Genomic DNA, 57671 nt, shown 5'->3' with positions numbered 1-57671 from the left:
TCCGGCCATCGTCCTCAACACCGATCACCGCCGCCGTCACGCCCGACAGCACCGCTTCAATGAAGCGGCGGCGGTCATCGACCTCGTCCTTGGCCTCCAGAATCTCATCACGCTGGGTGCGGATCTGGGAAATCATCTTGTTGAAGGTGCGCGACAGGCTTCCGACATCGCCATCGGCCACCCTGACCGGTACCACGACGTTCATATTGCCTGACGCGACATTGTCGGCAGCGCCGATCAACAGCCGGATCGGCCGAACGATGCGGTCGGCAACGGCAATCGCCGTCCAGATGGCAGCCAGCAGCACGATCAGCGCAAAGCCGAGATAGAGAACGGCAAAGGCGATTTGCAGCGTGGTGCGTCCCGCCTCCATCGATTTGTATTCGGCGGTATTGTCCTCCATCTCACGCATGGCCCGCATGACCTTCGGATCAACGGCACGGATCGTGTAGAGATAGGCGCCGCTCAGCGAATCCATCTTGATGATCCCGCCGACCAGATTGGTGACACCCGGCGGGATCAGCGTCGGCTGGCCAGCAGCGGCCTTGTCCAACGCATCCTGCGGAATGGCAGGCAGCGGCTTTTCAGTCGAAATATCCGCCTGAAGGATGGGCGTGCCGTCCTTGCGAACCAGAAAGGCACCCAGCAACCCGCGTCCCTTGGCCTGACGGGTCATCAACTCGATAAAACCGGTGCGGTCGAGGAAGAACAACGGGCGGTTTCGCTCCAGATCCGTCGCCATGGAAATCGTCTGGCCCTGCAAATAGCTGGCATTTTCCAGCATATAGGCCTGAGCCACATTCATCGATGAATTGATGATGCCTTGAGTACGAATCGAAAACCATCGATCCAGCCCGACATTGAGAGTAATACTGGCGAAAATTGCCACCAGGATCGCCGGTGTAATCGCCACAATCGAAAACAACACGACGATGCGCACATGCAGCCTGGCCGCCGCCCGCCCCCGGCGCCGCGCCTTGACGAGACGGCTGACTTCCCGACCGATCAGAAACAGCAGGCCAAGCACGAAAAGCGTATTGATGACCACCGAGCCGATCAGCACATTCGATGTCGGCGCAATTGGAGTGAGGCCAAGCAGGACCGGCAGGGTGAACATGGCACAGGCCAGCGCGCCCCCGGCCAGAATAAGGCCCGGCAAGGCAAAGGAGGACTTGCGTTCCTGTAGCAGCGTTAGCGCCGCTTCCTCTTCGGTCTGCCCCGCAGGCCGCCGCGTTTTCATCCAGTCTCGTCTCCGCAAACGGAAAGATGAGAGGCCGTTATCGGCAAACTAGGTCCCTGCTGCCTCTTGTCGATACAGGATGCAAACAGAACCGCGTCCCACGACCGAAGGCGCAGGAACACGAAACGAAGCTTTACCGTTAAAGCTCTCCACCGTTGCTATTGAGCAACGCATTGTGGCGAAATTGCAACGCCTATCAGGTGAATGTCAAGCGCTACGCGAGCTGCGGTAAACCGAAACACCCAATTCGCGGATTTTCTTGCGCAGCGTATTTCGGTTCAAACCCAAAAGATCGGCGGCCTTGATCTGGTTTCCACGGGTTGCCGTCAGGGCTGCGAGAATGAGAGGATATTCCATTTCGGTCAAAACCCGGTCGTAAAGGCCGGGCGGCGGCAGGTTATCGCCGAAGGACGCAAAGTAGCTGCGCATATTTTCCTCGACCGCCTGGGCAATGGTCATATGGCCACCACCCGAACCACCCTTGGTCAGCGGGCTGTCGGTAATGTCGGAGCGCAGTTCCTGCTCGATGATTTCGCGGGTGATAACATCCTGTGGATAAAGCGCCATCAACCGGCGCACCAGGTTCTCCAACTCACGAACATTGCCCGGCCAGGCATAGGATTTCATCACTTCGAGCGCTTCCTGCTCGAATCGCTTGGCATCCAGACCTTCCTTCTCACCCTGCTGGATGAAATGGCGCACCAGATCGGCAATATCCTCCGCCCGGTCGCGCAAGGGCGGCAGCCGCAGCGGCACGACGTTCAGCCGGTAATAAAGGTCTTCGCGAAACAGGCCCTGATTGATCGACTGTTTCAGGTCCTTGTTGGTGGCGGCAACGATACGCACATCGGTGCGGATCGGCGTACGCCCGCCGACCGTGGTATATTCGCCCTGCTGTAGAACACGCAGGAGCCTGGTCTGGGCATCCATCGGCATATCGCCAATCTCGTCCAGAAACAAAGTGCCGCCCTCGGCCTGCTCGAAGCGTCCGGTTGAGCGGTTCTGCGCCCCGGTAAACGCACCCTTTTCGTGGCCAAACAGCTCTGATTCGATCAGGTCACGCGGAATAGCCGCCATATTGATCGCCACGAAGGGACCGTTACGGCGCTTGCCGTAATCATGCAGCGCCTTGGCGACCAATTCCTTGCCCGTGCCGGATTCGCCAGTGATCATCAGCGTCAGATCGGTCTGCATCAGCCGGGCCAGAACCCGGTAGATTTCCTGCATGGCGGCGGAACGGCCAACCAGCGGCATGCCGTCCTGCATGTCATCGCCCAGCCGCGCCGGCTTTTTCTTTGGCTCGGCCAGCGCCCGGCCGATAATGGCGATCAGTTCGGTCAGATCGAAGGGCTTGGGCAGGTAGTCATAGGCGCCCTTTTCCGAAGCGCGGATGGCGGTCATGAAGGTGTTCTGGGCGCTCATCACCAAAACCGGTAGGTCGGGCCGGGCCTTCTTGATGCGTGGCAGGAGATCGAAGGCGTTTTCGTCCGGCATGACCACGTCGGTGACGACAAGATCGCCCTCACCGGCTGAAATCCAGCGCCACAGGGTTGCGGCATTCGACGTGATGCGCACATCGTAACCAGCACGGCTCAGCGCCTGGTTCAAAACGGTGCGGATCGCAGCATCGTCATCGGCAACAAGGATAGTGGCTGTCATCTTGATCTTCCCACGGATTTCGCAAAGGGAGCGTCGTCATCAACCGTTTCCTTGGAAACCGGCATCAACACGCGGAATAGTGTCCGGTTGCCCTGACTGTCACATTCAACAATACCGCCGTGGCCGCCGATGATCTTGGCAACCAGGGCAAGGCCCAGGCCAGATCCGTTGGTCTTGGTGGTAATGAACGGATCAAACAGATGCGGCAGAAGGTCGGAAGGCACGCCCGGACCATTATCGGCAACGCAGAATTCCAGCGGCAGCGAGATCTTTTCCCGTGATCCGGCAACCGACAATCTTATGCCGGGGCGATAGGCCGTGGTCAGCTGGATTTCGCCGTCGGCCCGATCGCCCACCGCCTCGGCGGCATTCTTGATCAGGTTCAAAAACACCTGCACCAATTGATCCCGGTTGGCAAACACCGGCGGCAGCGAGGGGTCGTAGCTCTCGGTGATCTTCAGATGCCGGGCAAAGCCTGCCTGAGCAATCGCCTTCACATGGTCCAGCACCGAATGGATATTGATCGAGGTGCGATCCACGGGCCGCTCGTCGGAAAAGATCTCCATACGGTCGACCAGCGAGACAATCCGATCGGTCTCGTCGCAGATCAGCCGGGTCAGGCTGCGATCCTCTGGAGGCACGGAGCTTTCCAGCAATTGCGCCGCACCACGAATGCCGGACAGCGGGTTCTTGATTTCATGGGCAAGCATCGAGGCAAGGCCGGTGACGGAGCGCGCGGCAGCGCGGTGGGTGAGCTGACGGTCGATCTTGTCGGCCATCGAGCGTTCCTGAAACACCACGACGACAGCGCCCGGCTCGACAGTGACCGGTGCGACGTAGAGATCGACCAGCTTGTCCTGGCCAAGCCGGGGAGAACTGAGATCGACACGGTATTCATTGACGGGTGCCCGCCGCTCCCGCACCTGATCGATCAGTTCCAGCAGCGGACTGCCGAACGGAATGAAGGTGGAAATCTTGTGGCGGGCGAGGTGGCTGGCACTGGCGCCGAAAAACGCCTCTGCCTCCCAATTGGCAAAAACGATATGTCCCTCGCCATTGACCATGACCACCGGGTTCTGGATGGCGTTGAGCACAGCCATCGCCAGTATATTGCTATCGCCGGGTTTCGGTTCATTGCTCATGCGGCCTCCTCAAGCGGGTTTGGTGCCGCGCCAGCCAGCGCCGCAAACAGGCGGTCGGCGACATGGTCGGGATCTTTCGATGTCATAAGCCCAGTCTTTTCGGCAGGATCAAGCTGCACCCCATGCCGCTCCAGATACCAGCCGACATGCTTTCGCGCATGGCGAACGCCGACATGCGCGCCGTAATGATCCAGCATGGCGCGGTAATGGGCGACGGCAATCGCTGGAATTTCCTCCGCGCTTGGCGGCGCGTGGCCAGCCAGCACACCCGCATGCCAGGGCCGGCCTTGGCAGGCGCGCCCCAGCATAATCGCATCGGCACCAGACCTACGCAGGATTTCCTGCGCATCGCCAAGGGTGTCGATATCACCATTGGCAATCAACGGAATGGAAATCGCATCACGCACAGCGGCAATCGCATCCCAATCGGCCCGGCCTTCGTAGAACTGCATGCGGGTGCGGCCATGTACAGTGATTGCCTGCACACCGGCATCCTGCGCGCGGCGCGACAGGTCCGGCGCGTTGATCGAATCGGAATCCCAGCCAAGCCGCATCTTGACGGTGACGGGTATGGAAACGGCCTTGACTGTCGCCTCGATCATCGCCAGCGCAATCTCCGGCTCGCGCATCAGCGCCGATCCGGCATAACCACCAATGACTTTCTTGGCGGGACACCCCATATTGATGTCGATAATATCAGCACCATTGGCCTCGGCAATTTTCGCCGCTTCCGCCATCCAATGCGGATCGCGCCCGGCCAATTGCACCATATGTGGGGTAAGGCCCGCACCCTTCAGCCGCGACCAGCTTTCCGCCGCGTTGAACACAAGTTCGCGGCTGGCAACCATTTCCGTCACCACCAGCCCGGCCCCGTGGCGAAAGGCCAATTGCCGAAACGGCAGGTCAGTGACGCCGGACATCGGCGCAAGCACGACTCGGTTGCGAATGGCAACCGAGGCAATACTGAACCCTGTCTGGAGATCCGGTTGCTGCAAATGTCTAACTTTCGGGCAAGATACTAATTTGCCCGATTTTTAGACATAAAAAAGATCATTGCCAAGCTCTTTCCAAGCGATACCGACAATTTTTCGGGCAAATGCTGGAAAACTTTTGACCGCACCGATAGACAAGGCGGAAATCTGTTTCAAACACTGGAATGACATGGTGCATATTCAAGCGGACGGGGCAAGGTCAACAGCGGTGATATTGGTCGCGGCAGGCCGGGGAGAGCGCGCTGGCGCCTCCAGCGAGGGACCGAAGCAATATCGGCGGATCGGCGGAAAGCCTGTTATTGTCCATAGCCTGCTAGGCTTCGCAGATCTTCTCCCGCAGGCGACCCTGATCGTCGTCATTCATCCCGATGACGAGGCCTTGCTGGCCAATGCCCTCGCCCCCTATCCGCAGCTCGCTGCCTCGCTGACCATCACCCACGGCGGCAAAACCCGGCAGCAATCGGTTCTGGCGGGCTTGAGAGCCTTGCAGGATCAAAAGCCGGATTATGTGCTGATCCATGACGCGGTCCGCCCGTTTTTCGATCAGCCGATGCTGCAACGGATTATCACCCGGCTCGACGATGGTGCCGAAGCCGTCTTGCCCGCCATCCCGGTGACCGATACGCTTAAACGTGGCGATGAGGGTGCGCGAGTCGTCGATACTGTCGCGCGCAGCGGACTTTTTGCAGCACAAACACCGCAGAGCTTCCACTTTGCTAAAATACTGGCTGCTCACGAAGACGCCGCAAGCGCTGGACGAGAGGATTTCACCGATGACGCCGCCATCGCCGAATGGGCGGGACTAACTGTCCATCTGGTGGAAGGCTCGCCTGACAATGTAAAACTGACCGTGAAACGGGATCTTGAAATGGCCGATGCCCGCCTCTCTCATAACGCTTTGCCCGATGTGCGCACCGGCAATGGCTATGATGTCCACCAATTGGTGCCGGGCGATGGCGTGACGCTTTGCGGCATTTTCATTGCCCATGACCAGGCCTTGAGCGGCCATTCCGATGCAGACGTTGCGCTACATGCGCTGACCGATGCGCTGCTGGCCACCTGCGGGGCTGGCGATATCGGCGACCACTTCCCGCCATCAGACCCGCAATGGCGCGGTGCCGCATCCCGGATCTTTCTGGAACATGCCGCAAACATCGTGCGCGATGCGGGCGGCACAATCATGAATGCCGATATTTCGCTGATCGCTGAAGCACCAAAAATTGGCCCGCATCGCCAGATCATGCGCGAAAAACTCTCCGAGATTCTCGGCATTGCGCTGGACCGCTGCTCGGTCAAAGCCACGACCAATGAGAAAATTGGCTTTGTCGGCCGGGGCGAAGGTATTGCAGCAATTGCCACAGCGACTGTGGTTTTTCAGGGAAAGCCGCAATGAGCCTGTTTCCCGATGATCTGGAAAAGGCCGCACGGACCATCATTGAAGAGTTCGCGAAACGCGGCCTGACCATCGCTACCGCCGAATCCTGCACCGGCGGGCTGATCGCTGGTCTGCTGACCGAAATTGCCGGATCATCCGCCGTTGTCGATCGCGGCTACGTCACCTATTCCAACCAGGCGAAGATGGACATGCTGGGCGTGCCATCGCTGACGCTGGAAACCTACGGTGCCGTGTCGCGCGAAACGGCGCTCGCCATGGCCCACGGTGCCCTCTACCGTTCAGGCGCCTCCGTTTCGGTTGCTGTGACCGGTATCGCTGGGCCGGGCGGTGGCAGCGACGAGAAACCGGTTGGGCTGGTGCATATCGCAGCACTGGCGCGAACAGGCGCAGCCTGCCATCGGGAAATGCACTATGAAAACCATGGGCGCGAAGCGATCCGCCTAGCGACCATAAGAACCGCGCTCGCCTTACTAAAAGACATCCAGCAGCATTCGACTTGATTGCGCATTGCGCCACTCTATCTCCAGCATAGAAGACTGGAACAGGTACGGTGTTGCCGCAGTGTATGCTCCCTTTGAATTAACCTTTTTATTTGCGTCACCCGATTTAACAGGTGAATTTGGATGAAGTTTTGGAAGCTTTTCAAACACGCATTAAAACTGACATTTAACAATTGGTTCGCCGCGATAAAGATTACGGCACCATTTATCGCAATAGCCTTATCGCTTAAGGCCCTGACTATTGGTTATGCGGGCTTCGTCACCGTTGAGAACGACGCAATTTTGCGGGCTATGCTTATCGTTTCTGAATTGTATGGCTTCGTAAGTTATCTTTGGATTGCGGTCGCCTGGCATCGCTTTATCCTGATTGATGAATATCCACGGCTTATGCCGCGATTTCATGGTGCCCGCATCGTATCCTACTTCTTGAAAGGCTTGTTGATTGGCCTGTTGGTGATAATGGTCGCCATACCCATCGTCCTGTTCAATCTTATTGCCCGCGACATCAGATTTCTGGACCTATTTTTCATTCTGTTGTCATTTGTCGCGACTTTCGGGCTTATCACCATGGCAACGCGTCTGTCGACGCTTCTGCCAAGCGCGGCACTTGGTACATCCATGACAATAAGAGAGGCTTGGGATGCAACCAGGGCGGAAAATCTCGCCTGTCTCGGTGTCGCTGTGATGTTGTATGTCATCGCCGTTCCTGTTCTGGTGACAACATATCTTCTCCGCGACGGTCCTATCGTCCTCAGTATATTATGGGAAACGATATCCAGCGCTTTCCTGATGATGATTAGCCTATCCGTCATCACCACGCTTTACGGACATTACATCGAGAAGCGGCCGATAGGTTCGGGCACTCAGACGGTGCCATAAACCTTATTGGCCCGGGTCTCGAAGGCCTCGGAAAACATCCGGAACGCCCGGTCGAACATCGAGCCCATCAGGGCACCGAGAATCATGCTTTTGAACTCGTAATCGATGTAGAAATTCACCGCGCAGGTGCCATCGCCGAGGTCTTCGAAACGCCAGCGGTTGTCGAGATATTTGAACGGGCCTTCCAGATATTTGACATCGATAGCCCGCTCGTCCGGCTTCAGCAGCACTTGCGAAACGAAGGTTTCGCGGATCGCCTTGTAACCCACGGTCATATTGGCGATCAGCAAAGTCTTGCCATCGCGCTCCTTGCGCGATTGCACGGCAAGTTCCTCGCAAAGCGGCACGAATTCGGGATAGCGCTCGACATCGGCGACGAGCTCATACATGCGATCGGCTGAGTGCTGGACAATACGGCGGGTTTCAAACTTCGGCATAAGCCGCACTTAATCCTGCGCAACGGCAAGATCAAGAAGCCACGCCTGTGGTTTGGAAAATTTACAGGGAAATTCCTCAAAACCGCAGTGTGACATAACATCCTGATAAAAACTCACAGCAATTTGAAACCAAAATTTCCGGTTGCTGGCAAGGTCTCGCCTGAGGTGCTAGCCTTCCCTCATTCAAAGTCAAAAAGTCGCTAAGCTGTTTTAGAATCGAATTATTTTAGCAAGGAACCGCCAATGGCCGCTCCCTCGACCAATGACAACGTAGCCACCCATAAACCTCTTCAAGGCAAGGAACTGCGCAAGATCATGCTGGCCAGCGTGATCGGCACCACCATCGAGTGGTACGACCTGTTCATTTTCGCCACCGCCTCGGCTCTGGTGTTCAACAAGGTGTTCTTTCCCAGCGTCGATCCGCTGGTGGGTACGCTGCTGGCTTTCAGCACCTTCGCCTCGGCCTATCTGTCGCGCATGGTGGGCGCAGCCCTTTTCGGCCATTTCGGCGACAGGCTGGGGCGAAAATCGACATTGATGCTATCGTTGAGCCTGATGGGTCTTGCCACATTCGCCATCGGCCTGTTGCCCGGCCATGAAACACTCGGAGTATGGGCGCCTGTTCTCCTCGTCGTGCTGCGGCTTTTGCAGGGGCTGGCCCTGGGTGGCGAATGGGGCGGAGCCGTGCTTCTGGCGGTGGAACATGCACCGCCAAACAAGCGTGGGCTTTACGGGTCCTGGGTGCAGATCGGCGTTCCCGCCGGTACGTTTCTGGCCAATTCCGCCTTCCTGGTCTTATCCTCGGTCCTCTCGGAACAAAGCTTCCTGCTCTGGGGTTGGCGAGTAGCGTTTTTGATCAGTATTGTGCTCGTCGCCATCGGGTTCTACGTGCGCATGTCGGTGAGCGAAACGCCAGCATTTGCCCGCCACAGACAGCAGGCAGAGACGCAGCGCCTGCCGCTCGCCGATCTGTTGCGACGGCATTGGGCAAAGGTTCTGCTTGGCGGGTTTGCCACCCTATCCATTGGCTCGTCTTTCAATCTGATCGCGGTATTCGGCCTGTCCTACGGCACGCAGACGCTGCATTTTCCCAAGCAGCAGGTCTTGGCGATGATCCTGATCGCCTGCGCGGTCTGTGTTGTGCTTCTACCGCTGTTTGGCGCACTTTCGGACCGGGTCGGCCGCCGGAATGTCATTCTCGCCGGGATCTTTGCGGAAATCCTGTTTGCCTTCCCGATGTTCTGGCTGATGGACCATGGCGGTTTGCCGGGCGTGCTCCTCGGCTTCCTGCTGATGATGACAGCCTTTGCCGCCAATTTCGGACCGATTGCCACCTTTCTGTCAGAACTGTTCGAGACCGGCGTGCGCTATACCGGCCTGTCGATCTGCTACATGCTGGCTGGCGTGCTGGGCAGCGCAATGACCCCGATCATCACCGCCTGGCTGGTGGCAACGACCGGCAGCGCCGCGTCCGTAGCGTGGTATATCATGGGAGCCTCCGCCGTTTCCGCAGCGACTTTGCTGATCCTCTCCAGCAGCAGGCAACCGGCGGCAGCGTTTGCGGCATAAAAATCGGAAGAAGCGCCCTACCCCGAAGCGCCGATGAGGTCGAGAAGACGTGTGACCTCTCGGCGGGATTTCAGCACCAGAACCGGAACGTCCGGGCCGTGAAGATCGAAATTGCGGATGAAGATCGGTGCGTGCTTGCGCTCGAAATTCCAGATGTAAGAAAGAAATTCCCGATCAGGCAACGGCTCTTCGCAGCCTTCGGCCATGGCAATGCGGACTTTGCCATAGTTACGCCAGACGCGCCCGGCGATGCCGCGAAGGCAAGCCATCCGAGACATTTTTACCCAGATCACCAGATCTGTCCGAGGTAATCGCAAATCGAACGTCGAGGGACTACTTCCGTCCATTACCCAACGTTCATGTGAGACCAGTTCAGCAATAATGTCTCGCTGAGCCTGTCTGTCTCTTTCTCGCCAGCCGGGAAGCCAACGGACATCGCGATCAATCGATTGATAGTCGAGATCAAAGCGAGACGCGAGCTTTTGCGACAACGTGGTTTTGCCACCTCCCGAACAACCGACGACCATGATCCTGTTGCTGCGGCCAAGAAGATCAGCGGCGGCGGACATATCCACGTAACGCACCATGTCTACCTCCGCTGGCACCCGTCTAAAGCCGTTAAAAACTCATTTGTCTGCCGGTGCGACCTGAGAACGACGACCGGCAGATCGGCCCGCGCATTTTCAAACTGTGTCTGAAATTGCGGTACTTCGCGCGCCTCGAAATTCCAGACATATTGAAGAAACGGCCAATCGATCTTTTCAGGACATCCCGGCGCCATCTCTGGCCTGACCGTGCCGCGATGTTTCAGCCAACGCGACAGAACACCGTAGATCGAAACACGGCGCGGCGGACGCATCCAGATGACCATATCGGCACGCGCCAGCCGGACTGCCAGGCTGCAGGGGCTGTTGCCGTCGATAATCCACCGCTCACCGGCGACAAACTGTTGCATCAGTTCAATCGCTTCCGGCCTGGGCCGTAGCTTCCAACCGGGTAGCCAGAAGACGTCGCGATCCATGGAGATATAATCGAGGCCCAGCCGCTGACACAAAATTTGCGATAGTTTGCTCTTGCCGCTGCCGGAGCAGCCGACCACGCAGATGCGCTTGGCATCCCGACACATAACAGCAGCATCATTGAAATCTTCGACGTAAAAAACCATGCCGCCGCTCTCAGTTTTCCTCCTCCGAGCCGGAAAAGGAGTACATATCAAGATCAAGGGATATTTCATGCTGAGCCAACAGCTTCATGACAGCCGGCGATAGTCCCAAGCCTGCATTATACTCATCAAGAAAGAGACCGCAAAAAAGCTCCACCTTGAACCTGCTGGCAAGCGTCCGAAACACGTCAGGAGTTACCGGTACTCTCGACAGGAGGTCGAAAATCGCCTCTTCAAAATCATCCGTTTCGAAGTCATCGACATGAAAAGTCCAAAGGCCGGTTCTGCCAATCAGCGGATTACCTTTCGGAGTTTTCCACTGATCTCCCTTACGATAGGCAAAACACGGCGCAATGCCCAGAAGGCTGGTGACTTCATCTGGATCAAGATCATCACCGGCAATCCTGAGCGAGATCCTGAACCGCCTCACGCTCGCCAAATGACCCATCCTTTACCCTGAGCGCGTTACTCCGCAGCCGCCAGCAGCTTCTTTTCTCGGTTGGCCTTCAGCCGGGCAAAATCGTCACCGGCATGGTGGGAGGAGCGGGTGAGCGGGCTGGAAGCAACCATCAGGAAGCCCTTGGTATAGGCGATATCCTCATAGGACTTGAATTCTTCCGGCGTCACGAAGCGTTCCACCTTGTGGTGCTTGCGGGTCGGCTGGAGATATTGGCCGATGGTCAGGAAATCCACGTCTGCGGTGCGCAGGTCATCCATCAATTGCAGCACTTCGTTGCGCTCTTCGCCAAGGCCGACCATGATGCCGGATTTGGTGAACATTGTCGGATCGAGTTCCTTGACCCGCTGCAACAGCCGCACCGAGTGGAAGTAGCGGGCGCCCGGACGCACGGTAAGGTAATTGCCTGGAACGGTTTCCATATTATGGTTGAAGACGTCTGGCTTTGCAGCAACGACACGCTCCAGCGCACCAGGCTTTTTCAAAAAGTCCGGGGTCAGGATTTCGATGGTCGTGGCGGGCGAAGCTTCGCGGATCGCCCAGATAACCTGTTCGAAATGCTCGGCACCGCCATCGGCCAGGTCGTCGCGGTCTACGGACGTGATGACCACATGCGACAGGCCCATCTGGCGCACGGCCTTGGCCACATTGGCAGGCTCTTCGCGGTCAAGCGCATTCGGCTTGCCGGTCGCCACATTGCAGAAGGCGCAGGCGCGGGTGCAAATCTCACCCATGATCATGAAGGTGGCGTGCTTCTTTTCCCAGCACTCGCCTATATTCGGGCAGCCAGCTTCTTCGCAGACGGTGACCAGCTTGTGGGAGCGCACCAGTTCGCGGGTTTCCTGATAGCCCTTGGAGGTCGGAGCCTTCACCCTGATCCATTCCGGCTTGCGCAGCACTTCGGTATCCGGCTTGTGAGCCTTTTCCGGGTGGCGGATGCGCTTGTCGTCCGGCTTGGTTCTATCGAGGATGGTAACCATCGTGTTTCCTTTGCCGCCGATGAGCGGCTTTTAAGTATTTATTTCCGCACCAGCTTGGCGACGAACAGCAGAATGCAAGCACCGATAAAGCTGGTAATCAGATAGCCAACCCAATCGCTGGCGACGAAAATGTCAAAGCGCCGGAAGATGGCATTGGCGATGACCGAGCCGATAATGCCGATGACAATGTTCATGAAAATGCCGAAGCGCATGTCCATCAACTTGCCTGCCAGCCATCCGGCCAGACCACCCACGAAGATCGCCGTCAACCAGCCCACATTTTCCATCGTCTATCCTCTGTTGCCCGCCCCTATATAGCGAGCCGGGCAATGTCTCGCAATGTCACTGTCCGCTGCGTCAGGCGTTCAGCACCTTGCCATACGCATCAAGCACGCTTTCCTTCATCATTTCCGACAGGGTCGGATGCGGGAAGATGGTGTGCATCAGCTCTTCTTCTGTCGTCTCCAGGTTCATGGCGACCACGAAGCCCTGGATCAACTCGGTCACTTCCGCGCCAACCATATGCGCGCCGATCAATTCGCCGGTCTTCTTGTCGAAGATCGTCTTGATCATGCCATTGTCTTCGCCAAGCGCGATGGCCTTGCCATTGGCGTTGAAATTGTAGCGACCAACGCGGATCTCGCGGCCCTCGGCCTTGGCCTTGGCTTCGGTGAGACCGACGGAGGCGACCTGCGGATTGCAATAGGTGCAGCCAGGGATCAGAGACTTGTTCATGGGATGAACATGCGGCAGACCGGCAATCTTCTCGATGCAGACCACGCCTTCATGTTCGGCCTTATGGGCCAGCATTGGCGGACCGGCGACATCGCCGATGGCATAGAGGCCCGGCACATTGGTCTTGCCATAGCCGTCGATGACGATGCAGCCACGATCTGTCTTGACGCCCAAAGCTTCCAGACCGAGATTTTCGATATTGCCCTGCACGCCGACAGCCGAGATCAGCCGGTCAGCGGTGATCTGCTGCACCTTGCCATCCTTGGTCTCGACATGGGCGGTTATGGAATTGGTACCCTTTTCGACCTTGGAAACCTTGGCCTCGGTGATGATCTTCAGGCCGCGCTTTTCCAGCGCCTTGCGGGCGATGGTGGAGATTTCCACGTCCTCGACCGGCATGATATTGGCCATCAGCTCAACCACCGTCACATCCACGCCCATGGAGCGGTAGAAAGAGGCGAATTCGATGCCGATGGCGCCAGAGCCCATCACGACGATGGATTTCGGCATGAAATCCGGCTTCATCGCCTCGAAATAGGTCCAGATCAGCTTGCCATCCGGCTCAATGCCAGGAAGTGCGCGCGGACGGGCACCAGTGGCAACGATAATATGCTTGGCAGTATAGGTGCCCTCACCCAACACGCCCTTCGGAACCGGATTTTGCGGCTGCACGGCAGGCTTGGACGATGCGCCGACGACGATCTCGTTTGGCTTGGTGAGCTTGGCTTCACCCCAGATCACATCGATCTTGTTCTTCTTCATCAGATAGGCAACGCCGCCGTTGAGGCGGGCCGATACGCCGCGTGAGCGGGCAACAACGTCTTTCACATCGGCGGTCATGGTGCCGTTCAGCGTCAGGCCGTAGCTCTTGGCGTGATTGGCGTGATCGAGAATTTCCGCCGACCGCAGCAGCGCCTTGGTGGGGATACAGCCCCAGTTGAGGCAGATGCCGCCAAGATGCTCGCGCTCGACAATGGCGATTTTCAGGCCAAGCTGGGCTGCACGGATCGCAGTCACATAGCCGCCAGGGCCGGACCCGATGATGATGACGTCATAAGCATTCGACATGGGCGCTTCCACTCCTCGGTTTCCTTGGGGTTGCGCCTTTCGGCCCAACCCGTGACGGGACTGGAAGCGCAACCGGCTTATAATGCCGGTGTCTCGGCCTCCGGTTCGTGACGAACCAGCATCCCGTAGATTTCGTCCTTGAGCCGCATCCGCTTCTTCCTGAGGTCTTCCATATGGAAGTCGTCGAGCGGCTCTATATCGGTTTCAGCGCGGTGAACCTGCCGGTTGATCTCGTGATAGGCATCGAACAGCCGGACGAAATGACCGTCCGTTTCCTTCAAATGCCGCATCAGGGTCACAAATTCCGGAAATTCCTCTGCCAGTTCATGCGGAGTGTTGGACATGATCTTTCCCCCTTCAAGGTTGCAAGATCATTTTAAACCCGCCGCATGGTCATTCCTTGATTCCAATCAACCCGCGTTACCGTCGATGCTTTACTTCACACCTTCACAGGCCCAGCATCATCCGCACCACCGGCTCCAGACCGCGCCCGATGGCGCGGGTATTGTCAGCATCGAGATGAATGCCATCCAGCGGCGTGGTCTTGGCCACCGAACCGGCATCGAAAAAGCCGCTACCCAACTCATCCGCCGCATCGCGGTACATGCTGGCCAGCATTCCGCCTTCTTCGATGGAATGATTGAACATCGCTCCGAACATCACATTGGCGGTTTCGCGGATCGGCGGAGGCGAGACAATCAGCACATCCGGGCCTTCGAAATCAAAACCCCAGTCATGCTGATGGACCAGCTTGACCAACCGCTTGATGCCAGCAGTCGCTCCAATCGCCGTTCCCTGAATGCCGCGCTTCAAATCATTGGTACCCAGCATCAGGATCACCAGATCCAGCGGCTTGTGGGTTTCAAGAATACTCGGCAACAGCCTCACACCATTGCGGTCGCAATCCGCCAGATGATCGTCATAGGCCGTCGTGCGCCCGTTCAAACCTTCGGCGATCACCCTGACACCATGACCAAGCGCCTTTTGCAACACGCTGGTCCAGCGGTCCTCATGGGCGTGACGGCCAAGGGCGACTGGGTCATATCCCCAGGTCAGACTGTCGCCGTATGCGAGAACGGTTTTCATTCGTGGCCCACCTTGCGGAAACGAGAGGGGAAAGGTGAATATAGCCACCCTTCCCCAATTTCATCAGACCAGCATGCCCATCGGGTTTTCGATGTAGCGTTTGAACGCACCGAGAAGTTCGGCACCCAAGGCTCCATCGACCGCACGGTGGTCGGTGGACAGCGTGACGGTCATGACATTGGCGATTTTCATTTCGCCCTTCTTCACGACAACGCGCTCTTCACCAGCGCCAACAGCCAGAATGGTCGCATGCGGCGGGTTGACCACGGCGGCGAAGTTCTTGACGCCCATCATGCCCATGTTGGAGACCGCTGTTGTGCCGCCCTGATATTCCTCGGGCTTCAGCTTGCGGCTCTTGGCGCGTGCGCCCAGATCCTTCATTTCGTTGGAAATGGCGGACAGGCTCTTCAACTCGGCCTGGCGGATGATCGGGGTGATCAGGCCGCCCGGGATCGACACAGCCACGCCGACATCGGCATGCTTGTGCTTGACCATATTGGTATCCGTCCAGGAAACGTTGGCATCCGGCACATCGCGCAGCGCCAGCGCCATGGCCTTGATGACCATATCGTTGACCGAGAGCTTGTAGACCGGCTTGCCATCCTTTTCGGGAGCGGCGGTGTTGAGCTGGGCGCGAAGGGCCAGCAGGGCATCCAATTCGCAATCCACGGAGACGTAGAAATGCGGAATGGTTTGCTTCGATTCCTGCAAGCGCTTGGCGATGGTCTTGCGCATGCCGTCATGCGGCACAAGCTCGTAGGAACCTTCGGCAAACAGCTTGAGCACGGCGTCGTCAGACATGCCCTTGGCCAGCACCGGAGCAGGTGCAGCGCCAGACGCAGCCGGAGCGGCAGCAGGCTTGGCACCACCGGTGCTGACAGCCTTTTCGACGTCGCTCTTGACCACCCGGCCCTTCGGACCGGTACCGGAAATCGCCTTAAGATCAAGACCGGCTTCCTTGGCGAGACGACGGGCAAGCGGCGACGAGAATACACGGTCACCGGAGGCGGCTGCCGGAGCAGCGGCCTGGGGGGCCGCAGCAGGAGCATCCGCCTTGGCAGCGGGAGTTTCGGCCTTCGGAGCTTCGCCCTTGGGTGCCTCAGCCTTTGCCGGAGCAGATGCACCGCCGCCAGCCGCAGCAGCCGAGACATCCTCGCCTTCAGCGGCGAGAATGGCGATCAGCGCATTGACCTTGACGCCTTCGGTGCCAGCGGCAACGACGATCTTGGCAACGACGCCTTCATCGACCGCTTCCACTTCCATGGTTGCCTTGTCGGTTTCAATCTCGGCGATCACGTCGCCGGACTTAACGGTATCGCCTTCCTTGACCAGCCACTTGGCCAGATTGCCCTCTTCCATCGTGGGAGAGAGGGCCGGCATGGTGATATTGATCGGCATATGCCTCGCCTCCCCTTATTTGTAGCAGACGGATTTAACGGCCTGGACCACTTCGCCGACATTCGGCAGAGCGAGCTTTTCAAGGTTGGCCGCGTAAGGCATCGGCACGTCCTTGCCAGCCACGGTCAGAACAGGCGCATCGAGGTAATCGAAGGCTTCGCGCTGAATGCGGTTGGCCACGAAATCGCCCACGGACGACTGCGGATAGCCTTCTTCCACCACGACCAGACGACCGGTCTTCTTGACCGATTCGATTACCGTCGGCAGATCCATCGGACGGATGGTGCGCAGGTCAATCAGTTCGACATCGATGCCAAGCTTGGTCAGCTCTTCCACGGCCTTGGTCGCATAGGTCATGCCAATGCTCCAGGACACGACGGTGACATCCTTGCCGGTCTTGTGAATCCGCGCCTTGCCGATTGGCAGAACGAAATCATCCAGCTTCGGCACATCAAAGCTGTGACCGTAGAGAATTTCGTTTTCGAGGAAGACCACCGGGTTCGGATCGCGGATCGCGGCTTTCAGCAGGCCCTTGGCATCGGCTGCCGTGTAGGGCGAAATCACCTTCAGGCCAGGGATCTGGCTATACCATGCGGCATAGTCCTGGCTGTGCTGGGCACCAACGCGGGCCGCAGCGCCGTTCGGGCCACGGAACACGATGGGCGCACCCATCTGACCGCCGGACATGTAGAGCGTCTTGGCAGCCGAGTTGATGATCTGGTCAATCGCCTGCATGGCGAAATTGAAGGTCATGAACTCGACGATTGGACGCAGGCCCGCCATGGCGGCACCCACGGCCACACCGGCAAAACCATGCTCGGTGATCGGGGTATCGACCACGCGACGGTCGCCGAATTCGGCAAGCAGGCCCTGGGTGATCTTGTAGGCACCCTGGTATTCCGCCACTTCCTCACCGATGATGAACACATCGTCATTGGCGCGCATTTCTTCAGCCATGGCTTCGCGCAGCGCTTCACGCACTGTCATCGACACCATTTCCGTTCCGGCCGGAATGGACGGATCGCTGGCAGCGCTGGAAATCGGCTGAGCCGGAACAGGCGCGGAAGCAGAACCGGTTTCGGTCGGCTTTTCTTCCTGCGGAACGGCTGGTGCCGCTGCTTCTTCAGCCTTGGGAGCGGAAACGTCGGACGCGCTTTCGCCATCCTGCAACAGCACGGCAATCGGCGTGTTGACCTTGACATTCTGGGTTCCGGCTTCAATCAGCAGCTTGCCGATCACGCCTTCATCCACGGCTTCCACTTCCATGGTTGCCTTGTCGGTTTCGATTTCGGCGATCACGTCGCCGGACTTGACGCTATCACCTTCGGCTTTCAGCCATTTGGACAGCGTGCCCTCCTCCATTGTCGGAGACAGGGCGGGCATGAGAATATTGATTGGCATGGGCTAACCCTCCCTCTCGCTTACAACAGGATGTCGGTGTAGAGCTCGGATGCATCCGGCTCCGGATCGGCTTGGGCAAAATCGGCGCTGTCGGCGACGATATCGCGCACGTCCTTGTCGATCAGCTTGAGATCGTCTTCGCTGGCCCAACCCTTTTCCAGGAGACGCAGCCGGACCTGTTCAATCGGGTCATGCTCAGAGCGCATTTTCTGCACTTCGTCCTTGGAGCGGTATTTGGCTGGGTCGGACATGGAGTGACCGCGATAGCGATAGGTTTCCATTTCCAGGATGACCGGCCCCTTGCCGGCGCGGCAATGCTCAACCGCCTGCACGGCAGCCGCCTTGACGGCGCGGACATCCATGCCATCCACCTTGAAGCCGGGAATGTTGAAGGACACGCCGCGCTGGGAGAAATCCGTCTGCGCCGAGGCGCGGGCAACGGAGGTACCCATGGCATAACGGTTGTTCTCGATCACATAGATCACCGGCAGGTTCCACAGGCGCGCCATGTTGAAGCTCTCATAGACCTGGCCCTGGTTGGCCGCGCCATCGCCGAAATAGGCGAGAGAGACATTGTCATTGCCACGATACTTGTTGGCGAAGGCCAGACCCGTGCCAAGCGACACCTGGGCGCCGACGATGCCGTGACCACCGTAGAAATGCTTCTCCTTGGAGAACATGTGCATGGAGCCGCCCTTGCCCTTGGACAAGCCGCCGCGACGTCCGGTCAGTTCGGCCATCACACCGCGTGCGCTCATGCCGCAGGCCAGCATATGGCCGTGGTCACGATAGCCGGTAATGACTTGATCGCCGAGCTTCAGCGCCATCTGCATGCCGACGACGACAGCCTCCTGGCCAATGTAGAGGTGACAGAAACCGCCGATGAAGCCCATGCCGTAAAGCTGACCGGCCTTTTCCTCGAAGCGGCGGATCAGAAGCATTTCGCGATACGCTTTCAGCTCCTTTTCGCGGTCGAATTCTTCAATCGTCCCCACAGCGAAATCGCCCTTTGCAGGCTTTGCTGCCGGTTTGCGGCTCGAAGCAGTCGCGTTTTTGCGCGGCGCCATTCATCCCTCCCTGAGTTGTGTAAGGGTTTTTGATTGGCACACACCATATGCAAGAATGGGACAGGCCGCAATGCATTAAATGCATGCCTTCCATTCCGTATAAACACCAGATTTTTAATAATTTTTTGCGATTAACTTGATTTCAGTTAATCAACGATCCCCTAAATATGACGGGCATTGTCGCCAAAGATGTGATCCACACTAGCGATTGAAAATCACGATCTCATCAGGACGAGACATATTCAGCTGATATCGGGCTTTTTCATCGATCATATCGCGTTCAAGCGAGCCGTCGCTGAGCAGTTTTACTTGAGTTTCCAGCTTTTTGCGGTCGTGAATGAGCGCTGCCAGTTCCTTGCTGCGCTCGGCCCGCACCACATCGAAATGCTCACCGGCCTTCAATCCGTAATCACCATGAATGCTGTGATAGCCGAAATAGCCGATAAAGGCGATGGTAACGGCAGGAAGCACCAGGCGTCCAAATTTACGGTTCTTATGGTGACGTGTCCACATTCTCGATTTGGCCTTGCAACGCACAACATCTTTGCAGAGACATTAGAGCCATTTGCTTAACCGAGTATTGACCTTGTTACGAAAAAGTTCGGCATCCCCTCAATGCAAAAAGCCCGCACCGTTTGCGCGGCGCGGGCTTGAGAGAAGGGCGGTTGCGGAACGAGCGGCTCCGCCAGCGGCATCAGGCCTTCAGAATGGACGTACCGGCATAAGCGGCCTGCGGTCCCAGCAGTTCCTCAATGCGGATCAGCTGGTTGTACTTGGCCAGCCGGTCGGAACGCGACAGTGAGCCGGTCTTGATCTGCCCGCAATTGGTGGCAACCGACAGGTCGGCAATGATCGAGTCTTCGGTTTCGCCGGAACGATGCGACATGACGGCGGTATAGGCGGCCTTGTGCGCGGTCTCAACGGCATCCAGCGTTTCCGACAGCGAACCGATCTGGTTGACCTTGACGAGGATCGAGTTAGCGACACCCATGCGGATACCGTCGCGCAGGCGGGCGGAGTTGGTGACGAACAAGTCGTCGCCAACCAGCTGGGTCGTCGCACCGATCTTGTCGGTCAGGTATTTCCAGCCGTCCCAATCGTCTTCGCCCATGCCGTCTTCGATGGAGATGATCGGGTATTTGGCAGCCAGTTCAGCCAGATATTCCGCCATGGCTTCCGGCTCCAGCGTCCGGCCTTCGCCTTCCAGAACGTATTTGCCGTCCTTGAAGAATTCGGTCGAAGCGCAGTCGAGCGCCAGATACATGTCTTCGCCTGGGCGGTAGCCAGCCTTCTCAATCGATTTCATGATGAAATCAAGAGCTTCCGGCGCACTTTTCAAGCCCGGTGCGAAGCCACCTTCATCACCGACATTGGTGTTGAAGCCCTGTGCCGAGAGTTCCTTCTTCAGCGTATGGAACACCTCAGAGCCCATGCGCACGGCATCACGGATATTGTCCGCGCCGACAGGCATGATCATGAACTCCTGGAAGTCGATCGGGTTGTCGGCATGCGCGCCGCCATTGATGATGTTCATCATTGGCACAGGCAGGATGCGGGCGTTCGGACCACCGACATAGCGATAGAGGGGCAGGCCGGAGGCTTCGGCAGCGGCCTTGGCCACGGCCAGCGACACGCCGAGAATGGCGTTGGCACCGAGGCGCGACTTGTTTGGCGTGCCGTCCAGCTCGCGCATGATCGTGTCGATCTGGATCTGGTTTTCAGCGTCATGGCCGCCGATGGCGTCATAGATTTCGCTGTTGACGGCTTCGACCGCCTTTTCGACGCCCTTGCCCAGATAACGCTTGCCGCCATCGCGCAGCTCAACGGCTTCATGGGCGCCTGTGGAAGCGCCCGACGGAACCGCAGCGCGGCCCATGCTGCCATCTTCCAGATAGACATCGACTTCGACGGTCGGATTGCCGCGGCTGTCGAGAATCTCGCGGGCAATAATGTCGGTAATAGCGGTCATGGTCACTCCCTGCTGTAAAGGCTGAACAAGGCTCTGTTCGCCCTGTCTTAGCCGATGAATTGAAAATTACAATGACATGGTCCAGGTCAGGCCGCCTTGGTGACGGCGTCAAACGCCAACAGCTTTTCCAGCAAACGCTCAAGGTCCTTCAGGTAAACCATATTGGGACCATCGGACGGGGCATTGTCTGGGTCCTGATGCGATTCGATGAAGAGGCCCGCCACACCAACGGCCACTGCGGCGCGCGCCAGTGTTTCGACGAATTCGCGCTGGCCACCGGTCGAGCCGCCCTGCCCGCCCGGTTGCTGTACCGAGTGCGTGGCATCGAAGATCACCGGCGCACCCATGCCTGCCATGATCGGCAGCGAGCGCATGTCGGAGACCAGCGTGTTATAACCGAAGGAAGCGCCGCGCTCGCAGAGCATCACATTGGGATTGCCCGAGAGGGTAATTTTTTCCATGACATTTTTCATGTCCCAGGGCGCCAGAAACTGACCCTTCTTGACATTGATCGCCCTCCCGGTCTTCGCCGCAGCAATCAGAAGATCGGTCTGGCGGCACAGGAAGGCCGGGATCTGCAACACATCGACCACTTCAGCCACTTCGGCGCACTGGTCTTCGCTGTGAATGTCTGTCAGGACAGGAAAGCCGAATTCCTTTTTAAGGTCGGCAAAAATCGCCAGACCCTGCTCGATGCCAATGCCGCGCCCAGCTTTCAGCGAGGTGCGGTTTGCCTTGTCGAAGGAGGATTTATAGACAAGGCCAATGCCGAGTTTGTCGCAGATTTCCTTGATCCCGCCCGCCATCATGAAGGCGTGCTCGCGGCTTTCCATCTGGCAGGGACCGCAGATCAGCGAAATTTTCGCACTGTTGGAGAAGGAGACCGTCTTGGCGCCTTCGCCAATGGTGACGGTTGCATTCGGCAGGGCAGAAGCGGTCATGGCGTATTCTCCTCAAACAGAAAGGCAACGCCCTGTCCGGGCGCGGCCGGGACGGTAATGCCGCCCGCTAGTCTCTCATGGGCAACGCCATTAGCAGCCAGAACCGCCGCTGTCACCTCAAGATCAGCAACCGTAAACACCAGTGCCTCGGCCACCAGGGCCTTGTTCTTCGTCTCGCCGGAAATGATTTCTATCGACAGATTGGCGGCGTCGAAGGCCAATCCATTGGTGGTCTCTCTGGCTGCTACGCCCAATATGGTTTGTAACCAACTGGCATAAAGCGCTGGCTTCGGCGCATAGAAAAACACCCGCGTCAAACCGACGACGCCATTGGCATGGGTTTCGAGCGCTTTCCTGTCAGCGGGCAACGGATTGACCCGCTCGCAGGCAAACAGAAAGAACGGCTCAACCTCCCGCGCTGAAAAGGCAAGGTGAAAGCGGGCAACAGTCTCGCTCCCATCCGGCAGCCGCATGGGCCTTGAAAATTCCAGCATGTCGCCACCTGTCATCCCGGCCGCGACAAAGGCCGCATGATCCGCCTTGGCGTCCTGCGATGCGGTAACAATCGCCGAGAGACCCTGGCTACACACTTGCCTGAAGGTGCGATCACGCGCGATGAAGACATTGCCCTTGGCAATGGCTGCGTCCACAGCCTCATGGTCGTTGATCGCCAAGGGCTCCAGATAGATCCCATCAGCCAGGAATAGGCAAGCATTGACCGTGCCGAAGGGATGGTGCCCATCCGGTGCGACTGTAAAGCCAAGAGCGGTCAGGCGGCTTCGCGCCGCCTCCAGCGTTTCCACCGGAAGCACCAGATGATCGACAAGACGGGCATTTGTATTCGACATGCTAAAAACTCACTATGGAGCGGAGACATTAGTTGGTATCGAGCTTCGGCGGCGTAAAATCAAGCAGGTCGTGGCGATAGGTTTCCACCACCATGCTGATCGGCGTTCCATCCGGCACACTCAGCAATGCCTTGTGCTGGAGAACATATTCAGGCACCGACAAGGGATCGCCGCTGGCCGGTGGCACCACACTGCCCATCTCCCATCCGTCCGGCAATGGCTTCCACAAAAGCTCGGCGGATATCGTGTGCCGCTGGAAATGCAAAGGCTGCACCACACGACCGAACGCACCGTCCGTCGTGTCGAGCACCTTGTTCATGTCATCCGTCAGCCTGGCCGGCACATACCAGTTGTCGGCTTCGGACAGGATACGGTCGCCGCATTTCAATCGCACCCGGCGATAGCCGACCTTGTCACCATCCGCGACCTTGAGGGCGGCGCGAATCTCTCCCGTGGCGGGCTTGTCGACATCCTTTACCCGCTCTGCTGTGATTTTTGCTCCATCCGCCAGCTTATGGGTGCTGCACCAGCGGTCCAGCGTCAGCGTGGCACTGTCATGGCTCAGCAGGTCGGCATTCAGCGTTTGCAATACGGCCAATGCCTGCAACCGCGACACAGGCGTATCCGGCCAGGAGGCGGGCGCGGCGGCAAGGCTCGGGTAAGAAACGGTCATGGCAGCAACCACAGCTGGCAGGAACAACAAACGCATGCAAACTCCTGAAATAGAAAGTAAATTCCCGATAGAAAGTCGGGCGGACATCAGCACGCAAACATGACGGAGAGATGACCGCGTGCTGACATTCCGACGTTACCGATAGAGCTGCGGCGGCTTGCGTTCGAACGTCTTCACACCGTTTTTCCAACCAGTAACCGCCGGTGCAATCGTCGCCACGGCCTCGGCACCTGAGACGGCATCAAACAGGACAAGATCAGCCACAGCCCCAACCTTAAGCTGTTCATCCAGCCCCATCAGCCGGGCCGGATAGCGAGTGATCATCTCGAAGACCTGGTTCAGATCCGCAGGCGTCGCCAGTTGGGCAACATTGGCGTAGAGATTGGCCATGCGCATCAGCGAGACATCGCCAAACGGCGTAAACGGGTTGAGAACATTATTGGTGGAGATGGTGACATTCACCCCCTGGCGGGCCAGAAGATGCGCCGGAGCAACTCCCCTTGGGCAAAGATGATCGATATCCCGACCGGTCAGAAACAGGTCGGTGGCGGGCAGAACCGTCACGGTAATACCCGCCTCGGCCAATTGCTTTGCCACCCGCTCCACTTCGTCGGGAGAAATTGCGGAAAGCTTGGTGACATGGCCAACGGACACCTTGCCTTGATAGCCACGCGCCAGCGTCTGGGCAATGACCGTCGGCAGGTTGGACCCGGAAGGATCGAGATCGAAATCAAGGTGAAAATCGACAGGCACATCGAAGCGTTGCGCGAGCTCGAAAATACGGGAAATATGCTCGGCGGGCCTTGGATCGGTGTAAGGGCAGCCACCAATCAAATCGGCCCCTTGCGACAGGGCGATTTCCAGCATCCGCTCGTTTTCCGGCTCATTGGTCAACCCTTCCTGGGCAAAAGCGCAGATTTCGATATCGACCAGATGGGCGTAATCGGTCTTCAGCTTGCGGATCGCCGAAAACGACCGGAAACCCGCGCGCGGATCGATTTCCACGAAGGTCCTGATCCGGGTCGTGCCTTGGACGATGGCCCGTTCCACGACATCGGCGGCGCGGGCATAGACATCTTCCTCGGTAAAGGCCTGCTTGGCTTTCGAGGTCTCCGACACGGCTTCCGCCAGCGTTCCGCTACACACCCGGCAGCGCCCGATGATCCCTGCCTTGTCGAGATGCAGATGGGTTTCGATCAACCCGGCGCAGACCAACCGGCCTGCCGCATCCTCTTGCGGCGCATCACAGCGGAAATCCGCTTCCAGCGCAACGATCCGCCCCGCCTCAAAGGCGATGTCCAGCGGCTGCGCCGACAATGGCAGCCTGGCGCGGCGCAACACGAAATCAATCGCCATGCGTTTTCATTTTCCTTTCCGACTGACCCATCATCCGTCTCTGCCGCATGAAATTTATTCCCACCCGCAACCAATATCCCATGCACGGATGACAGTCATGAGGCGACGAGATTGCCATTGCTGGCAACCAGCACACCTGCCTTAAATACCATGCGCTCCATCGGACGCGCCGCCACTGCTTCGGCAATCGAGGCAACCGGCAGAATGATGAAATCGGCGGGACACCCTTTGCCGAGTGTCGCATTGCTGCGTCCTAAAACCTCAGCCGAGAGGGTACTGACAAGCGCGAAAGCATGTTCAAGGTCGGCATCGGCGCGAAAGTTCTGCCGGTCGCAGAGAATGCTCGCCCGCTCCAAAAGATCGCCATTGCCGAGCGGCGACCAGGCATCGCGGATATTGTCATTGCCGGAAAACACCCGCACGCCCGCAGCTTTCAGCCGCTTGATCTGCGGCATGCTGGTATCGCCGGGGCCGGTGGTCATGATCGCCACATCGGCGCGCGCCAGCGCTTCTGCTGTGCGCCCGAAATCCATATCATCCAGCGCGCCCAGGCAATAGGCATGACTGACGGCGCATTTGCCCTGAAGCCCATGTGCCAGAGCGCGCTTGGCGATCTGGCGGATTTCGAAAGCCCCGAGCGGGCCCGGATCGTGTAGATGCAGATCCACCCCCACGCCGTGACGTCCGGCGATAGCAAAAATCGCGTTCAGGTGGCCGGTAATGTCATCATCTATCCCGGCTGGATCAAGACCACCGATCAGGTCCGCACCCGCCTTGACCGCCTGCTCCAGCAGATCAGCAGTGCCGGGATCGGCCAGCACGCCGGACTGTGGAAACGCCACTGTCTGAATATCGACCAGATGAGCATGGCTTTGCTTCAGGGACAATATGGCTTCTAGCCCTGCCAACCCGACTTCCGTATCGATATCGGCATGGCTACGGCAGGCGACGGTGCCATAGGTGGCCATCTTCTCCAGCAGCTTAGCCCCACGCACCTCGACCGGCAAAGGCAGCGAGCGGCGCAGCGCTTTTTCGGCCCGGATCCGCTCGGCGACCGTGCCTCCGGGAATATGGGGAATGAACGGCATGCCGATCAGCGTCTTATCCAGATGCACATGACCATCGACCAGGCCCGGCAGGACCAGACCGCCACGAGCATCGATGCGCGGTTTTTCCGTTGAAACGCCCTCACCCGCCGCCGGGCCGATAGCGGCAATTGTAGACTCGGCAATAACGATATCAACGGGATCACCGAGACCATTGCGGGCATTGAAAACGACGAGAGTGGCGCTCATGGGAGGATCGGCTTTCAGACAGATGGGCAATCGCACGGCCAAACAGACAGGTAAAATACGGGTCGGATCATGGCGTATTTCCTGGCCGGAGGCGAGGTTTAAAGCAAAGTCAGGATTGCGGTAATTTGGTGTTCCGTGTCAGGCTTGGGGTTGATTATTCCCCGCCTCTTGCCGGAACGTACCCATGCCCTCTGCATCTCATACCATTTCCCCCACGACACACGCTGCTTCCGGCCCTGACTCTGGAATGGTCACCAGCCCGCATCCCCTGGCAAGCGCTGCCGGACTGGCTGTTCTGGAGCGTGGCGGCACGGCAGCGGAAGCCGCCATCGCCATGGCCGCCGCCATGGCCGTCGTCTACCCGCATTTCTGCGGCCTGGGCGGCGACTCAGTCTGGATTCTGGCCGACCGGCAAGGTCGCCAGACTTGTTTTATGGGGATCGGTCAGGCAGCCGCAAAGCTACCGGAATTTACCGGTGACAGTATTCCGCTGCGCGGTCCGCTTTCGACCCTGACCACCGCCGCCACTGTTGATGCCTGGGAGACCGTTCACCGCTATTCCATTGAGTATTGGGGTGGCAAACAGGTGTTCGGCGACCTGTTGCAGGATGCCATTCATCATGCGCAACACGGTTTTCCGGTCAGCCGCTCGCAAGGATTCTGGCTCGATATGCGCAAGGATGTGCTAGCCGACTGGCCGGGCTTCATCAACCTGTTTTTCAACAATGGACAACCCTTTGCCACGGGAGAGGTCTTTCGCCAGCCAGAGCTGGCCCGCTCCCTGGTGGATATTGCCAGCCATGGTGCGCGCAGTTTTCACCAAGGCACCCTGGCCCAGCGTATCGCCGATGGGCTTCGGGCCGTTGGGTCGCCAATAACCCTTGCCGATCTGACAGCCACACGCACGCGGCAGGTGGAACCGGCGCGTCTATCCTATCGCGGGCTGGAGCTTCTCGCGCCGCCGCCGCCGACACAAGGGATCTCCACTCTTGCGATCATGGGCATTCTCCAGCATTTCGACCTGTCCGCCCTCACCCCCGGCAGCGCCCAGCATCTGCATCTGGTGGTTGAGGCGGTGAAACAGGCTTTCCTGACCCGCGACCGGATCGCCGATCCGGATTTTGCCAATCAACCCGTGCGGGAATGGCTGTCGGCAGAACGATTGCAACAGGCAGCCAGGGCCATCAACCCAGACCGGGCGCTGGACTGGCCGCATCCCTACCGAACCGGGGACACGGTGTTCTTCGGCGCGACTGACGCTGCGGGACAAAGCGTCAGCACGTTGCAAAGCACTTATTTCGATTGGGGCAGCGGCGTTGTCGTCGGCGATACCGGCATTCTCTGGCAAAACCGGGGTGCGGCCTTCTCGCTTGATCCGAAAAGCCCGAATTTCCTGCAACCGGGAAAAAGACCGTTTTATACCCTCAACCCGGGACTTGCACTACGCGACGGCAAACCGGCCCTGATCTATGGTACCCAAGGTGCAGACGGCCAACCGCAGACCCTGGCCATGCTGCTGACACGGCTGATCGATTATGCGCAACCTCCGGCGCAAGCCTTGGCCGGACCACGGTTCTTACTGGGCAAAACATTTTCCGACAGCCGCGACAGTTTGAAAATCGAAGCCGATTGCGGCCAGCCCGTCCTCGATCGTCTCGCCGATCTCGGCCACCAGATCGCACCCATTGAGCCGCAAAGTCCAATCGCGGGCCAGGCAGGCGTTATCGCCATCGCCCCAGATGGCAGCCTGGCAGGCGCTCACGACCCACGCGGTGAAGGTGTGGCGCTCACCCTCGGCGAGCGTTGACCAATTGCGTTGAGATAATCGACAAAGGTTTGGGACAGAATTTCGGAAACAACCGCCGCGCAAGCTAGATCCTATAGCATCGTACCGGTTTGGGTTTTTACACGATGCTATAGGATTCAACCGAAAGGGGGGCTTTTCGGTTGAATCCTGTTTTCATCTATCTGGAGATGTGTCAACGGTTTTTACGTTTTCTAACAAAATTTAGAGACCTTTAATGCCTCACGGAGACACCGCGTTTCTCTATCTATTTGTTTTTACGAATTTTCGGACCGGAAAATACAACTTAATTCACCGTCCCGGCTTGCCAGTTTTCCCCTTGGTGCGTGTCTTGCGTTTCTGATCCCCGGCATCTTCATAGGAACCGACCCCAGATTTGGCGCGAACGATGGGGCGTGGATCGTCGATTTTGGAATCGCCGATTTTCGGAACCGGCTTTTCAGGAAGCTTGCCGGGAACAGGCTTTTCCGTCCGCCCAACAGTCATTTCATCCAGGCTGTTCTTGCGAAACAGTGGCTTGGCCGTGTCCGTGCCAGGACCCATGTCATCCAGGGATGGCTTGGCGAAATAGGAGCCAGTTTCACTGGAATCCTGACGGGAAACATCGGTTGCACCGCTAGCAGGCTGGCCTGCCACCGCTTGCTCTTGCGCCCGGGCCGCTGCCTTTTCGCCGGGATCACCCATGCTGGCCAGTTCGACTTCTTTCAAACGCTTGATTTCGTCGCGCAAACGGGCTGCGGTTTCGAAATCGAGATCGGCGGCGGCATCGCGCATCTGCTTTTCCAGCGCCGAAAGATGGGCTTGGAGATTGTTGCCGACCAGATGACCGCCGGCGGCAAAGCCCTTGCCGCTTGCCCCGGAAATGTCGGCACGCACATGGTCGCGCTCATAGACCGAATCGAGAATGTCGGAAATTTTTGACTTGACCGATTCCGGCGTGATCCCGTGTTCGAGATTGTAAGCCACCTGCTTTTCCCGGCGGCGCGACGTCTCGTCCATGGCACGCCGCATGGAGCCGGTGATCTGGTCCGCATAGAGAATGACCTTGCCATCGACATTACGCGCCGCACGGCCAATGGTCTGGATCAGCGAAGTTTCCGAGCGCAGGAAGCCTTCCTTGTCGGCGTCGAGAATGGCGACGAAGCCGCATTCAGGAATGTCCAGCCCCTCGCGCAACAGGTTGATACCAACCAGCACATCGAAGGCACCGAGCCTGAGATCACGCAGGATTTCGATGCGTTCCAGCGTGTCGATATCCGAATGCATATAGCGCACCCGCACGCCCTGCTCATGCAGATATTCCGTCAGGTCTTCGGCCATGCGCTTGGTCAGCACCGTTACCAGCGTGCGATAGCCCTTAAGCGAGGTTTCCTTGATCTCGCCCAAGACATCATCAACCTGGGTCTTGGCGGAGCGCACTTCGACCGGCGGATCGATCAGGCCGGTTGGACGAATAACCTGCTCGGCAAACACGCCGCCCGATTGCTCCAGCTCCCAACTGCCGGGCGTCGCCGAAACCGCAACGGTTGGTGGACGCATGGCGTCCCATTCCTCAAATCGCAATGGCCGGTTATCCATGCAGGAGGGCAGCCGGAAGCCGTATTCGGCCAACGTCGCCTTGCGCCTGAAGTCGCCACGATACATGCCGCCGATCTGGCTGACGGAGACATGGCTTTCATCGATGAACAGCAAGGCATTATCGGGAATATATTCGAACAGCGTCGGCGGCGGTTCGCCTGGTGCGCGGCCCGTCAGGTAGCGCGAATAGTTTTCAATGCCAGCGCAGGCGCCGGTCGCTTCCATCATTTCGATATCGTAGCGGGTCCGCTGCTCCAACCTTTGCGCCTCCAGCAGCCGCCCGCCCTTTTCCAACTCCGCCAGCCGCTGCTTCAACTCCTCCTTGATCGCCTTGATCGCCCCGTTCAGCGTCGGGCGCGGCGTGACATAGTGCGAATTGGCATAGATCTTCACCGACTTCATATCGCCGGTCTTGTGGCCGGTCAGCGGATCGAATTCGGTAATTGCATCAATTTCATCGCCAAACATCGAAATCCGCCAGGCGGCATCCTCCAAGTGGGCGGGGAAGATTTCAATCGTATCGCCCCGCACCCGGAAAGAGCCGCGCACGAAATTGATGTCCTGCCGCTTGTATTGCTGGGCCACGAGGTCGGCCAGCAATTGCCGCTGATCGATCCGGTCGCCGACCGACATCTGGAAGGTCATCGCCGTATAGGTTTCGACCGAGCCGATACCGTAGATGCAGGACACCGAGGCGACGATAATGCAATCGTCGCGCTCCAGGATGGCGCGGGTGGCTGCATGGCGCATACGGTCGATCTGCTCGTTGATCGAGCTTTCCTTCTCGATAAACGTATCCGAACGCGGCACATAGGCTTCCGGCTGATAGTAATCGTAGTAGGAAACGAAATATTCCACCGCATTGTCGGGGAAAAAATGCTTGAATTCCGAATAGAGCTGGGCCGCCAGCGTCTTGTTCGGCGCCAGAATCACCGCTGGCCGCTGGGTCGCCTCGATCACCTTGGCCATGGTGAAGGTCTTGCCGGAGCCGGTTACGCCGAGCAGAACCTGACTGCGCTCCCCGGCATTGATGCCTTCCACCAGATCCTTGATTGCCGTTGGCTGATCGCCCGCCGGTTCGTAATCCGACACCATGCGGATCGGGATTCCCCCCTCGGACTTTTCCGGCCTGGCGGGCCGATGCGGCGCCCAGATCTTACCACCCTTGAACAGCGGATTGCCGCTTTCAATCAGCGCTGACAGCGCCTCTACGGTCGCCGTCACAGCGCCGGGGGCAAGGCTCTGCGCGTCTTCAAGCGACGTGTCCATGCCAGAAACAGGATTAAGACCGGCAGCGGCGCGCGTGGCCGGATCGGAAGATGCGCCGATCGACACGCCGCGTGAGGTGCGCATGGCGCTGCCGCCGTCTTCGCTCTTGGCCTTGGCAGTGCGACCGGCCTTTACGGGGTCGGCGGCCCCAGTCTTGCGGCCCGTGCTCTTCTCAAGCGCTATCTTTTCGGCATGCCTGCGCGCTTCGATTTCGATCTTCTTGCGATGCTTGCCAGCCTTGGAGGCGAGTTCCCGTTGGCTTTCAATCCCCCCGGCTTCCGCTTCCGCTTCCAGCTGCTTCACCCAATCTGCGACACTCCCGCTCAAGGGCGCTCCTTCAAAAGCTGCCTGCGGTGCCTCTTCAAACCCACCGGCATACGGCGATCCTGCCTCATCCTGCGATGGGTTGTCATTGTTACGGACGGGAGATTTTTTCGGAGATCTGGCCATGGTCCGAATATGGATAAGACCGCAGGCAAAGTGAAGTGCGCCAGACGAAAATCAGAACAAAAAAGCAACAATTTCGCTAAAGTTTTTATCCCTTGGCATTCTCGGAAAAACCAAGGGATCATGTCCCTGACTGGCCTCCCTCAGGCCACGGCGCGCCGTGATTTTTTCTCACTCAGTTGCTTTTTTTTAAAGTCGAGCCATTTGGGCAGCATATCGGCGGGCATAGGCCGGGAGAAATGATAGCCCTGGCCTATCGTGCAGCCGATTTCGGTCAATGTCCTGGCATCCGCCACCGTTTCTACGCCCTCCGCAACGATATCAACACCCAGTGCGCGGCCGAGACCAACCAGGGCGACAACAAGCGCCTTGTTCTTTGGAGAATTACTGATACCGGTGACAAAACTGCGATCGATCTTCAACCGGGTGATCTTCAGGCTGATCAAATAGGCCAAGGACGAGTATCCCATGCCGAAATCATCTACCGTCAGTTTATAGCCGCTATTTTCAAGCCGGGTCAGTTGTTCACCCGCGACCGCCGGATCCAGAATGGTTTCCTCGGTAATCTCCACTTCCAGAAGGTTCCGACTGACACCATAGGCAGTGGTAATCCGGTCCAGCATGACTGATACGTCATAGAGCGCAAATTCGCGCGGCGATACGTTCAAGGCGACAGCCGTCTCCGGCATGCCTAGCTCTTTCAGCCTGTTGAGCAGCTGGCAGATATTTTCTGTCACGAAACCGGTCAACGCCTCACACATCTGCATGGCCTGGGCGGCATTGACGATTTCAGGCGGGGCAATCGCCCCGAACTCTGGATGGAACCAGCGAACCAGCGCCTCGAAACCGACGATCTTGCCCGTCGCGAGATCGACCTGTGGCTGGAACCAGGTCTCAAGCGCAGTGTCGCGAAGTGCTGCCGGCAGGTCCTGCTCGATACGCCGTTGGCGATCGATGCGCTGTTTGATCTGATGATCGAATTCCCGCAATTGACCGCGACCGTCCTGCTTGGCATCCGATAAAGCCATGCTGGCACAGGTAAACAGCCCGTCACCATTTTCCGCATGGTCGGGAAAAAACGCAATCCCGGCGCTCAAACCAGGACTGACCTGAGTGCCATGGACGGCAATAGGAACCATAGACGCGGCGATAACGGTCTCAGCAAGCGCTCGGCAATCCTGCCGCACGTCGCCGTTCCGCAACAGAATTGCAAATTCATCACCGCTGATCCGGGCTGTGACGGCATCACCACCGGCGGCATTTTTCAACCTCTGCCCCAGGATCGCCAGAAACTGGTCTCCACCGCGATGACCAAAAGCATCGTTGATCAGCTTGAACCGATCGACATTGACCAATAACAGGCCAATTTCCCGGTTTCCGACTTTGGCAGCAGCAATTTCCCCCGCGAGTCGTCCATTGAAGTAGATCCTGTTGAACAGCCCCGTCACGGGATCACCGTTGGCCAGAACCTCCAGCCGCAAATTCTTGTGGTGAATGTCCTCATTGGCAATGGTCAGCGATTGCGTCGCGGCCTGGCTGCTCAGCTTGGCCATTTCGCTTTCCATAAATGTCCTGTCCGCCTTCAACAGCAGATGCGACATGAATATGGCCAATACGATGAAATTAAACGTGGAGACGGTCGCAATGATGCCACCATGAATCGCGAAATTCCACAATATCGCTAAAATCATCGGAATACAGTAGCTGAAGGCGACCTGACTGGTGCCGGCCTGGCGGAACATGGCTGTCGCCACCAGACCGCCGATAACCACCAGAATAGACGCATCACGGCCCAGCAAGTCCATATCGACCACCGCTGTCGGCAGTAGAGCCCAGACGATCCCTTGCAGACAGGCCGTGATGCACATCAGCCGAAGCACGTCATCCGGATTGGAAGAGGCATAGTGACGGTGCAGCAGATGGCGCGACAACAGGAAGCGAAATAACGTCGCGACAGCCAACGCTGTCATCCAGCCGACAACGACACTCACGTTATTCGCCTCGGCCAGAAGCAGAATGGACGTGGATAGCCCAGCCATCACATTGTAAACTGCCGCTGTTCCGCTGCCATGCAATGCCATGGACGCCCGCGCCTTATGGGCAGACGACAGCAAAAATGCTTTTTGATCCGCAGTTTCTGAAAACAAGACTATCTCATTCTTCAAACTAGGCGCAATAATTGTGTTTTTACGAGCTTGGCGCTAAGATTGCGCCTTTTCGGTAAGAAATAATGAACAATGCAGTTAAAAATTGTGCCACGTCTTATAATTATGCGTCACGGGAGCCGTCACGCACTCAATGCATCCTATGAGTGCGTTAGAGTTCACTTTAGCGCCTTTGTAGTGCCGCATAATTTTCGCCTTAAACCGCAACCGGTTTAAGGGATTGGGCAGCAGGAAAACACAATCCAAGGGAGATGGTCGAGCATGACGCAACGCAACGATCAAATTGATTATATCGAATTCAACGTGCGCGACATTTCGGCCTCAAAACAATTCTACGCCACGGCCTTTGGCTGGTCCTTTACCGATTACGGACCGGATTATGCCGAATTCAACGATGGTCGGCTGAAAGGTGGATTTACCACGACGGCCCCGGTCTCGGCAACCGGCGGGCCGCTCGTCATCCTGTTTGCCGATGATTTGGAACAGGCCTTGAGCAGCGTGGAAAGCGCAGGCGGCACGATCACCCGCCCGATCTTTCCCTTTCCCGGCGGTCGGCGATTTCACTTCCGTGACCTGGATGGCTATGAACTGGCTGTCTGGTCGGACAGTGTCTAATATCGGGCACAAAGCTGCAATTGGGATGATGCTGTACCTAGCCTGCCTTCGCTAAACCCATCTTCCTGCTAGATCAAAGGAGAGCCGCCGGAACTATTGAGCCCCGGCGGCTCTTTATCACTCCCCGCCGCCGAGTGAGTGGACGTAGACGGTCAGTTCCTTGACTGTCGTATCGCCTAGACGCGCTGACCATCCGGGCATGACGCCATGCTTGGGATGAGCCACCTGCTGGATGATCTCCTGCTCGCCGTTGACCTTCAGCCAAATGGCGTCGCCGAGATTGGGCGCACCGAGATCGCGGTTGCCCTCGGCCTTTTCACCGTGGCAGGCAACACAATTGTCCATGAAGACCTGCTTTCCAGGCGCAACCAATGCGTCGTTGGACGGCTTGCCCGTAAGGCTGACGACATAGGCGGAGACCTGACGGATTTCCTCGGGCTTCAGGATGTCGGCGAAGGCCGGCATTTCCGACGCCCGGGTTTCCGGATCGCTCGTGTAGCGAATACCGTGTTGCAGCGTCGTGTAGATGGCATCCACACTGCCGCCCCACAGCCAGTCATCGTCGTTCAGGTTCGGATAGCCGGGGCCACCGGCCGCACCAGAACCGTGACAGGGGGTACAATTGACCTTGAAGGCCGCAGCACCACCAGCGGTGGCGAATTCGGTCAGATCCTTATCGGCCAGGATATCCTTGATCGGCAGGGCGGCGATCTTGTCGGTAAACACCGATTGCGCTGCCTTGGCCTCTGCAAGCTCGGCGGTGACAGCGGCACGGTTGGTGTAACCGAACAGGCCCTTGGTATTGGTGGAGAGCATCGGCCAGGCCGGATAGACCACCGTATAGCCGATCGCCCAGACGATGGTGGCGTAGAAGGTATAGACCCACCAACGCGGCATCGGGTTGTTCAGCTCGCGGATGCCGTCCCATTCATGACCCGTGGTTTCGACACCGCTGATTTCGTCAATGTGTTTGTCAGACATGATCAGTCCTCCCGCAAGGGGATAGAGGCAGCATCTTCCGCCCGCTCTTTGGCGCCCGGACGAAAGACGAAGAGAATGGCGCCCGCGAAAAACAGCAGCATGGCGAGCATGCCCCAGCTGTCGGCGAAATGGCGCATGGCCGTATAGATTTCGGTTCCTTCCATGACGCCCTCCTCAACGGTAGCCGGTTGCGTCGTCATATTTGGTGAAGTCCACCAAAGTGCCGATCATTTGCAGATAAGCGATCAGCGCGTCCATTTCGGACAGAACCGCCGGGTTGCCGTCGAAATCGCCGACTTTCGCCTTGGGATAGCGGGCCAGCAATGCCGTGGTATCGGCATTCGGGTCCGCCTGGGCAGCCAGATCGGCCTTGGCATTGTCGATCATGTCCTGGGTATAGGGCACGCCGACTTCGCTGTTGACCTTCAGATCCATGGAGACATTGGTGATCTTCAGCGGCGTCTCTTTCAGGAACGCGTATTTCGGCATGATCGATTCCGGCACGACCGAGCGCGGATCGCTCAGGTGCTGGACATGCCAATCGTTCGAGTAGCGATCCCCGACCCGGGCCAGATCCGGCCCGGTGCGCTTGGAACCCCATTGGAACGGATGGTCGTACATCGATTCCGCCGCCAGGGAGTAATGACCGTAACGTTCCACTTCGTCACGGAACGGCCGGATCATCTGGCTGTGGCAGAGGTAACAGCCTTCGCGGATGTAGATGTCGCGACCGGCCAACTCGAGCGGCGAGTAGGGCCGCATGCCCTCCACCTTTTCGATGGTGTTCTGGAGATAGAACAGCGGTGCGATTTCGACGATACCGCCTATCGCAACCACCAGCAGCGAACCCAAAAGCAGCAGGCTGGCATTTTTTTCGATGATTTTGTGTTTATCGAGAATGGACATGGTGCCCTCCTTACTCCGCCGGTTGCAGGACAGGCGCCATGGCCGAACCTGCAAGAGGCGCCTCGTTGCGCTGGTGGCCGAGAATGGTCATGGTGATGTTCCAGGCCATGACCAGGCTGCCGGCGAGATAGAGCCCGCCGCCGACGGCGCGCATGACATAGTAGGGGAACATGGCCTTGACGGTTTCCGCGAAGGAATAGACCAGGAAGCCCTGCGCATCGTATTCACGCCACATCAAGCCCTGCTGTATACCAGCAACCCAAAGCACGGCGGCATAGACGACGATGCCGAGCGTGGCGAGCCAGAAGTGCCAGTTGACCATCCGCATCGAATAGAGACGGTCGCGGTGCCAGAGCTTGGGCGTCAGGTAGTAGATCGCGCCGAAGGTGATCATGCCAACCCAGCCGAGTGCGCCGGAGTGAACGTGACCAATGGTCCATTCGGTATAATGGCTGAGCGAATTGACCGTCTTGATCGACATCATCGGGCCTTCGAAGGTAGACATGCCGTAGAAGGCGATGGCCATGACCATCATCCGGATGATCGGATCGGTACGGATCTTGTCCCAGGCACCCGAAAGCGTCATCAGTCCGTTGATCATCCCGCCCCAGGATGGCATCCAAAGCATGATCGAGAACACCATGCCCAGCGTCTGCGCCCAATCGGGCAGAGCTGTATAATGCAGGTGATGCGGACCGGCCCAGATATACATGAAGATCAGCGCCCAGAAGTGGATGATCGACAGCCGGTAGGAATAGACCGGGCGACCGGCCTGTTTGGGCACGAAATAGTACATCATGCCCAGGAAGCCTGCCGTCAGGAAGAAGCCGACGGCATTATGCCCGTACCACCATTGCGTCAGCGCATCCTGCACGCCGGAGAAGGCTGAATAGCTCTTGACGCCGAGGAAGGAGACCGGGATCGCCAGATTGTTGACGATATGCAGCATGGCAATGGTGACGATGAAGGCCAGATAGAACCAGTTCGCCACATAAATATGCGGCTCCTTGCGAGTCAGGATCGTGCCCAAAAAGGCAATGAGATAGGCGACCCAGACAATTGTCAGCCAGATATCGACATACCATTCGGGTTCCGCATATTCACGGCCCTGGGTGATCCCGAGCAGATAGCCGGTGGCAGCCATGACGATGAAGAAATTATAGCCCCAGAACACGAACCAGCCGAGCGTGCCGCCGAACAAACGGCTGCGACACGTGCGCTGCACCACATAAAACGATGTAATGATCAGGGCATTGCCGCCAAAGGCAAAAATCACGGCAGACGTGTGCAATGGCCGCAGCCGCCCGAAATTCAGCCAGGGGCCGAAATTCAGATCGGGAAAGGCCAGTTGCAAGGCGATGACCAGCCCGACAAGAAAGCCGATCACACCCCAGAACACCGTGGCGATGACGCCATAGCGGATGACCTCGTCGAAATATTCAGACTTGGGTTGCGCCGCTGCACGACTCGACACGCCAGCCGTCACCGGCGCAAACCGGATATGGCGCAACATGACGACCGTCGCCCCCAGAAGCACGAAAAAGGCCACCCACATATGGGCAGCAAACAGGCTGTCATAGGCGAAACCCGCCCCGAGCAGCGCGGCAAAGGCCAGAATGGCCAAAACCATGGTCTCGAAAGTATAATTCATTGTTGGCATCCCCCAACGGCTTTGTGTCGGCACGGCCCCTCCTTAAGGGAAGGGTTCCGCCCTGATTTGTGGTTTGCGCAGTCGCTCCATGAGAAAAGCCATTCCGTTGCCGGAACGTTTTTCTGACAGCGCCAGATTATTTCCAGCAAAAGTACGTAAAAACAGCGAGATAGAGCGTTTTGCATTTCGAGGAAAAGCAGTCTTGCTCGCCGCGCCATGCCGCCTGCCGGATGGATAGACTTCTGCGTCGAGTCTCTGTTTGACATTCCGCAGCCTCTGCAACCTTGATTCAAATCAAGGCAGTCCATGCAAAGGCGGCGATATATAAAGGACGGCAATGGCATTGTGTCGCAGGCATCGGACAAGCATCCGATGCGGAGACATTGCGAACCGGCAGTTGCGGCGGAGCAACGGATGGCCTGGAAAGGGTCTCTGGCGTTTCTTGAGTGACCCTTTCAGTGCGCGTTAGCATCCTGATCGGGAAACGGTCTTCAAGGCGGGATTTTTCGCGCCCTTGCACGATGCCGTGTTGCCATGTTCAGAGCCCGGCGCTGCGACCGACGACCATGGCTCTTTTAAAAATGGCCCTGGCATTTCATTTCCGGACATCTCAAGCCCATGATGCATTTGAGATATTCGGCATTCGTGCAGGGCGGAGATGTGGCTCACACCTTCGCGCTTGTCAATAACGCCCTACGCATGTGCCGGGCCGGCAATAGAAGGAGATGCGGAATGCAGAGCAATTTGGACAAGACGGGCTTTCCGAAAACCAGAGACGCTCGGCCCCTTGCTTTGCCGCCATGTGAGACCAGTCTGGAATGGCTGCATCATGCCCATGGGGAGCAAATGGCGCTATGCGCCGAGCTGGAAGAGATCGCCGATTCGCTGCCGAACACTATCAACCGGCAGAAATGCATCTACGCGGCCAAGGCGCTGACCCCGCTCATCAAGGGCGTCCATCACTATGAGGAAAGCATCCTGTTTCCCTGGCTCGAAACATCGACGCGCAGCGGCAGCGGCATGCACGAGACGCTGAACCGGTTGCGCTTCGAGCATTGCGAAGATGAGTGTTTTGCCGAGGAACTGACGGATGCCCTGCTCAAACTCGGCAGCGGTCGCGAAGTCAACATGGAGGCCGTGGGCTACATGCTGCGGGGCTTCTTTGAAGGGCTGCGACGCCATATCGCCTTCGAGAGAGAGCACATCCTCTGCCAGATCGGCGAAACCCAACTATCCTGACGGGCAAGCTTTTGCCGTTAATCCCAACGGCGACTGCTCGGCTCTCTTCGGTCAATAAAAAACCGTCACTCCGTGAACTGCCCCGGAAAGGTTGATGTCCAACTTTCGGGGGCAGTTCATGCCGTGACGGGTTTTTGGTTTGAGCCTAAACGATCAGGCCCCGATTGATCTCAGCCGCTTCTCGTCTCGTCCGCCCTTCATGCGCTCGGCCAGAAGGAAGGCCAGTTCCAGCGCCTGGTCCGCATTGAGACGCGGGTCGCAATGGGTATGGTAGCGATCCTGCAAATCTTCAGCGGAAACGGCGCGTGCGCCACCGGTGCATTCGGTCACGTCGTTGCCGGTCATCTCGATATGGATGCCGCCTGGATGCGAGCCTTCGGCCCGGTGTATCTGGAAGAAGCTTTCCACTTCCGACAGGATCCGGTCAAAGGGCCGGGTCTTGTAGTGATTGAGCGTGATGGTGTTGCCATGCATCGGATCGCAGGACCATACGACCTTGCGCCCTTCCCGCTCCACCGCGCGGATCAGGCGCGGCAGATGGTCGGCAACCTTGTCGTGGCCGAAGCGGCAGATTAACGTCAGACGACCCGCTTCATTCTGCGGATTTAGAATGTCGATCAGGTTGAGAAGATCGTCAGCCTGAAGCGACGGGCCGCATTTGAGACCCAGCGGGTTCTTAATGCCGCGGCAATATTCGATATGGGCATGATCGGCCTGACGGGTACGGTCGCCAATCCAGATCATGTGGCCTGATGTGGCGTAATGATCGCCAGATGTCGAATCGACTCGGGTCAGCGCCTCTTCATAGCCGAGAAGCAGCGCTTCATGGCTGGTGAAGAAATCGGTTTCGCGCAGGCTGGCATTGGTTTCCGCCGTGATGCCGACCGCCTTCATGAAATCCATGGTCTCGGAAATCCGGTCGGCAAGCTTGCGGTAACGCTCTGCCTGCGGGCTGTCCTTGACGAAGCCCAGCATCCATTGATGAACGTTTTCGAGATTGGCATAGCCACCCATGGCGAAAGCGCGCAGCAGGTTCAGCGTCGCGGCTGACTGGCGATAGGCCATCAACTGACGATGCGGATCGGGAACGCGAGACTCTTCGGTGAAATCGATGCCATTGATGATATCGCCACGGTAGCTCGGCAACTCGACATCGCCCTGACGCTCGAAATCCGACGAGCGCGGCTTGGCGAACTGGCCAGCGATGCGGCCGACCTTGACGACCGGAAGCTGGGCACCAAAGGTCAGGACGACAGCCATCTGCAGGAAGGCGCGGAAGAAGTCGCGGATTGTGTCGGCGCCGTGTTCGGCAAAGCTTTCGGCACAATCGCCGCCCTGAAGCAGGAAGCCGTTGCCATCAGCCACATTGGCAAGTGCCTTTTTCAACCGGCGCGCCTCACCAGCAAAGACCAGCGGCGGATAAGTGGCCAGCTTTTTCTCTGCTGCGGCCAATGCGGCCTGGTCCGGATAGGCCGGAGCCTGCTTGATCGGCTTCTGCCTCCAGCTTGTCGGGGTCCAATTCTGCGCCATCGTCTTCACCTAAACAAAACGCGGCCATGCCTGCGGGCCGCTCGGATTGGCGGCTTATAAACGCTTAATGGAAGCTTGAAAAGCAATACCTTGCTGTCAAATCGGCCTTCCATAGGTGAAAACCATCCTGCAAGGATTTTGGACAACAGGGAAGCAGTAACCTGCCTCCCTGTATCTTAAGGGGGATTGATGATTTTTAAACCCGCTCGCCATTTCTGACCCGGTAACTCGGGTTATACATGGTGACCAGCTCCTCGGACGCGGTCGGATGCACGGCCATCGTGCGATCAAAATCGTCCTTGGTGCAGCCCGCCTTGAGGGTAATGCCAAGCAATTGCGCCATTTCACCAGCGTCATGACCCAGAATATGGGCGCCGACCACTTTTCGGTCAGCCGCATTGACGACCAGCTTCATGATCACTTTTTCGGTGCGTCCCGACAGGGTGGCCTTCATCGGCCGGAATTCGGCCTTGTAGATCTCGATTTCCGGGAACGTGCGGGCCGCCTCTTCCTCGGTCATGCCGACCGTGCCTATTTCCGGCTGCGAAAAGACCGCCGTGGCGATCAGATCATGATCCGGCGAGGTCGGATTGTTTTTGTATTCCGTCTCGATGAAACACATGGCCTCATGGATCGCCACCGGTGTCAACTGCACCCGGTCCGTCACGTCACCCAATGCAAAAATGCCCGGCACGTTGGTGCGTGAGTATTGATCGACGATGATGGCACCGCGCTCATTGACAGCAACACCCGCCGTCTCGAGACCGAGGCCCTTGGTATAGGGATCGCGGCCCAAAGCCAGCATGACCGTTTCAGCAGAAATCACCCCATTATTGCGGGTGCGGACAGAAAGGCCACCTGCGGCCATCTTCTCGACGTCCTCGATCACATCCGTGCAGAGAATACGAATGCCCTTGGCTTCCATGGCCTGGTGCAGGCCACGGCGGATATCCTGGTCGAAGCGCGACAGAATTTCCTTGCCACGATAGATCAGCGTCGTATCGACGCCGAGACCATGGAAGATATTGGCAAATTCCACAGCGATATAACCGCCACCGGCAATCACGATCGAGCGGGGCAACGCCTCCAGATGGAAGGCTTCATTGGAGGTGATGCACAGCTCATGCCCCGGCAAGGAGGCATGCGCATTGGCAGAGCCGCCGACCGCTATGATGATCCGTTCGGCCGTCACTTCCCGTCCGGTCGCCAGCAGACGGACGCGATTGGGGCCAGTCAGCTCCGCCCGGCTCTCGATCAATTCCGCACCGGCGCTGTTGAGACCCTTCCTGTACAGGCCTTCCAGACGTTCGATTTCCTGGTCCTTGGCCGCGATCAGCTTCTTCCAGTCGAAATGGCTTTCACCGACCGTCCAGCCAAATCCCGCCGCATCCTCGAAATGCTCGTGGAACTGCGATGCATAGACGAACAGCTTTTTCGGCACGCAGCCCCTGATGACGCAGGTGCCGCCAAACCGGTATTCCTCGGCAATCGCCACCCGCTTGCCCATGGAGGCCGCAAGCCGGGCGCTGCGCACGCCGCCGGAGCCGCCGCCGATGACGAACAGATCATAATCGAATGATGACATGGAAAACTCCCGCAAGACGGACGGCCAAAGCGTCCCTCGAAAATTTCAGTAGATCGGCCGGACTGGCGAACAATGATGACCGCTGGCCAAAAACCATAAAATCATCCATCCCCTATATGGGAATGGATAATAACAACAACAACGGAATGCCGCTGGATCATTCCCGACCGGCCCAACGATAAAGCCCGGAACCAAGTCCGGGCTTTTCTTCAATCGGTATTATCAGATCAAGGCTTCGGGGCGGGTGCTGGAGCAGCCGGGGCCGGAGCCGGTTCGGAAGCCGGCATCTGCGCCTTCAACTGTGCACCGGCCACCTTGACCAGTGCATCATTGGTGTTCTTTTCGAGATCACGCGCCACACCGGCAGCCCAGATATCGGCGGACTTGCCAAGCTCACGATTGGCGACCGGCTGGTCCTTGATCAGCTTCTTGCCAGCCGGGCTGGAGAAGAAGGCCGCAATCTGCTTCAACTCTTCCTGAGTAAACGACTTGGCATAAACCGTTGCCGCTTCCTTTTCGAGATCGCCACGGCGGGCAGCCAACGCGATGGCCTGCTGGTCAACAGTCTTGTCGATCTGGTCTTCAAGGTTAGGATAAGCCTGGATGAGCTGTGCCTTCAACCGAGCGGCGACATTCGGCAGGATATTGTCGAATACATTGGTAACGCCCAGCGCCGTGATGGCCTGACGGGCAGTATCGATCTGCGCATCCGTCACATCCTGCGCGCGAGCGGCCGGACCAGCCAGAAGCGAAGCTGCGATAACCGCACCGGCAACCATGTGACCGAGATTAAGGCGACCGAGACCCTGATATTTGCTCATAAAACTCATGCTCCTGTTTGTGTCCCCAGCGCTCGCCTCCAACGGCAGCGCTGAATTGTCATATTGGTATTATCGATGCACATGGCCGGGACGTGAACTTGCGCCAGACCATGACCATCCGGCTATCACGCCGTATCAATCACGCCACAGGCTCGATCACCCGCGCACCATCAGAGCCAGCAACGACGGCCAGCGATGCCATGCCGATGAACAGACCGTGCTCCACCACCCCGGGTATAGCATGCAATGCCTGAGAAAGGGCCACTGCATCAGGAATGCGGCCAAAAGAAGCATCGAGAATATAATGCCCACCATCTGTCATAAACAGATCGTCACCAGACATGCGCAGGCCAATCGTCCCCGACAGGCCCAGTTTGGCGGCAGCCTTTTCGATGGAGATCCGGGTTGCAATGCCACCGAATCCATTGATCTCGATGGGCAGCGGATAAGCGCCGAGCGTCTCCACCAGCTTTGTTTCGTCGGCAATGACGATCACCCGCGACGAGGCGGCAGCAACGATCTTTTCGCGCAGCAGCGCACCGCCACCGCCCTTGATCAGGGTCAGGTGACGATCAAGCTCATCGGCGCCATCGACGGTTAGGTCCAGTTCCGGCAATTCATCGAGCGACATCAGCGGCACGCCCAGTTCCAGGCAAAGCCTTGCGGTGCGCTCCGACGTTGGCACGCCTTGAACCTTGAAACCGTCGGCGACCTTTTCAGCCAGCAACCGCACGAACTCCTCTGCGGTCGAACCGGTGCCGATGCCAAGCCGCATCCCATTTTCGACATAAGACAAAGCCAGTTCCGCGGCTTTGATCTTCATTTGACGAACGTCCATGCTGCCCGCAACTCCTCTTGCAACACTCGGCCAAGGCCTTTCGAAACTACTGGTCAATGAAGCAAACCTTGTCGGTTTGCCAAGCATTCCGCAGAAAGTTCTCGCTGTTTACACGGGTCGCAAGCCAAACGAAAGCCCCTTTCGACGCCGTCCAATCTTGCATTCCGCCCTGAAAAACCTTAGCCCTGCCCCCCGAAACCCAAGGCTTTAAAGTGCAAATCATGGAAAGTCAGCCCGTGTCCCCAGCAATCAACGCCGCCCCCGCCACTATTGTCTTCGATCTGGATGGAACCCTGATCGATACGGCCGAGGACCTCGTGGCAAGCCTCAACTATACCATCGCCGCTGCCGATCTGGCGCCGCTGGTGGCCGAGGACCTCAGCCATCTGGTCGGACACGGTGCGCGGGTGATGATCGAGCGGGCCTTCAGCCTGCGCGGCAAGCCGATTTCCGAGGATGCGTTCCAGCCCCTGCTTGAACGGTTCATCGACCATTACAAAGACCATATGCCCGGCAGAAGCCAGCCCTATCCCGGCCTGCTGAACGCCCTGGAACGGCTCGACAAGGCAGGGCACCGACTGGCGGTCTGCACCAACAAGATGGAGGGCCTTGCCCGGCCATTGCTTGAGGGCTTGAGCCTGACGGACCGGTTCGCCGCCATTACCGGCGGTGATACATTCGAGATGCGCAAGCCCGATGCCGGTCATCTGCTCGGCACCATCGCCAAGGCTGGCGGCGACCCGCGCCGGGCTATCATGGTCGGCGATAGCCGCAACGACATTCTGGTGGCGCGCAATGCCGGTATCCCATCCATCGCCGTGCCTTTCGGCTACTCGGACGTACCGGTCGCTGACCTTGATCCCGATGCGATCATTACACATTTCAATGAATTGACCTTGGATCTGGTCGACAGGCTCCTCAACAAGACCAACTGAAATTCCAAAACACAAAAGGCCCGGATCGACCGGGCCTTTTGCTTATACGCTGTGCTTACAGCTTATCAGCTCTGCACGCCGCGAGAGGTCGATGTCACGTCGAAGGCCTTGCGGGTCGCTTCATCGCGGCCATAAACGTCGTCGTAATAGCGGACCACTCCATCCTTATCCGGCCAGGCAGTGAAATAGGCGACATAAACAGGGAACTTCTGCGGCACCTGCACGGCGCGGTTCTGGCCGGAAGCAATCTGTGCATCGATGTCTTCAACTGTCGTACCCATCACGGCTGCGGCCATGACGCGGGGCTCGGCAAGACGCACACAGCCGTGGCTGAGCGCGCGCATATCGCGCTTGAAGAAGCTCTTCGCCGGTGTGTCATGCATGTAGATCGCATGGGCATTCGGGAACAGGATCTTCAGGTCGCCCAACGCATTGTCACTGCTTGGCGGCTGGCGCACATCGACATCGCTTGTCGTGTACCAGTCGACCTGCGAAGAGGCCACCTTGCGGCCCTTGTAGCTGACTTCATAGCCGAGACGATCGAGATAGCTCGGGTCCTGGCGCAGCTTCGGCAGCATTTCATTGACGATGATCGACCGCGGAACGCCCCAATAAGGGTTGAATTCCACCGTCTGGATCATGTTCTGGAAGAAGAAGGTCTGGTGCTGCGGCGCACCGACCACGACCTTCATGGCAATCTGCTGCTGGCGGTCGTTGAAATAATAGGCCTCGAAAGCAGGCTGGTTGATGAACACATAGCGCGGCCCCAGATCAGCAGGCAACCAGCGCAATTGCTCCATGGCAACCACGAGCTTTTCGATCTTCTCGGCATTCGAATGTCCGACCATGGTGCGGACCGTTGCCTGGCCAATGACGCCATCCGGTTTCAGACCGCGTTCCTTCTGGTAGCTCTCGACCAGCGCCACCAGTTCCGGTGTGTAATCCGGCGTGCCAGTGTAGTCGGTCAGCGTCAGCGCATGCTCGGTCTTCAGCGCGTCGCTGCCATAGGTCTTGATGCCTTCGACGATATTGGCAAGCTCAGGATTGCTGCCGCCAGGCTTCAAAACGCCGGTCAGATTGATTTTTACGGGCTTGCTCTGCTGCTGATTGGCCTCTGCCACCAATTTGGCAAGCTCAGCCTTCAGCGCCTGGAATTGCGGGCTGGCCGGATCGCGGCCATGCAGATAGGCAGCGATATCCGGGCTGGAGCGCACCAGATCCAGCACCGGATCGAGCCGGCCAGGCAGTGAAATAGGCGACATAAACAGGGAACTTCTGCGGCACCTGCACGGCGCGGTTCTGGCCGGAAGCAATCTGTGCATCGATGTCTTCAACTGTCGTACCCATCACGGCTGCGGCCATGACGCGGGGCTCGGCAAGACGCACACAGCCGTGGCTGAGCGCGCGCATATCGCGCTTGAAGAAGCTCTTCGCCGGTGTGTCATGCATGTAGATCGCATGGGCATTCGGGAACAGGATCTTCAGGTCGCCCAACGCATTGTCACTGCTTGGCGGCTGGCGCACATCGACATCGCTTGTCGTGTACCAGTCGACCTGCGAAGAGGCCACCTTGCGGCCCTTGTAGCTGACTTCATAGCCGAGACGATCGAGATAGCTCGGGTCCTGGCGCAGCTTCGGCAGCATTTCATTGACGATGATCGACCGCGGAACGCCCCAATAAGGGTTGAATTCCACCGTCTGGATCATGTTCTGGAAGAAGAAGGTCTGGTGCTGCGGCGCACCGACCACGACCTTCATGGCAATCTGCTGCTGGCGGTCGTTGAAATAATAGGCCTCGAAAGCAGGCTGGTTGATGAACACATAGCGCGGCCCCAGATCAGCAGGCAACCAGCGCAATTGCTCCATGGCAACCACGAGCTTTTCGATCTTCTCGGCATTCGAATGTCCGACCATGGTGCGGACCGTTGCCTGGCCAATGACGCCATCCGGTTTCAGACCGCGTTCCTTCTGGTAGCTCTCGACCAGCGCCACCAGTTCCGGTGTGTAATCCGGCGTGCCAGTGTAGTCGGTCAGCGTCAGCGCATGCTCGGTCTTCAGCGCGTCGCTGCCATAGGTCTTGATGCCTTCGACGATATTGGCAAGCTCAGGATTGCTGCCGCCAGGCTTCAAAACGCCGGTCAGATTGATTTTTACGGGCTTGCTCTGCTGCTGATTGGCCTCTGCCACCAATTTGGCAAGCTCAGCCTTCAGCGCCTGGAATTGCGGGCTGGCCGGATCGCGGCCATGCAGATAGGCAGCGATATCCGGGCTGGAGCGCACCAGATCCAGCACCGGATCGAGATTGACAGTCTTGCGCTTGAAATCGTGATAGCCTGAAATACGGTTCGGATCGAGCCTGCCGCGCACTGTGTCCTGAACATAGGTCAGGATCTTGGCCGAAAGGTTGAGTTCGAAGGCCATCAACGCCTGGCGGCGGGCGTCTTCGGGCATGGTATCGAGACCATCAGGCACTTTCACCGCATAATCGGCTGGCTCAAGCCCTGCCGTATCAGCCGTTGCCAGGGCGGCAACCGCCGACTTCGCCTTGTCGGTGATGGCGGTATCGCTGGCCCAGATCAGCGCGCCCTTGTTGTTATAATAGTTTTCCACAGCCTGCGCCACGTCGGGCGTGGCTTCGACTTTAACCTGCGACATGGCGAGATGAGCGACGGCCAGGGCATGGTCTTCACCGAAAACCGGGATCGGCATGTCCGGTGCCTTGATGGAGATCGCACGCTTGTTCTCGGCCTTATAGGCATAATAACGAGGTGCGGCGACCTTCTGGATCGGCTCTGGATCGCGCAATTGGGCCTGGGGAATGATTTCCGCCGGCGCTGGTTGGCGGCGTTCCTCCGACCTGCCACGCAGCAGATCCATCAGGGTCGTGGCGCTCGCCGTCTGCGGCAGGGCGGCCACAACCGTGGACGTGGTCAGGAGGACTGCAATCAGCGCCCGGTTCAGTGAAGGTTTCTGCAACTGCTTTCCCCATTCAGAAAGGTCAAGGTCGGGATTCGAAGTCGGTCCCCGAATATTAGCCGGTTCCCTAGCCGATTGCATCGGCTTTGGAAAGTTAACCATGCTAAAATGCTTGAAAAGCAGAGGGTCAACTTTAAGTGACCGATCAGCGCGCAGCCATGGTTAACACGACGTCAAGGTTAAGCCGGGAATTGGTTAAAATTCAGTAACCGCAGGTCCTTTCTTCCACCAAACTTTGATGACATTACCGCGACTGGACAACGGACCTGGCCTGTAACTGGGATGCTTTGACGCGAGCGGGAAAACATGTATCAAAGCGTCATGTTTTTACGGCGACCGTCATCCTGCCGGTCAACGGAGCCATTGCCTAGTCAGACCATCAGTTGGAGACAGATCATGACCGCTACTCGTACCGAAACTGATACATTTGGCCCTATTGAGGTTGCCAGCGATCGATATTGGGGCGCGCAGGCGCAGCGCTCACTCGGCAATTTCAAGATCGGCTGGGAAAAGCAGCCCCTGCCGGTGGTGCGTGCCCTCGGCATCGTCAAGCAGGCGGCGGCCCGCGCCAATATGGCGCTCGGCGGGCTGGACTCGACGCTCGGTGAAGCAATCATCAAGGCCGCACAGGAGGTGATCGACGGCAAGCTCAACGATCACTTCCCGCTAGTGGTCTGGCAGACCGGCTCCGGCACGCAGTCCAACATGAATGCCAACGAAGTGATCTCCAACCGGGCGATTGAAATGCTGGGCGGGGTGATGGGTTCGAAAAAGCCTGTTCATCCCAACGACCACGTCAACATGAGCCAGTCGTCCAACGACACCTATCCGACCGCCATGCATATCGCGGCAGCCGAATATGTCGTGCATCATCTGATCCCCGGCTTGAAGCATCTGCATGCGGCACTGGATGCCAAGGCCAAGGCTTTTGACCATATCATCAAGATCGGTCGCACCCATACCCAGGACGCGACGCCGCTGACGCTGGGCCAGGAATTTTCCGGCTATGCCGCACAGGTCGCCTCCTCCATCAAGCGGATCGAGCTGACACTTCCCGGCCTTTATGAGCTGGCGCAAGGCGGCACCGCTGTCGGCACCGGGCTGAATGCCCCCATCGGCTTTGCCGAAAAGGTTGCCGAAGAGATTGCCGCGATTACCGGCCTACCCTTCGTCACCGCACCCAACAAGTTCGAGGCGCTGGCCGCCCATGACGCCATGGTGTTTGCTCATGGGGCGATCAATGCGGCTGCGGCGGCCTGCTTCAAGATCGCCAACGATATCCGCTTCCTCGGCTCCGGCCCGCGCGCCGGTCTCGGCGAACTGGCCCTGCCGGAAAACGAACCCGGCTCCTCGATCATGCCCGGCAAGGTCAATCCGACCCAGTCGGAAGCGATGACCCAGGTCTGCGCCCATATCTTCGGCAACAATGCCGCTCTCACCTTTGCGGGTAGCCAGGGCCATTTCGAGCTGAATGTCTATAACCCGATGATGGCCTATAATTTCCTGCAATCGGTGCAACTGCTCGGCGACGCAGCGGTCTCCTTCACCGACAATTGCGTTGTTGGCATCGAGGCCCGCGAAGACAATATCAGGAAGGGCGTCGAAAACTCACTGATGCTGGTCACGGCGCTGAACAGCAAGCTCGGCTACGACGCCTGCGCCAAGATCGCTAAAACCGCTCACAAGAACGGCACGACATTGCGTGAGGAAGCCGTGGGCGGCGGCTATCTGACCAACGAGGAATTTGACCAGTATGTCCGGCCGGAATTGATGATCGGGCCGAAGTGATCCGTCACCGCCTCCTTTGAATCTAATTAAATCCGTAGGTGCCCTCAGATTTCAACGCCTGAGGGCACTCTATTTCCGGGATAGACCCAGGTTAAGGCGAAAGTTCAGTATTGCCGTTCTATCGCATCGACAGCATCAGTCAGAGGTTGACCCGATCAGGATCGATGCGTTCGACGCCGATAAAAACAGAAATGCAAAATCCCAGAAGACGGGATATGCCGGGTGGCCATCCTGCAACTGAAACAAGTCAATTGTCTGTGCCGCATCGATCAGATCACCGACCTGACTTTCCAGTTCATCCATAAGGGCGACCAGATGTTGCGATTTCAACACAAGCGCGTCAGGACCGGAAGCCTCATCACCCCGGAAGAACAACCGATCTTTCAGGATGGGCCACACCAACGCTTTGTCAATTTTCTTAATGTCGTCGAGCGTTGCCTTAGGACCCAACAACGCTTTTATAATAAGTTGTTTTTCGAGCGGGTCATCCAAAGGCATCTCGAAAAGCCTCAAGAACACGGTGTAATTCAACGCACCATCATTCAAGACGTCGGTAATTTGGTCGAGAAGCCGCTGATCCATTTAACCTCACAAGCCTATCGCAGAGCCGCGTTCGCGCGCCCGCGATAACAGCATAATAAACGAATAGAAAATCTATTCTCTCACGTTAAATGTTGCATCGCACTCTCCACTTTAGAATCATTTGCAAAGCGCTTGTCGCCGAACTAGACCAAATGCCGAAAATCCGTTTGGCAAAAAGGCTCCTTCGATGGCTGACGATCTCTTTCCCCTTGGCGAAGACACGACTCCCTACCGCAAACTGACCGCCGATTACGTCTCGGTCGAAACCTTCAAGGGCCAGGAAATCCTGACCGTTGATCCGGAGGGCCTGCGGCTTCTGGCCGAAACCGCGCTTTCCGACATCAACCACCTGCTGCGTCCGGGCCATCTCAAGCAATTGGCCTCCATTCTCCAGGACCCGGAAGCCACCGACAATGACCGTTTCGTGGCCTATGACCTGCTGAAAAATGCCAATATCGCCGCAGGGGGTGTTCTGCCGATGTGCCAGGATACCGGCACCGCCATCGTCATGGGCAAGAAGGGCCGCCGCGTCTGGACGGATGGCGGCGATTATGAGGCCTTGGCCCATGGCGTGCGCGATGCTTATGAAAAGCGTAACCTGCGCTATTCGCAGCTGGCACCCTTGAAGATGTTTGAGGAAAAGAACACCAAGACCAACCTGCCCGCCCAGATCGACCTCTATGAAGAGGGCGAGGATGCCTATAAATTCCTGTTCATGGCCAAGGGCGGCGGTTCGGCCAACAAGACCTTCCTCTACCAGGGCACGCCTTCGCTGCTCACCCATGACCGGATGATCGATTTCCTGAAGGACAAGATCCTGTCGCTCGGCACGGCAGCCTGTCCCCCCTACCATCTGGCGATCGTCATCGGCGGGCTTTCGGCGGAAATGAACCTGAAAACGGTGAAGCTCGCTTCGGCCCGTTACCTCGATGGCCTGCCCACCGAAGGCTCCGAAAGCGGCCATGCTTTCCGCGACATCGAGATGGAACAGGAAATCCACAAGCTGACGCAATCGCTCGGCGTCGGCGCCCAGTTCGGCGGCAAATATTTCTGTCATGACGTGCGGGTCATCCGGCTGCCGCGCCATGGCGCTTCGCTGCCGATTGGCCTTGGTGTCTCCTGTTCCGCCGACCGTCAGGCGATGGGCAAGATTACCCGCGACGGGATCTTTATCGAGCAGTTGGAAACCGATCCGTCGAAATATATGCCTGACATCGATGAGGCCGCCCTCTCCTCCTCCACGGTCAGCATCGACCTCAACCAGCCAATGAGCGCCATCCTGGCCGAACTGACCAAGCATCCCGTCAAGACCCGGCTGTCGCTGACCGGCACGATCATCGTCGCCCGCGATCTGGCGCATTCCAAGATCCGCGAACGGCTGGAAAACGGCGAAGGCATGCCGGATTACATGAAAAACCATCCGGTCTATTATGCCGGTCCCGCCAAGACACCGGAAGGCTTTGCCTCCGGCTCCTTCGGGCCGACAACGGCTGGCCGCATGGATAGCTATGTGGACCAGTTCCAGTCGTTTGGCGGTTCGATGGTCATGCTGGCCAAGGGCAACCGCTCACGCGCCGTACGTGAAGCCTGCAAGACCCATGGTGGTTTCTACCTCGGCTCCATCGGTGGCCCGGCAGCCCGGCTTGCCCAGGACTGTATCCGCCATGTTGAAGTGCTGGAATATCCGGAACTGGGCATGGAAGCCGTCTGGAAGATCGAGGTCGAAAACTTTCCGGCCTTCATCGTCACTGACGACAAGGGGAACGATTTCTTCCAGGAATTCAACCTCTGATCGTTTAATCCACGTGCAAAGGCAACAATTTGGCTTTGCACGTGCACTACGATAGTTTACTGTGGATTTTCATATAATAAATATCAATTTTACAATTACCGGCGTTCTTTACTTATTGTTTTAAATATTTGCTCACCATTCAGCCCTAATCCTGAGTGGGGATTATCGGATGGGGCTAGCAGGATGAACACCGCAACATTGGCGCGATCGCAGGGGCTCGATATCGCAACGCAAATTTCCTTTGCGATGCGCTCTATGGGCATTTCGCCGCTGCCAAGAAATTACGAGCTGTTCTATGAGGCCTATATTGGGTCCAACCCGGTTCTGACCCGCAGGGTCACCGCTCTTGGAAGCCGTGCCACCCAAGATGACCTCGACCGGATTGCCGAGGAATTTTTCGGCCACAATTCCAACCGCATTATCGAAAATGCCCATTCAAGGCTGGTTTCGGAACTGGACAATCTGCTGCGCCTGATGAAGCAGGAGCAAAGTTCGCTCGAGACCTATAACAAGCTGCTGGATGAGACCTGCTCACGCATCAATGCCAAGAGCAGCGGCAGTGTCGAGTTGCTGCGCAATGCCATCGCACTCTTGACGCGGGCAACAGACGATACCCTGGCCCATGGCGAAAAGACTGCCGAGAGCTTTACCCAGAAATCCGTTGAAATGGATGCCGTGCGGCGTGAACTGGACGAATATAAGCGGATCGCCAACACCGATTCGTTGACCCGGCTTGCCAATCGCCGCGCCTTCGATGAGCGGATGGCTGGTCTGTTCAACTATCCCTCGACACTGACGACAACGTCGCTCATGCTGATCGATATCGACCATTTCAAGAAGATAAACGATACATTCGGCCATCCGGTTGGCGACAAGATCCTGGCAACCGTTGCTGGCGTCATCCGTGCCAATGCACCGCGTGATGCCTTCGTGGCACGGGCGGGCGGTGAGGAATTCGCCATCATCGTTGAGGGCATGCCGGATACCGAAGTGTTCGGGCTGTGTGAACGCATCCGCACCAATCTGGAAAACACCCTGTTTCGCAACTCCCGCACCGGCGTCAATTACGGTCCGGTCACGGTCTCCATCGGCTTTGCCCTGGCGGCCAATTGCCAGGACCCCGGCGAACTTTATAGCCGCAGCGATATCGCCCTTTACTGCGCAAAGAATGCCGGGCGCAATTGCAGCAGGCCGTTTGAACCGGGCATGCGCAAGGATTTCGCCAAGGGCTGGCTGATCTACAAGGGGTGAGAGCTGGTATAAAAAGCACCTAAAGCTTATCGCGCGACAGGCCCTTTGCCTCGACGTCGCGCAGATACTCCCCAAACTTCGTCTCACCACTCTGCCCAAGCTCACGCAGATAGGCCCAGGTGAAGATGCCGGTATCGTGACCATCGTCAAAACCGATCCGTACCGCATAATTACCGGTCGGAATAAGCTTGGCAATCGTCACATTGCGCTTGCCGGGCACAGTGATCTTCTGCCCCGGCCCATGGCCCTGCACCTCTGCGGACGGCGAAAGCACCCGGAGCATTTCCGCCGCCAAACTGATGCTTTCCCCATTATCGAAAACCAGCGTCAAAAGCCGCCGATCCGGTGACACCCTGATTTCCTTCGGCCAAACTTCGCTCACCACATTCTCCCTGTCATATTTTAAAGTACCGTATGCAACACAATCCGAGCAAACCGCTTCGCACTTTTCGGTCTGATCATTTTCCTCTTCGCATCAGATGATCCGAAAACCGCTTCGCACTTTTCGGTCTGATGCTGTATCACCCGATTCAGTGCGATCCAACATATTCCAGTCGTCCAGCCTGTTGCCTTGCTTGACGGATCGCAATGCGCGCACCAGATTAGTGAGCAATCATGGAGGTTCGCTTGGATTATGCCCCCCGCCTGCACCAGCCGGCGCCAAACTTGCAGGAAAATCATTCCTTGCAGGCCCATACCGGTCTACAGCCAGCGCAGATGCCAAACAAAATGATCGATCCTTTCGGTCGGGCCGTGACCTATCTTCGGGTGTCGGTGACGGATCGGTGCGATTTCCGCTGCACCTATTGCATGGCGGAAAACATGAGTTTTTTGCCGAAAAAAGACCTGCTGACACTGGAGGAACTGGACCGGCTCTGTAGTGCCTTCATCGCCAAGGGCGTGCGCAAGCTGCGCCTGACCGGTGGTGAGCCGCTGGTGCGCAAGAATATCATGTTCCTGGTCCGCAGCCTGTCACGTCACTTGCAAAGCGGCGCGCTTGAGGAACTGACGCTGACCACCAATGGGTCGCAGCTCGCCCGCCACGCAGCCGAACTGGCCGACGCGGGAGTGCGCCGCATCAATGTCTCGCTGGATACGCTGGACGCGCAGAAATTCCGCACCATCACCCGCTGGGGAGACCTTGCGCAGGTCATGAAAGGTATCGATGCGGCCCAGGCGGCTGGCATTCACGTCAAGATCAATGCGGTTGCCCTGAAGGGTTTCAACGAGGACGAACTTCCCGATCTGATGCGTTTTGCCCATGGCCGGGGCATGGATCTGACGCTGATCGAAACCATGCCGATGGGCGAGATCGACGAGGACCGCACCGACCGCTATTTGCCGCTTTCGGAGGTTCGGCAAGGATTGGGAGAGCATTTTACCCTCCAGGATCTCGACTATCAGACTGGCGGCCCTGCCCGTTATCTCCGCGTCGAGGAAACCGGCGGCAGGCTGGGATTGATCACCCCTCTCACCCATAATTTCTGCGAGAGCTGCAACCGCGTTCGCCTCACCTGCACCGGCACGCTTTATATGTGTCTCGGTCAGAACGATGCGGCGGATCTTCGGGCCGCCTTGCGGTCCAGCGAGGATGACGCACTGCTGTCTTCGGCCATTGATGAGGCAATCCTGCGCAAGCCCAAGGGCCATGATTTCATCATCGACCGCACCACCCGTCGCCCCGCCGTATCGCGCCATATGAGTGTTACCGGCGGTTAACAGGTATTTTCAAACCTTTGCATCTATTGGTTTTCTGGATAGAACACCGCATCTAACTCCGGGCAAAGTGGCCGGGTGGACTGTTTGGAAAGCTTTTACTCGATGGTGCTGACCAGAAACATGAAGGGCGCACTGTTCATGGCGGCGGCCATGGCTGGCTTCACCATCAACGACGCCCTGTCGAAATCGCTGACCGAGGTGATGAGCGTTGGACAGATCATGCTGGTGCGCGGCGCGCTGACCACGCTTCTGGTTTATGGCATTGCCCGTCAGGCCCGCGCCGTGATGTCCCCGAAACTGCTCGGCAATCCGCTGATCATGACCCGCGTGCTGTGTGAGATTCTGGCCTCGATCACCTATCTCACGGCACTGTCTGCCATCCCGCTCGCCAATGCCGCCTCCATCCTGCAATCACTACCGTTGGCCGTCACGTTAGGTGCTGCGGTGTTTCTGCGCGAGCCGGTCGGCTGGCGACGCTGGCTTGCCATTATCGCTGGCTTTATCGGGGTTATGATCATCATTCGACCCGGTCCGGCAGGCTTTACCCTGTCGGCACTCTACGTGCTGGGCAGCGTGTTTTTCGCCGCAACCCGTGATCTGGTGACGACACGGATCGACAGGGCAACGCCGTCCATCGTCATCACGCTGATGACCGCTGCCGGAAACGCGCTGGCCGGGGCGGCGCTCATCCCGTTCCAGGGTGGCTGGCAGCCACTATCCCTCCCGTCTTTCGGGGTACTGGTCTGTGCCGCTATCTTGATGTTCATTGGCTATCAATGCATCATTCTCGCCATGCGCACCGCAGACATTTCCTTCATCGCACCCTTCCGCTATTCGGGCCTGCTCTGGGCCATCGGCCTTGGCATTCTGGTGTTTCATGAATGGCCGGACCCCTGGATGCTGCTGGGCATGGCCGTCGTGGTCGGATCGGGCCTTTATACGTTCCACCGTGAACGGCTGCGGAAAATCCGCGATGCCAGCGCGCTAGCGGTTTGAAACTAGGGAACGCCATGGGAGCCACGGCAACACCAACCGACCTTCCCGGCGTCATTCTGGCCGGTGGACTGTCGCGCCGCATGGGCGCGGATAAGGCAACCACTGTTATGGCAGGCCTTACTCTGCTGGACCATGTTGCAAACCGGCTGTCACCACAGGTCGGCAACCTCGCCGTCAACAGCAACCAACCCACCTTCGTCACCCATCTACCCCGGATCAGCGACAAGATCCTCGGTTACGCCGGGCCGTTGGCAGGTATTGCCCGCGCCATGGAATTTGCACGGCAGGTCTCATCCTCCAGCCATGTGCTGGTCGCTCCCATCGATACGCCCTTCCTACCGGCGGATATGACGCAGCGTCTGCTGTCCATGGCAGCCAACGACAAAACCGTCGTGCTGGCGCGTTCGCTTGGGCGGGTTCACCCGGTCATCGGCCTCTGGCCGGTCGCGTTGAAGGAGACAATCGAGGATTGGTTGAACACGCCAGATAATCGCAAGCTCATGTATTTTGTTCAGGATCAACAGTGTATCGAGGTCGAATTTCAGGCCATTGAAACCACGCACGGCCCGCTTGATCCATTTTTCAACGTCAACAGCCCGGATGATCTGGCCCGGGCGGAAATCTATCTCAAGGCCCTGCCTCATGACATCAAATGATCGCGTTCCTCAAAGGGTATTCGGCATTTCCGGCTGGAAGAATTCAGGCAAGACGGGGCTGACCGAGCGGCTGGTGGCCGAATTCACGCAGCGTGGGTTCAGGATTTCCACGGTCAAACACGCCCATCATGATTTCGATATCGACAAGCCCGGTGCCGACAGCCACCGGCATCGTCAGGCCGGTGCGGCGGAAGTCGCCATTGTCTCCGGCACACGCTTTGCCATCATGCATGAGCTGCGGGGAAGCCCCGAACCTGGCCTCAATGACATTTTGCACCGGCTGACACCCTGCGATCTGGTGCTGATCGAAGGTTATAAACGCGAGGCAATCCCGAAAATCGAGGCGCGGCGTCTGGACGCAAGAAATGGTGCGCCACTTGCCCCTGATGATCAGCATATCGTCGCAATCGCTGCCGATCATCACATAACCGACACAGATCTGCCGGTCTTCGATCTTGACGACACAACGGCAATTGCTGATTTCATCGCCTCGGCTACCGGTCTTTGCAAATAAAAATGCCGCCGGATCGCTCCGGCGGCATTGATGATATCCGAGTGTTATCAGCGCGCCGCCTGCACGGGCCGCACCAACGGGGTGACACGGCGGACGGTGACGCGTCGGTTCTGCTGTTCCGGCCCATAGGTCATCACCTTGAGGAACTGCTCGCCATAGCCCTGCGTGATCATGTTTTCCGGTGGAATACCGTAAACCTGGGTCAGGACATTGGCGACCGACTCAGCTCTGCGGTCTGACAGCACCAGGTTTGACTCAGCCGAACCGACTGCATCGGTATGGCCCTCGATCAGGAAGGTTTCGCCCGGATCGTCCTTCAACACCCGCAAGATCGCATCCGCAACCTTCTTCAACGTGCCAGCCTGGTTCATGGAAATATCGGCGCTACCAGTCGCAAACGTCACGGTATCGAGGTCGATACGGCGCATCTTGTCGCGGATACGGGCGGAATTGCGAACCTCGTCAATCGTATAGACACGCTCGACGGGTTCTACCGGCGGCTGCTCCATGAACTTGTAATAATCGCGGTCAGGCGAACTGCCGACATCGATAATATAGTCATTGAGGGGTACCCGCAGGCGCATCGGGGGCAGATCCGCACCCGGATCACGGTAGGCAACGCGCCGGTCGTCGTCGGCGCTGTAGAGGTCCGGCGAGTAGAACAGCACGTATTCCTCGCCATTGACATCGATGCGCGACCTCTGGATCAACTGGCCATAGCGATTGCGCAGGCTGACAATCCGATCGCCGTTTTCCTTGAAGACGGTGATGCGGACACGCTGG

The 57671-nt window shown here is 57.9% G+C and carries 54 protein-coding genes (2 of these 54 only partly in view); 16 read left to right on the top strand and 38 right to left on the bottom strand.

What is annotated here, in order from left to right; genetic code table 11:
* The 4 genes from AVCG78_RS06205 to dusB all read right to left on the bottom strand — a co-directional run.
* Positions 1-1240, bottom strand: the 5' portion of a protein-coding gene (locus AVCG78_RS06205) for a sensor histidine kinase NtrY-like (protein ID WP_071206696.1). 1040 nt of this gene lie to the left of the window's left edge; only the first 1240 of its 2280 coding nucleotides appear in the window; it begins with the start codon at positions 1238-1240; the stop codon falls past the left edge of the window.
* Positions 1241-1447: 207 nt separating this feature from the next.
* A complete protein-coding gene (gene ntrC, locus AVCG78_RS06200) occupies positions 1448-2899 on the bottom strand; it encodes a nitrogen regulation protein NR(I) (RefSeq protein WP_015915943.1) in 1452 nt (483 codons plus the stop codon).
* Positions 2896-4041, bottom strand: a complete 1146-nt coding sequence (locus tag AVCG78_RS06195; RefSeq protein ID WP_015915942.1) for a two-component system sensor histidine kinase NtrB — start codon at positions 4039-4041, stop codon at positions 2896-2898. The genes ntrC and AVCG78_RS06195 overlap by 4 nt, the downstream gene beginning before the upstream one ends.
* Positions 4038-5036 carry a tRNA dihydrouridine synthase DusB gene (gene dusB / locus AVCG78_RS06190; protein ID WP_071206697.1) on the bottom strand — a complete coding sequence of 333 codons (999 nt, stop codon included), beginning with the start codon at positions 5034-5036 and terminating at the stop codon, positions 4038-4040. The genes AVCG78_RS06195 and dusB overlap by 4 nt, the downstream gene beginning before the upstream one ends.
* A gap of 166 nt (positions 5037-5202) precedes the next feature.
* On the opposite strand from dusB, the gene AVCG78_RS06185 reads away from it, so the two are divergent.
* The 3 genes from AVCG78_RS06185 to AVCG78_RS06175 all read left to right on the top strand — a co-directional run bounded on the left by AVCG78_RS06185 (position 5203) and on the right by AVCG78_RS06175 (position 7808).
* Positions 5203-6426, top strand: a complete 1224-nt coding sequence (locus tag AVCG78_RS06185; protein WP_071206698.1) for a bifunctional 2-C-methyl-D-erythritol 4-phosphate cytidylyltransferase/2-C-methyl-D-erythritol 2,4-cyclodiphosphate synthase — start codon at positions 5203-5205, stop codon at positions 6424-6426.
* Entirely contained in the window at positions 6423-6929 is a 507-nt protein-coding gene (locus AVCG78_RS06180; protein WP_071206699.1) for a CinA family protein, read from the top strand. The genes AVCG78_RS06185 and AVCG78_RS06180 overlap by 4 nt, the downstream gene beginning before the upstream one ends.
* Before the next feature lie 123 nt (positions 6930-7052).
* A complete protein-coding gene (locus tag AVCG78_RS06175) occupies positions 7053-7808 on the top strand; it encodes a hypothetical protein (protein ID WP_071206700.1) in 756 nt (251 codons plus the stop codon).
* Here AVCG78_RS06175 and AVCG78_RS06170 read toward each other — a convergent pair.
* On the bottom strand, positions 7793-8245 hold the full coding sequence (locus AVCG78_RS06170) for a type II toxin-antitoxin system RatA family toxin (protein ID WP_071206701.1): 453 nt from the start codon (positions 8243-8245) through the stop codon (positions 7793-7795). The two genes, AVCG78_RS06175 and AVCG78_RS06170, sit on opposite strands and share 16 nt — an antisense overlap.
* Positions 8246-8488: 243 nt before the next feature.
* On the opposite strand from AVCG78_RS06170, the gene AVCG78_RS06165 reads away from it, so the two are divergent.
* Entirely contained in the window at positions 8489-9814 is a 1326-nt protein-coding gene (locus tag AVCG78_RS06165) for an MFS transporter (RefSeq protein ID WP_071585104.1), read from the top strand.
* Between the two features lie 17 nt (positions 9815-9831).
* On the opposite strand, the gene AVCG78_RS06160 is transcribed toward AVCG78_RS06165, so the two are convergent.
* From AVCG78_RS06160 to AVCG78_RS06075, 18 genes are all read right to left on the bottom strand, one after another.
* Positions 9832-10401, bottom strand: a complete 570-nt coding sequence (locus AVCG78_RS06160; RefSeq protein WP_071206703.1) for a P-loop NTPase family protein — start codon at positions 10399-10401, stop codon at positions 9832-9834.
* A gap of 2 nt (positions 10402-10403) precedes the next feature.
* Positions 10404-10979 carry a P-loop NTPase family protein gene (locus AVCG78_RS06155; protein WP_071206704.1) on the bottom strand — a complete coding sequence of 192 codons (576 nt, stop codon included), beginning with the start codon at positions 10977-10979 and terminating at the stop codon, positions 10404-10406.
* A 10-nt stretch (positions 10980-10989) separates the two neighbouring features.
* A complete protein-coding gene (locus AVCG78_RS06150; RefSeq protein WP_234796172.1) occupies positions 10990-11406 on the bottom strand; it encodes a DUF4279 domain-containing protein in 417 nt (138 codons plus the stop codon).
* A 35-nt stretch (positions 11407-11441) separates the two neighbouring features.
* Complete coding sequence (gene lipA / locus AVCG78_RS06145; RefSeq protein WP_015915933.1) at positions 11442-12413, bottom strand: lipoyl synthase; 972 nt, start codon at positions 12411-12413, stop codon at positions 11442-11444.
* A 38-nt stretch (positions 12414-12451) separates the two neighbouring features.
* Positions 12452-12700 (bottom strand): GlsB/YeaQ/YmgE family stress response membrane protein, encoded by a 249-nt coding sequence (locus tag AVCG78_RS06140; protein ID WP_015915932.1) that lies wholly within the window; start codon positions 12698-12700, stop codon positions 12452-12454.
* A 70-nt stretch (positions 12701-12770) separates the two neighbouring features.
* Positions 12771-14216: a dihydrolipoyl dehydrogenase gene (gene lpdA / locus AVCG78_RS06135; protein WP_071585102.1), complete on the bottom strand. Its 1446-nt coding sequence runs from the start codon at positions 14214-14216 to the stop codon at positions 12771-12773.
* A gap of 77 nt (positions 14217-14293) precedes the next feature.
* On the bottom strand, positions 14294-14560 hold the full coding sequence (locus tag AVCG78_RS06130; protein WP_015915930.1) for a YdcH family protein: 267 nt from the start codon (positions 14558-14560) through the stop codon (positions 14294-14296).
* Between the two features lie 103 nt (positions 14561-14663).
* The gene (locus AVCG78_RS06125; protein ID WP_071206706.1) at positions 14664-15302 is read right to left on the bottom strand and encodes an SGNH/GDSL hydrolase family protein; all 639 of its coding nucleotides are present in this window, start codon (positions 15300-15302) and stop codon (positions 14664-14666) included.
* Positions 15303-15365: 63 nt separating this feature from the next.
* Positions 15366-16700, bottom strand: a complete 1335-nt coding sequence (locus AVCG78_RS06120) for a pyruvate dehydrogenase complex dihydrolipoamide acetyltransferase (RefSeq protein WP_015915928.1) — start codon at positions 16698-16700, stop codon at positions 15366-15368.
* 15 nt (positions 16701-16715) lie between these two features.
* Positions 16716-18101, bottom strand: a complete 1386-nt coding sequence (locus tag AVCG78_RS06115; protein ID WP_071206708.1) for a pyruvate dehydrogenase complex E1 component subunit beta — start codon at positions 18099-18101, stop codon at positions 16716-16718.
* A 20-nt stretch (positions 18102-18121) separates the two neighbouring features.
* Complete coding sequence (gene pdhA, locus AVCG78_RS06110; RefSeq protein ID WP_071206709.1) at positions 18122-19168, bottom strand: pyruvate dehydrogenase (acetyl-transferring) E1 component subunit alpha; 1047 nt, start codon at positions 19166-19168, stop codon at positions 18122-18124.
* A 201-nt stretch (positions 19169-19369) separates the two neighbouring features.
* Complete coding sequence (locus AVCG78_RS06105; RefSeq protein WP_015915925.1) at positions 19370-19681, bottom strand: FtsB family cell division protein; 312 nt, start codon at positions 19679-19681, stop codon at positions 19370-19372.
* Between the two features lie 181 nt (positions 19682-19862).
* Positions 19863-21137, bottom strand: coding sequence for a phosphopyruvate hydratase (eno, locus tag AVCG78_RS06100; protein WP_015915924.1), 1275 nt, complete (start codon positions 21135-21137; stop codon positions 19863-19865).
* Positions 21138-21223: 86 nt separating this feature from the next.
* On the bottom strand, positions 21224-22078 hold the full coding sequence (kdsA, locus tag AVCG78_RS06095; protein WP_070150871.1) for a 3-deoxy-8-phosphooctulonate synthase: 855 nt from the start codon (positions 22076-22078) through the stop codon (positions 21224-21226).
* Entirely contained in the window at positions 22075-22926 is an 852-nt protein-coding gene (locus AVCG78_RS06090; protein ID WP_071585101.1) for a VOC family protein, read from the bottom strand. The genes kdsA and AVCG78_RS06090 overlap by 4 nt, the downstream gene beginning before the upstream one ends.
* Positions 22927-22954: 28 nt before the next feature.
* The gene (locus AVCG78_RS06085; protein WP_071585100.1) at positions 22955-23635 is read right to left on the bottom strand and encodes a GntR family transcriptional regulator; all 681 of its coding nucleotides are present in this window, start codon (positions 23633-23635) and stop codon (positions 22955-22957) included.
* Between the two features lie 99 nt (positions 23636-23734).
* Entirely contained in the window at positions 23735-24955 is a 1221-nt protein-coding gene (locus AVCG78_RS06080) for an amidohydrolase family protein (protein WP_071206712.1), read from the bottom strand.
* A gap of 95 nt (positions 24956-25050) precedes the next feature.
* On the bottom strand, positions 25051-26250 hold the full coding sequence (locus AVCG78_RS06075) for an amidohydrolase (RefSeq protein WP_071585098.1): 1200 nt from the start codon (positions 26248-26250) through the stop codon (positions 25051-25053).
* A 247-nt stretch (positions 26251-26497) separates the two neighbouring features.
* Between AVCG78_RS06075 and AVCG78_RS06070 the strand changes: the two genes are divergently transcribed.
* Positions 26498-28057 carry a gamma-glutamyltransferase family protein gene (locus AVCG78_RS06070; protein WP_071585097.1) on the top strand — a complete coding sequence of 520 codons (1560 nt, stop codon included), beginning with the start codon at positions 26498-26500 and terminating at the stop codon, positions 28055-28057.
* Between the two features lie 288 nt (positions 28058-28345).
* On the opposite strand, the gene uvrB is transcribed toward AVCG78_RS06070, so the two are convergent.
* Together uvrB and AVCG78_RS06060 are read right to left on the bottom strand one after the other, a co-directional pair.
* The gene (uvrB, locus tag AVCG78_RS06065) at positions 28346-31351 is read right to left on the bottom strand and encodes an excinuclease ABC subunit UvrB (protein WP_071206715.1); all 3006 of its coding nucleotides are present in this window, start codon (positions 31349-31351) and stop codon (positions 28346-28348) included.
* Between the two features lie 140 nt (positions 31352-31491).
* A complete protein-coding gene (locus tag AVCG78_RS06060; protein ID WP_139191562.1) occupies positions 31492-33429 on the bottom strand; it encodes a putative bifunctional diguanylate cyclase/phosphodiesterase in 1938 nt (645 codons plus the stop codon).
* A gap of 345 nt (positions 33430-33774) precedes the next feature.
* Here AVCG78_RS06060 and AVCG78_RS06055 point away from each other — a divergent pair, with 345 nt between their 5' ends.
* Positions 33775-34128 (top strand): VOC family protein, encoded by a 354-nt coding sequence (locus tag AVCG78_RS06055; RefSeq protein ID WP_071206717.1) that lies wholly within the window; start codon positions 33775-33777, stop codon positions 34126-34128.
* Between the two features lie 117 nt (positions 34129-34245).
* Here AVCG78_RS06055 and ccoP read toward each other — a convergent pair whose 3' ends face one another.
* Genes ccoP through ccoN form a run of 4 tightly spaced genes read right to left on the bottom strand, consistent with a single transcriptional unit; the run spans position 34246 to position 37666 of the window.
* A complete protein-coding gene (ccoP, locus tag AVCG78_RS06050) occupies positions 34246-35109 on the bottom strand; it encodes a cytochrome-c oxidase, cbb3-type subunit III (protein ID WP_071206718.1) in 864 nt (287 codons plus the stop codon).
* 2 nt (positions 35110-35111) lie between these two features.
* A complete protein-coding gene (locus AVCG78_RS06045) occupies positions 35112-35273 on the bottom strand; it encodes a cbb3-type cytochrome c oxidase subunit 3 (protein ID WP_049777167.1) in 162 nt (53 codons plus the stop codon).
* A gap of 10 nt (positions 35274-35283) precedes the next feature.
* Complete coding sequence (gene ccoO, locus AVCG78_RS06040) at positions 35284-36015, bottom strand: cytochrome-c oxidase, cbb3-type subunit II (protein ID WP_070150883.1); 732 nt, start codon at positions 36013-36015, stop codon at positions 35284-35286.
* A 10-nt stretch (positions 36016-36025) separates the two neighbouring features.
* A complete protein-coding gene (gene ccoN, locus AVCG78_RS06035; protein ID WP_071206719.1) occupies positions 36026-37666 on the bottom strand; it encodes a cytochrome-c oxidase, cbb3-type subunit I in 1641 nt (546 codons plus the stop codon).
* 88 nt (positions 37667-37754) lie between these two features.
* Here ccoN and AVCG78_RS06030 point away from each other — a divergent pair, with 88 nt between their 5' ends.
* Together AVCG78_RS06030 and AVCG78_RS06025 are read left to right on the top strand one after the other, a co-directional pair.
* Positions 37755-37904 (top strand): hypothetical protein, encoded by a 150-nt coding sequence (locus AVCG78_RS06030; protein WP_156553207.1) that lies wholly within the window; start codon positions 37755-37757, stop codon positions 37902-37904.
* 494 nt (positions 37905-38398) lie between these two features.
* Positions 38399-38905 carry a hemerythrin domain-containing protein gene (locus tag AVCG78_RS06025; protein ID WP_071206720.1) on the top strand — a complete coding sequence of 169 codons (507 nt, stop codon included), beginning with the start codon at positions 38399-38401 and terminating at the stop codon, positions 38903-38905.
* A 153-nt stretch (positions 38906-39058) separates the two neighbouring features.
* Here the strand turns inward: AVCG78_RS06025 and AVCG78_RS06020 are convergent, their stop codons facing one another.
* The 4 genes from AVCG78_RS06020 to rpiA all read right to left on the bottom strand — a co-directional run bounded on the left by AVCG78_RS06020 (position 39059) and on the right by rpiA (position 43679).
* Positions 39059-40435, bottom strand: a complete 1377-nt coding sequence (locus AVCG78_RS06020) for a class II 3-deoxy-7-phosphoheptulonate synthase (RefSeq protein WP_071206721.1) — start codon at positions 40433-40435, stop codon at positions 39059-39061.
* A gap of 196 nt (positions 40436-40631) precedes the next feature.
* Positions 40632-42020 (bottom strand): glutathione-disulfide reductase, encoded by a 1389-nt coding sequence (gene gor, locus AVCG78_RS06015; RefSeq protein WP_071206722.1) that lies wholly within the window; start codon positions 42018-42020, stop codon positions 40632-40634.
* A 227-nt stretch (positions 42021-42247) separates the two neighbouring features.
* Complete coding sequence (locus AVCG78_RS06010; RefSeq protein WP_071585096.1) at positions 42248-42841, bottom strand: DUF2059 domain-containing protein; 594 nt, start codon at positions 42839-42841, stop codon at positions 42248-42250.
* Between the two features lie 139 nt (positions 42842-42980).
* On the bottom strand, positions 42981-43679 hold the full coding sequence (gene rpiA / locus AVCG78_RS06005) for a ribose-5-phosphate isomerase RpiA (protein ID WP_015915906.1): 699 nt from the start codon (positions 43677-43679) through the stop codon (positions 42981-42983).
* 221 nt (positions 43680-43900) lie between these two features.
* On the opposite strand from rpiA, the gene AVCG78_RS06000 reads away from it, so the two are divergent.
* On the top strand, positions 43901-44614 hold the full coding sequence (locus AVCG78_RS06000) for an HAD family hydrolase (RefSeq protein WP_071206724.1): 714 nt from the start codon (positions 43901-43903) through the stop codon (positions 44612-44614).
* Positions 44615-44679: 65 nt separating this feature from the next.
* On the opposite strand, the gene AVCG78_RS27450 is transcribed toward AVCG78_RS06000, so the two are convergent.
* Together AVCG78_RS27450 and AVCG78_RS05990 are read right to left on the bottom strand one after the other, a co-directional pair.
* Positions 44680-45867: a L,D-transpeptidase family protein gene (locus AVCG78_RS27450; RefSeq protein ID WP_174096753.1), complete on the bottom strand. Its 1188-nt coding sequence runs from the start codon at positions 45865-45867 to the stop codon at positions 44680-44682.
* A complete protein-coding gene (locus AVCG78_RS05990) occupies positions 45749-47590 on the bottom strand; it encodes a L,D-transpeptidase family protein (protein ID WP_457548420.1) in 1842 nt (613 codons plus the stop codon). The genes AVCG78_RS27450 and AVCG78_RS05990 overlap by 119 nt, the downstream gene beginning before the upstream one ends.
* Before the next feature lie 396 nt (positions 47591-47986).
* Between AVCG78_RS05990 and fumC the strand changes: the two genes are divergently transcribed.
* The gene (gene fumC, locus AVCG78_RS05985; RefSeq protein WP_071206725.1) at positions 47987-49378 is read left to right on the top strand and encodes a class II fumarate hydratase; all 1392 of its coding nucleotides are present in this window, start codon (positions 47987-47989) and stop codon (positions 49376-49378) included.
* Positions 49379-49513: 135 nt separating this feature from the next.
* Here fumC and AVCG78_RS05980 read toward each other — a convergent pair whose 3' ends face one another.
* On the bottom strand, positions 49514-49960 hold the full coding sequence (locus tag AVCG78_RS05980) for a hypothetical protein (protein ID WP_071206726.1): 447 nt from the start codon (positions 49958-49960) through the stop codon (positions 49514-49516).
* A gap of 187 nt (positions 49961-50147) precedes the next feature.
* Here AVCG78_RS05980 and AVCG78_RS05975 point away from each other — a divergent pair, with 187 nt between their 5' ends.
* Both AVCG78_RS05975 and AVCG78_RS05970 read left to right on the top strand, forming a co-directional pair.
* Entirely contained in the window at positions 50148-51752 is a 1605-nt protein-coding gene (locus AVCG78_RS05975; RefSeq protein WP_071585095.1) for a fumarate hydratase, read from the top strand.
* 183 nt (positions 51753-51935) lie between these two features.
* On the top strand, positions 51936-53003 hold the full coding sequence (locus tag AVCG78_RS05970; protein ID WP_071206728.1) for a GGDEF domain-containing protein: 1068 nt from the start codon (positions 51936-51938) through the stop codon (positions 53001-53003).
* A gap of 19 nt (positions 53004-53022) precedes the next feature.
* Here AVCG78_RS05970 and AVCG78_RS05965 read toward each other — a convergent pair whose 3' ends face one another.
* Positions 53023-53388, bottom strand: a complete 366-nt coding sequence (locus AVCG78_RS05965) for a gamma-butyrobetaine hydroxylase-like domain-containing protein (RefSeq protein WP_015915900.1) — start codon at positions 53386-53388, stop codon at positions 53023-53025.
* Positions 53389-53732: 344 nt separating this feature from the next.
* On the opposite strand from AVCG78_RS05965, the gene moaA reads away from it, so the two are divergent.
* From moaA to mobB, 4 genes are all read left to right on the top strand, one after another.
* A complete protein-coding gene (gene moaA / locus AVCG78_RS05960; RefSeq protein ID WP_234902110.1) occupies positions 53733-54722 on the top strand; it encodes a GTP 3',8-cyclase MoaA in 990 nt (329 codons plus the stop codon).
* Positions 54723-54824: 102 nt separating this feature from the next.
* Entirely contained in the window at positions 54825-55718 is an 894-nt protein-coding gene (locus AVCG78_RS05955; protein ID WP_071206729.1) for a DMT family transporter, read from the top strand.
* 14 nt (positions 55719-55732) lie between these two features.
* Positions 55733-56374 (top strand): molybdenum cofactor guanylyltransferase MobA, encoded by a 642-nt coding sequence (mobA, locus tag AVCG78_RS05950; RefSeq protein WP_071206730.1) that lies wholly within the window; start codon positions 55733-55735, stop codon positions 56372-56374.
* The gene (gene mobB / locus AVCG78_RS05945; protein WP_071206731.1) at positions 56361-56888 is read left to right on the top strand and encodes a molybdopterin-guanine dinucleotide biosynthesis protein B; all 528 of its coding nucleotides are present in this window, start codon (positions 56361-56363) and stop codon (positions 56886-56888) included. The genes mobA and mobB overlap by 14 nt, the downstream gene beginning before the upstream one ends.
* A 47-nt stretch (positions 56889-56935) precedes the next feature.
* Here the strand turns inward: mobB and AVCG78_RS05940 are convergent, their stop codons facing one another.
* On the bottom strand, positions 56936-57671 hold the final stretch of the coding sequence (locus AVCG78_RS05940; protein ID WP_071585094.1) for an OmpA family protein. 1868 nt of this gene lie beyond the right edge of the window; 736 of the gene's 2604 nt are visible here — the last part of the coding sequence; the start codon falls outside the window, past its right edge — the gene reads right to left on this strand; its stop codon occupies positions 56936-56938.

Origin of the sequence: Gillisella vitis (genome assembly GCF_021559775.1) — a bacterium.
Taxonomy (GTDB): domain Bacteria; phylum Pseudomonadota; class Alphaproteobacteria; order Rhizobiales; family Rhizobiaceae; genus Allorhizobium; species Allorhizobium ampelinum.
Note: the sequence above shows the minus strand (reverse complement) of the source record. Positions and strands in the feature narration are given on the sequence as shown.

Coding starts and splice junctions, on each gene's coding strand:
- ntrC (WP_015915943.1), bottom strand. CDS start 2,899: ATGACAGCCACTATCCTTGTTGCCGATGACGATGCTGCGATCCGCACC.
- AVCG78_RS06195 (WP_015915942.1), bottom strand. CDS start 4,041: ATGAGCAATGAACCGAAACCCGGCGATAGCAATATACTGGCGATGGCT.
- AVCG78_RS06185 (WP_071206698.1), top strand. CDS start 5,203: ATGGTGCATATTCAAGCGGACGGGGCAAGGTCAACAGCGGTGATATTG.
- AVCG78_RS06180 (WP_071206699.1), top strand. CDS start 6,423: ATGAGCCTGTTTCCCGATGATCTGGAAAAGGCCGCACGGACCATCATT.
- AVCG78_RS06175 (WP_071206700.1), top strand. CDS start 7,053: ATGAAGTTTTGGAAGCTTTTCAAACACGCATTAAAACTGACATTTAAC.
- AVCG78_RS06170 (WP_071206701.1), bottom strand. CDS start 8,245: ATGCCGAAGTTTGAAACCCGCCGTATTGTCCAGCACTCAGCCGATCGC.
- AVCG78_RS06165 (WP_071585104.1), top strand. CDS start 8,489: ATGGCCGCTCCCTCGACCAATGACAACGTAGCCACCCATAAACCTCTT.
- AVCG78_RS06160 (WP_071206703.1), bottom strand. CDS start 10,401: ATGGTGCGTTACGTGGATATGTCCGCCGCCGCTGATCTTCTTGGCCGC.
- AVCG78_RS06155 (WP_071206704.1), bottom strand. CDS start 10,979: ATGGTTTTTTACGTCGAAGATTTCAATGATGCTGCTGTTATGTGTCGG.
- lipA (WP_015915933.1), bottom strand. CDS start 12,413: ATGGTTACCATCCTCGATAGAACCAAGCCGGACGACAAGCGCATCCGC.
- AVCG78_RS06140 (WP_015915932.1), bottom strand. CDS start 12,700: ATGGAAAATGTGGGCTGGTTGACGGCGATCTTCGTGGGTGGTCTGGCC.
- lpdA (WP_071585102.1), bottom strand. CDS start 14,216: ATGTCGAATGCTTATGACGTCATCATCATCGGGTCCGGCCCTGGCGGC.
- AVCG78_RS06130 (WP_015915930.1), bottom strand. CDS start 14,560: ATGTCCAACACTCCGCATGAACTGGCAGAGGAATTTCCGGAATTTGTG.
- AVCG78_RS06125 (WP_071206706.1), bottom strand. CDS start 15,302: ATGAAAACCGTTCTCGCATACGGCGACAGTCTGACCTGGGGATATGAC.
- AVCG78_RS06120 (WP_015915928.1), bottom strand. CDS start 16,700: ATGCCGATCAATATCACCATGCCGGCCCTCTCTCCCACGATGGAAGAG.
- AVCG78_RS06115 (WP_071206708.1), bottom strand. CDS start 18,101: ATGCCAATCAATATTCTCATGCCCGCCCTGTCTCCGACAATGGAGGAG.
- pdhA (WP_071206709.1), bottom strand. CDS start 19,168: ATGGCGCCGCGCAAAAACGCGACTGCTTCGAGCCGCAAACCGGCAGCA.
- AVCG78_RS06105 (WP_015915925.1), bottom strand. CDS start 19,681: ATGTGGACACGTCACCATAAGAACCGTAAATTTGGACGCCTGGTGCTT.
- eno (WP_015915924.1), bottom strand. CDS start 21,137: ATGACCGCTATTACCGACATTATTGCCCGCGAGATTCTCGACAGCCGC.
- kdsA (WP_070150871.1), bottom strand. CDS start 22,078: ATGACCGCTTCTGCCCTGCCGAATGCAACCGTCACCATTGGCGAAGGC.
- AVCG78_RS06090 (WP_071585101.1), bottom strand. CDS start 22,926: ATGTCGAATACAAATGCCCGTCTTGTCGATCATCTGGTGCTTCCGGTG.
- AVCG78_RS06085 (WP_071585100.1), bottom strand. CDS start 23,635: ATGCGTTTGTTGTTCCTGCCAGCTGTGGTTGCTGCCATGACCGTTTCT.
- AVCG78_RS06080 (WP_071206712.1), bottom strand. CDS start 24,955: ATGGCGATTGATTTCGTGTTGCGCCGCGCCAGGCTGCCATTGTCGGCG.
- AVCG78_RS06075 (WP_071585098.1), bottom strand. CDS start 26,250: ATGAGCGCCACTCTCGTCGTTTTCAATGCCCGCAATGGTCTCGGTGAT.
- AVCG78_RS06070 (WP_071585097.1), top strand. CDS start 26,498: ATGGTCACCAGCCCGCATCCCCTGGCAAGCGCTGCCGGACTGGCTGTT.
- uvrB (WP_071206715.1), bottom strand. CDS start 31,351: ATGGCCAGATCTCCGAAAAAATCTCCCGTCCGTAACAATGACAACCCA.
- AVCG78_RS06060 (WP_139191562.1), bottom strand. CDS start 33,429: ATGGCATTGCATGGCAGCGGAACAGCGGCAGTTTACAATGTGATGGCT.
- AVCG78_RS06055 (WP_071206717.1), top strand. CDS start 33,775: ATGACGCAACGCAACGATCAAATTGATTATATCGAATTCAACGTGCGC.
- ccoP (WP_071206718.1), bottom strand. CDS start 35,109: ATGTCTGACAAACACATTGACGAAATCAGCGGTGTCGAAACCACGGGT.
- AVCG78_RS06045 (WP_049777167.1), bottom strand. CDS start 35,273: ATGGAAGGAACCGAAATCTATACGGCCATGCGCCATTTCGCCGACAGC.
- ccoO (WP_070150883.1), bottom strand. CDS start 36,015: ATGTCCATTCTCGATAAACACAAAATCATCGAAAAAAATGCCAGCCTG.
- ccoN (WP_071206719.1), bottom strand. CDS start 37,666: ATGAATTATACTTTCGAGACCATGGTTTTGGCCATTCTGGCCTTTGCC.
- AVCG78_RS06030 (WP_156553207.1), top strand. CDS start 37,755: ATGAGAAAAGCCATTCCGTTGCCGGAACGTTTTTCTGACAGCGCCAGA.
- AVCG78_RS06025 (WP_071206720.1), top strand. CDS start 38,399: ATGCAGAGCAATTTGGACAAGACGGGCTTTCCGAAAACCAGAGACGCT.
- AVCG78_RS06020 (WP_071206721.1), bottom strand. CDS start 40,435: ATGGCGCAGAATTGGACCCCGACAAGCTGGAGGCAGAAGCCGATCAAG.
- gor (WP_071206722.1), bottom strand. CDS start 42,020: ATGTCATCATTCGATTATGATCTGTTCGTCATCGGCGGCGGCTCCGGC.
- AVCG78_RS06010 (WP_071585096.1), bottom strand. CDS start 42,841: ATGAGCAAATATCAGGGTCTCGGTCGCCTTAATCTCGGTCACATGGTT.
- rpiA (WP_015915906.1), bottom strand. CDS start 43,679: ATGGACGTTCGTCAAATGAAGATCAAAGCCGCGGAACTGGCTTTGTCT.
- AVCG78_RS06000 (WP_071206724.1), top strand. CDS start 43,901: ATGGAAAGTCAGCCCGTGTCCCCAGCAATCAACGCCGCCCCCGCCACT.
- fumC (WP_071206725.1), top strand. CDS start 47,987: ATGACCGCTACTCGTACCGAAACTGATACATTTGGCCCTATTGAGGTT.
- AVCG78_RS05980 (WP_071206726.1), bottom strand. CDS start 49,960: ATGGATCAGCGGCTTCTCGACCAAATTACCGACGTCTTGAATGATGGT.
- AVCG78_RS05975 (WP_071585095.1), top strand. CDS start 50,148: ATGGCTGACGATCTCTTTCCCCTTGGCGAAGACACGACTCCCTACCGC.
- AVCG78_RS05970 (WP_071206728.1), top strand. CDS start 51,936: ATGAACACCGCAACATTGGCGCGATCGCAGGGGCTCGATATCGCAACG.
- moaA (WP_234902110.1), top strand. CDS start 53,733: ATGATCGATCCTTTCGGTCGGGCCGTGACCTATCTTCGGGTGTCGGTG.
- AVCG78_RS05955 (WP_071206729.1), top strand. CDS start 54,825: ATGGTGCTGACCAGAAACATGAAGGGCGCACTGTTCATGGCGGCGGCC.
- mobA (WP_071206730.1), top strand. CDS start 55,733: ATGGGAGCCACGGCAACACCAACCGACCTTCCCGGCGTCATTCTGGCC.
- mobB (WP_071206731.1), top strand. CDS start 56,361: ATGACATCAAATGATCGCGTTCCTCAAAGGGTATTCGGCATTTCCGGC.